At 52.1% G+C, this 43,810-nt stretch carries 43 protein-coding genes, 2 tRNA genes and 2 rRNA genes; 46 read left to right on the top strand and 1 reads right to left on the bottom strand.

From position 1 onward, the window contains the following. Window positions 1-11 precede the first annotated feature (11 nt). From rrf to rsmI, 10 genes are all read left to right on the top strand, one after another. Window positions 12-127, top strand: a 5S ribosomal RNA gene (gene rrf, locus EVJ29_RS14685). 84 nt (window positions 128-211) lie between these two features. Continuing rightward, entirely contained in the window at window positions 212-1,633 is a 1,422-nt protein-coding gene (locus tag EVJ29_RS14680; RefSeq protein WP_236633567.1) for an aminotransferase class I/II-fold pyridoxal phosphate-dependent enzyme, read from the top strand. Between the two features lie 2 nt (window positions 1,634-1,635). Further along, the gene (gene tmk / locus EVJ29_RS14675; RefSeq protein ID WP_131466508.1) at window positions 1,636-2,277 is read left to right on the top strand and encodes a dTMP kinase; all 642 of its coding nucleotides are present in this window, start codon (window positions 1,636-1,638) and stop codon (window positions 2,275-2,277) included. Continuing rightward, a complete protein-coding gene (locus tag EVJ29_RS14670) occupies window positions 2,274-2,603 on the top strand; it encodes a cyclic-di-AMP receptor (RefSeq protein ID WP_070329395.1) in 330 nt (109 codons plus the stop codon). Before tmk ends, EVJ29_RS14670 begins: the two co-directional genes overlap by 4 nt. A 5-nt stretch (window positions 2,604-2,608) precedes the next feature. Next, window positions 2,609-3,613, top strand: coding sequence for a DNA polymerase III subunit delta' (locus EVJ29_RS14665; protein WP_236633566.1), 1,005 nt, complete (start codon window positions 2,609-2,611; stop codon window positions 3,611-3,613). A 6-nt stretch (window positions 3,614-3,619) separates the two neighbouring features. Then, window positions 3,620-4,450, top strand: coding sequence for a PSP1 domain-containing protein (locus tag EVJ29_RS14660; RefSeq protein WP_070329394.1), 831 nt, complete (start codon window positions 3,620-3,622; stop codon window positions 4,448-4,450). Window positions 4,451-4,473: 23 nt separating this feature from the next. Continuing rightward, on the top strand, window positions 4,474-4,809 hold the full coding sequence (gene yabA / locus EVJ29_RS14655; RefSeq protein WP_016510808.1) for a DNA replication initiation control protein YabA: 336 nt from the start codon (window positions 4,474-4,476) through the stop codon (window positions 4,807-4,809). A gap of 65 nt (window positions 4,810-4,874) precedes the next feature. Further along, on the top strand, window positions 4,875-5,609 hold the full coding sequence (locus EVJ29_RS14650) for a tRNA1(Val) (adenine(37)-N6)-methyltransferase (RefSeq protein WP_070329393.1): 735 nt from the start codon (window positions 4,875-4,877) through the stop codon (window positions 5,607-5,609). Continuing rightward, on the top strand, window positions 5,602-5,880 hold the full coding sequence (locus EVJ29_RS14645; RefSeq protein ID WP_016510809.1) for a GIY-YIG nuclease family protein: 279 nt from the start codon (window positions 5,602-5,604) through the stop codon (window positions 5,878-5,880). Before EVJ29_RS14650 ends, EVJ29_RS14645 begins: the two co-directional genes overlap by 8 nt. Beyond that, a complete protein-coding gene (gene rsmI, locus EVJ29_RS14640; RefSeq protein WP_070329392.1) occupies window positions 5,852-6,721 on the top strand; it encodes a 16S rRNA (cytidine(1402)-2'-O)-methyltransferase in 870 nt (289 codons plus the stop codon). Before EVJ29_RS14645 ends, rsmI begins: the two co-directional genes overlap by 29 nt. Before the next feature lie 16 nt (window positions 6,722-6,737). Here the strand turns inward: rsmI and EVJ29_RS14635 are convergent, their stop codons facing one another. After that, entirely contained in the window at window positions 6,738-7,031 is a 294-nt protein-coding gene (locus EVJ29_RS14635) for an AbrB/MazE/SpoVT family DNA-binding domain-containing protein (RefSeq protein WP_070329391.1), read from the bottom strand. Window positions 7,032-7,361: 330 nt separating this feature from the next. On the opposite strand from EVJ29_RS14635, the gene metG reads away from it, so the two are divergent. The 36 genes from metG to EVJ29_RS14455 all read left to right on the top strand — a co-directional run. Beyond that, the gene (gene metG, locus EVJ29_RS14630; RefSeq protein ID WP_131490786.1) at window positions 7,362-9,320 is read left to right on the top strand and encodes a methionine--tRNA ligase; all 1,959 of its coding nucleotides are present in this window, start codon (window positions 7,362-7,364) and stop codon (window positions 9,318-9,320) included. 53 nt (window positions 9,321-9,373) lie between these two features. Then, on the top strand, window positions 9,374-10,141 hold the full coding sequence (locus EVJ29_RS14625; protein WP_131505314.1) for a TatD family hydrolase: 768 nt from the start codon (window positions 9,374-9,376) through the stop codon (window positions 10,139-10,141). Then, window positions 10,141-11,445 (top strand): 3D domain-containing protein, encoded by a 1,305-nt coding sequence (locus EVJ29_RS14620; RefSeq protein WP_236633565.1) that lies wholly within the window; start codon window positions 10,141-10,143, stop codon window positions 11,443-11,445. The genes EVJ29_RS14625 and EVJ29_RS14620 overlap by 1 nt, the downstream gene beginning before the upstream one ends. Continuing rightward, a complete protein-coding gene (gene rnmV / locus EVJ29_RS14615) occupies window positions 11,438-11,998 on the top strand; it encodes a ribonuclease M5 (RefSeq protein ID WP_016510695.1) in 561 nt (186 codons plus the stop codon). Before EVJ29_RS14620 ends, rnmV begins: the two co-directional genes overlap by 8 nt. After that, window positions 11,995-12,873 carry a 16S rRNA (adenine(1518)-N(6)/adenine(1519)-N(6))-dimethyltransferase RsmA gene (rsmA, locus tag EVJ29_RS14610; RefSeq protein WP_071398628.1) on the top strand — a complete coding sequence of 293 codons (879 nt, stop codon included), beginning with the start codon at window positions 11,995-11,997 and terminating at the stop codon, window positions 12,871-12,873. The genes rnmV and rsmA overlap by 4 nt, the downstream gene beginning before the upstream one ends. A gap of 83 nt (window positions 12,874-12,956) precedes the next feature. Next, window positions 12,957-13,193 (top strand): Veg family protein, encoded by a 237-nt coding sequence (locus tag EVJ29_RS14605; RefSeq protein ID WP_070329386.1) that lies wholly within the window; start codon window positions 12,957-12,959, stop codon window positions 13,191-13,193. A gap of 101 nt (window positions 13,194-13,294) precedes the next feature. Then, window positions 13,295-14,158 (top strand): 4-(cytidine 5'-diphospho)-2-C-methyl-D-erythritol kinase, encoded by an 864-nt coding sequence (gene ispE, locus EVJ29_RS14600; RefSeq protein WP_071398629.1) that lies wholly within the window; start codon window positions 13,295-13,297, stop codon window positions 14,156-14,158. A 73-nt stretch (window positions 14,159-14,231) separates the two neighbouring features. Beyond that, window positions 14,232-15,056 (top strand): pur operon repressor, encoded by an 825-nt coding sequence (gene purR / locus EVJ29_RS14595; RefSeq protein WP_071398630.1) that lies wholly within the window; start codon window positions 14,232-14,234, stop codon window positions 15,054-15,056. A gap of 136 nt (window positions 15,057-15,192) precedes the next feature. Further along, window positions 15,193-15,492 (top strand): septation regulator SpoVG, encoded by a 300-nt coding sequence (gene spoVG / locus EVJ29_RS14590; protein ID WP_070329383.1) that lies wholly within the window; start codon window positions 15,193-15,195, stop codon window positions 15,490-15,492. A 183-nt stretch (window positions 15,493-15,675) separates the two neighbouring features. After that, window positions 15,676-17,031: a bifunctional UDP-N-acetylglucosamine diphosphorylase/glucosamine-1-phosphate N-acetyltransferase GlmU gene (gene glmU / locus EVJ29_RS14585; protein ID WP_070329382.1), complete on the top strand. Its 1,356-nt coding sequence runs from the start codon at window positions 15,676-15,678 to the stop codon at window positions 17,029-17,031. A 45-nt stretch (window positions 17,032-17,076) separates the two neighbouring features. Further along, a complete protein-coding gene (locus tag EVJ29_RS14580) occupies window positions 17,077-18,033 on the top strand; it encodes a ribose-phosphate diphosphokinase (protein WP_016509622.1) in 957 nt (318 codons plus the stop codon). Between the two features lie 55 nt (window positions 18,034-18,088). Then, the gene (pth, locus tag EVJ29_RS14575) at window positions 18,089-18,646 is read left to right on the top strand and encodes an aminoacyl-tRNA hydrolase (RefSeq protein WP_070329381.1); all 558 of its coding nucleotides are present in this window, start codon (window positions 18,089-18,091) and stop codon (window positions 18,644-18,646) included. A gap of 45 nt (window positions 18,647-18,691) precedes the next feature. After that, complete coding sequence (gene mfd, locus EVJ29_RS14570; RefSeq protein ID WP_131466516.1) at window positions 18,692-22,219, top strand: transcription-repair coupling factor; 3,528 nt, start codon at window positions 18,692-18,694, stop codon at window positions 22,217-22,219. Further along, window positions 22,203-23,750 carry a polysaccharide biosynthesis protein gene (locus tag EVJ29_RS14565; protein WP_131466518.1) on the top strand — a complete coding sequence of 516 codons (1,548 nt, stop codon included), beginning with the start codon at window positions 22,203-22,205 and terminating at the stop codon, window positions 23,748-23,750. Before mfd ends, EVJ29_RS14565 begins: the two co-directional genes overlap by 17 nt. A gap of 1 nt (window position 23,751) precedes the next feature. Further along, entirely contained in the window at window positions 23,752-25,167 is a 1,416-nt protein-coding gene (gene mazG, locus EVJ29_RS14560; protein WP_131444162.1) for a nucleoside triphosphate pyrophosphohydrolase, read from the top strand. Then, window positions 25,164-25,436, top strand: a complete 273-nt coding sequence (locus EVJ29_RS14555; RefSeq protein ID WP_070329377.1) for an RNA-binding S4 domain-containing protein — start codon at window positions 25,164-25,166, stop codon at window positions 25,434-25,436. The genes mazG and EVJ29_RS14555 overlap by 4 nt, the downstream gene beginning before the upstream one ends. Window positions 25,437-25,481: 45 nt before the next feature. Further along, window positions 25,482-25,856, top strand: coding sequence for an FtsB family cell division protein (locus EVJ29_RS14550; protein WP_071398636.1), 375 nt, complete (start codon window positions 25,482-25,484; stop codon window positions 25,854-25,856). 75 nt (window positions 25,857-25,931) lie between these two features. Next, window positions 25,932-26,486, top strand: coding sequence for a S1 domain-containing RNA-binding protein (locus tag EVJ29_RS14545; RefSeq protein WP_070329375.1), 555 nt, complete (start codon window positions 25,932-25,934; stop codon window positions 26,484-26,486). A gap of 199 nt (window positions 26,487-26,685) precedes the next feature. Further along, window positions 26,686-29,088 carry a YhgE/Pip domain-containing protein gene (locus EVJ29_RS14540; protein WP_236633564.1) on the top strand — a complete coding sequence of 801 codons (2,403 nt, stop codon included), beginning with the start codon at window positions 26,686-26,688 and terminating at the stop codon, window positions 29,086-29,088. A gap of 143 nt (window positions 29,089-29,231) precedes the next feature. Next, window positions 29,232-29,308 (top strand) — tRNA-Met (locus EVJ29_RS14535). 9 nt (window positions 29,309-29,317) lie between these two features. After that, a tRNA-Glu gene (locus EVJ29_RS14530) sits at window positions 29,318-29,389 on the top strand. 69 nt (window positions 29,390-29,458) lie between these two features. After that, on the top strand, window positions 29,459-30,694 hold the full coding sequence (gene tilS / locus EVJ29_RS14525) for a tRNA lysidine(34) synthetase TilS (protein ID WP_236633563.1): 1,236 nt from the start codon (window positions 29,459-29,461) through the stop codon (window positions 30,692-30,694). Window positions 30,695-30,729: 35 nt separating this feature from the next. Further along, window positions 30,730-31,275 (top strand): hypoxanthine phosphoribosyltransferase, encoded by a 546-nt coding sequence (gene hpt, locus EVJ29_RS14520; protein ID WP_016509617.1) that lies wholly within the window; start codon window positions 30,730-30,732, stop codon window positions 31,273-31,275. A gap of 106 nt (window positions 31,276-31,381) precedes the next feature. Next, window positions 31,382-33,409 (top strand): ATP-dependent zinc metalloprotease FtsH, encoded by a 2,028-nt coding sequence (gene ftsH, locus EVJ29_RS14515; RefSeq protein WP_131458693.1) that lies wholly within the window; start codon window positions 31,382-31,384, stop codon window positions 33,407-33,409. A 94-nt stretch (window positions 33,410-33,503) separates the two neighbouring features. Then, the gene (locus tag EVJ29_RS14510) at window positions 33,504-34,268 is read left to right on the top strand and encodes a type III pantothenate kinase (protein WP_070329371.1); all 765 of its coding nucleotides are present in this window, start codon (window positions 33,504-33,506) and stop codon (window positions 34,266-34,268) included. 21 nt (window positions 34,269-34,289) lie between these two features. Further along, on the top strand, window positions 34,290-35,216 hold the full coding sequence (gene hslO, locus EVJ29_RS14505; RefSeq protein WP_131490783.1) for an Hsp33 family molecular chaperone HslO: 927 nt from the start codon (window positions 34,290-34,292) through the stop codon (window positions 35,214-35,216). Between the two features lie 86 nt (window positions 35,217-35,302). Next, window positions 35,303-36,256, top strand: a complete 954-nt coding sequence (gene cysK, locus EVJ29_RS14500) for a cysteine synthase A (protein ID WP_071398644.1) — start codon at window positions 35,303-35,305, stop codon at window positions 36,254-36,256. Between the two features lie 94 nt (window positions 36,257-36,350). Next, window positions 36,351-37,730 carry an anthranilate synthase component I family protein gene (locus EVJ29_RS14495; protein ID WP_304986237.1) on the top strand — a complete coding sequence of 460 codons (1,380 nt, stop codon included), beginning with the start codon at window positions 36,351-36,353 and terminating at the stop codon, window positions 37,728-37,730. Then, window positions 37,727-38,311, top strand: coding sequence for an aminodeoxychorismate/anthranilate synthase component II (gene pabA, locus EVJ29_RS14490; RefSeq protein WP_071398645.1), 585 nt, complete (start codon window positions 37,727-37,729; stop codon window positions 38,309-38,311). Before EVJ29_RS14495 ends, pabA begins: the two co-directional genes overlap by 4 nt. Further along, the gene (locus EVJ29_RS14485; RefSeq protein ID WP_131505313.1) at window positions 38,295-39,128 is read left to right on the top strand and encodes an aminotransferase class IV; all 834 of its coding nucleotides are present in this window, start codon (window positions 38,295-38,297) and stop codon (window positions 39,126-39,128) included. Before pabA ends, EVJ29_RS14485 begins: the two co-directional genes overlap by 17 nt. Continuing rightward, complete coding sequence (folP, locus tag EVJ29_RS14480; RefSeq protein WP_131441705.1) at window positions 39,125-39,910, top strand: dihydropteroate synthase; 786 nt, start codon at window positions 39,125-39,127, stop codon at window positions 39,908-39,910. The genes EVJ29_RS14485 and folP overlap by 4 nt, the downstream gene beginning before the upstream one ends. Beyond that, window positions 39,903-40,268: a dihydroneopterin aldolase gene (folB, locus tag EVJ29_RS14475; RefSeq protein WP_070329365.1), complete on the top strand. Its 366-nt coding sequence runs from the start codon at window positions 39,903-39,905 to the stop codon at window positions 40,266-40,268. Before folP ends, folB begins: the two co-directional genes overlap by 8 nt. Beyond that, a complete protein-coding gene (gene folK / locus EVJ29_RS14470; RefSeq protein WP_070329364.1) occupies window positions 40,265-40,768 on the top strand; it encodes a 2-amino-4-hydroxy-6-hydroxymethyldihydropteridine diphosphokinase in 504 nt (167 codons plus the stop codon). The genes folB and folK overlap by 4 nt, the downstream gene beginning before the upstream one ends. Window positions 40,769-40,790: 22 nt before the next feature. Beyond that, on the top strand, window positions 40,791-41,786 hold the full coding sequence (gene dusB / locus EVJ29_RS14465) for a tRNA dihydrouridine synthase DusB (protein ID WP_016509635.1): 996 nt from the start codon (window positions 40,791-40,793) through the stop codon (window positions 41,784-41,786). A 148-nt stretch (window positions 41,787-41,934) separates the two neighbouring features. Next, window positions 41,935-43,425, top strand: a complete 1,491-nt coding sequence (lysS, locus tag EVJ29_RS14460) for a lysine--tRNA ligase (RefSeq protein ID WP_070329362.1) — start codon at window positions 41,935-41,937, stop codon at window positions 43,423-43,425. Window positions 43,426-43,746: 321 nt separating this feature from the next. Beyond that, a 16S ribosomal RNA gene (locus EVJ29_RS14455) occupies window positions 43,747-43,810 on the top strand; the annotation flags it as partial.

Genomic DNA, 43,810 nt, shown 5'->3' with positions numbered 1-43,810 from the left:
ACAATCCCTTGTCTGGTGGCGATAGCGAAGCGGCCACACCCGTTCCCATGCCGAACACGGAAGTTAAGCGCTTCAGCGCCGAAAGTAGTTGGGGGTCTCCCCCTGTGAGGATAGGACGTTGCCAGGCCATATGAAGGACGACCAAGCACATGCTTGGTCGTCTCTTTTTGTATAATTTATGCGTACGGTGTCGGATAAGGAGGATTTTCACATGACTCGAAAGCCTAAAAATAATCCATTCACGTTTATGGAAATGCTTGAACAGCACGTTCGGGAAGGACGTGTGTCGTTTCATGTGCCAGGTCATCATAACGGGACCGTGACAGATGATAGCCTCCCGACAGCATTTAATAAAATCATGCCGTATGATTTAACCGAACTTGCACATCTGGATGACCTTCATCACGCTGAAGGGATTATCCAGCAAGGTGAAGAGGCTCTTGGGACCCTGTATCAAAGTAAGAGTAAGTGGTTAGTCAACGGATCGACCGTTGGCAACTGGAGCATGTTAGCTGCGACAGTCAAACGAGGTGAGCGGGTATACGTCCAGCGAAACTCACATAAATCAGTTTGGAACGCAATTGAATGGTTGGGCTTAGAGCCGATTTTATTAACTCCTGAACTAGAACGGGGTAGCGGTCTGCCGACGGTCGTTTCCCTTCGTACTGTCGAAGCGGCAGTTACGCAATATCCCGGAGGAAAAGCGTTACTGCTTACGTCCCCGACTTACTATGGGGATATGGCAGATGTACGGGCAATCAGTCGTTTTCTGCAGACGTTAACGATTCCCTTACTTGTAGACGAGGCGCATGGGGCACACTTGATTCATCCGAATCTTCCAAACCGCTCAGCGATTTTTGAAGGTGCGAGCGCTGTCGTCCAGTCCGCCCATAAGACACTCCCGGCATTCACGATGGGGGCCTGGATTCACTATAAGGAAGATATTAATGAATCGCGTTTGTTTCATGCGCTTTCTTCCTTCCAAACGTCTAGCCCGTCTTACTTGATTATGGCATCTCTTGATCACGCTCGAGCTTATCTCGAAAATTTGAGTGACCGAGATTGGTCACTGATTCAAACGAGTCATTTAGCTTTTATTATGGAAATGAGACGTGCCGGTTTCACGATAAAAGTGGGCGACGATTTCACAAAAATGACGGTACTGACTTATCCGAAGAACGGTTTGATTTTTAGTAGACATCTATCTTCGATTGGAATTGATATTGAGCTTGCGGCCGAGGACCATGTGTTATTCTGTCTGCCGTTCCGGGAATTAAAAACGCAAGAGATCCATCATTGGGTGAAGCTGATTAAAAATGCTTCTCAGCATGTCCCGCTCATTGACGAGGATGAAACAATTTATCCGTTTCCGATGACGGAGCCTGTTTCGCGCCTTCATCTTATAAAAGAAGATACACACGTCGTGCGCCTTCCGTTCGATGAAGCGATCGGACGCGTTGCAGCTGAGACGATTATCCCTTATCCGCCAGGGATCCCTTGGATTTTAAAAGGTGAGACCGTGACGGATGAGAAAATTCGTGTGTTAAAAGAGTGGATTTCGTTGGGACGGAACCTCCAGGCGAACAGACATGTTATGATAAAACAAATTGATGTTATCGTAGAGGAGTTTTAAACGTGAAAGGTATGTTCATCACTGTCGAAGGTCCAGACGGGTCTGGAAAGACGACGCAGTTGCAATTGCTGGCTAACGCCTTGACTAAAAAAGGGTATGAGGTTGTTATGACACGAGAGCCAGGAGGAACAAAAGTCGGGAATAGCATCCGGGAAGTGTTATTGTCTCCAGAGCATGACGAAATGACACCACGCACCGAAATGATGCTGTATGCAGCGTCTCGTGCACAAAACGTGGATCAGGTGATTCGTCCGGCCATCGACCGGGGTGCCATCGTTGTTTGTGACCGGTTTGTCGATGCATCCATCGCGTACCAAGGGTATGGTCTTCAGTATGACTTAGAGCAAGTTGTGTCGCTCAATAAGTGGGCGACAGCTGGAGTCACACCCGATTTGACTTTCTTATTCGACTTAAGTCCAGAGCAGTCGAGTCATCGCATGAAAGAACGCGGGCAGTTAGATCGAATCGAGAGTCGGAACGAGGCGTTTCATCAACGCGTCTATGAAGGTTTCTTGACGTTACTTCAACAAAATCCTGGCCGAATGGTCCGAATCGACGCAAGCCAGACGATTGAACTCATCCAAGATGAAGTGTTCGATATCACGATAGAACGACTACACGAAAGAGGAGTGAACGAATTATGAAAATGGTAATCGCAATCGTACACGATAAAGACAGCGCGCGTTTGTCAGACGCTTTAATTGAAGAGGATTTTCGAGCGACGAAATTGGCTACGACCGGAGGCTTTTTGAAGGAAGGTAATACGACGTTCATGATTGGTGTACCGAAAGAACGCCTTGACGATTTGCTAGGTTTGATCAAATCGAACTGCTCAAGCCGCGATCAAATGATTACGCCGATCTCGCCTATGGGTGGACATGCCGATTCATACATTCCGTATCCTGTTGAAGTCCAAGTTGGCGGAGCGACTATTTTCGTCTTGCCGATTGAAGGATTTCATCAGTTTTAATGGGAATGGTCACACATATGCGATTCCAAGAGTTGACTGAATCACAGAAAGTCGTAGCAAAAGTGATTGAGAATTCGATTGCCGCTCAAAAAATCGGGCACGCCTACATTTTTTCGGGTGACTATGAACCTTATCTGATTGAAACGGCCCAATTATTTGCCAAGGCACTTTTTTGTGAGATGCCTAGCGGGGCTGAACCTTGTGGCGTTTGCCGAAACTGCAAACGGATGGATTCTGGCAATATCGTCGACTACATGGAAGTTGAACCGGACGGGGCCAGTATCAAAAAAGAACAAATCCAGCAGCTATTGAGCGACCTGTCGTTACGGGGAGCCGAGGGCGATCGTCAAGTCTATGTGATCCACCAAGCGCATAAGATGACGACGCAAGCAGCGAACAGTTTATTAAAGTTTTTTGAGGAACCCGGTGTCGGCAAACTCGCCATTTTGGTGACGACGCAACCTCAACTGCTTCTCCCGACGATTCGTTCCCGGGCTCAACACTTAGTATTTCGCCCCATTGACCGGGTCCACCTTGCTGAAAAACTGGCAGAAGAGATGCAATGCACGAACGATTTGGCACGTCTTGCCCTGACCGTTTATCCGAAATGGGACGATGCGCGCGAGGCACTTCACAACGACTGGTTTGTACAGGCGTACGGGCTAGTGGTACAATTAGTTGAAGTATTGACAAAACGGCCGCAAGAGTTGCTTTTGTTCGCCCAAGAGAAGTGGCTCGGTCACTTCAAAGGGCGCAATGAACTCCGAGTCGGCCTCGAACTGTTCGAAAGTTGGTTGGAGGAAGCTCTCCACTTCAAAGTTCGAACCGATTATGTCCCGGAACTGTTCACGAAAGAGCAGTCGTTATATACGGCTTTCGTGAATGATCGTCCGGTACACAAAATCGTCCATGCCATCGAATTCGTTCATGAAGCGATTCGACGGCTCGAGGCAAACGTCAATCCTCAATTAACGTTCGAACGGTTAACGTTCGATTTGCAGAAGGGATAGGAGAGCGTGCTTGAAGTAGTTGGAGTCCGTTTTAAAGAAGCGGGAAAAATCTATTACTTTTCACCAGGCGAAGCAACGCTTGAACGTGGAGACCATGTCATCGTCGAGACGGTGCGAGGAATCGAATACGGTGAAATCGTCCAAGTTGGTAAACAACTAGGTGAAGACGAAGTCGTCTTGCCGTTGAAAACGATCCTTCGTGTCGCCGATCAAAAAGATGCCGAAATCGTTCAAGACAACCGATTGGCAGCTGTTGACGCTCACGCCGTCTGTGAAGAAAAAATTCGCGAACATCGACTTGAGATGAAATTAGTAGATGTTGAGTATACATTTGATCGTAATAAAGTTATTTTTTATTTCACGGCTGAGGGGCGCGTTGATTTTCGCGAGCTTGTTAAAGACTTAGCGAGCGTGTTCCGGACACGGATCGAACTCCGACAAATCGGGGTGCGGGATGAAGCGAAGCTACTCAGTGGAATCGGTCCTTGTGGTCGAGTGCTGTGTTGTTCCTCGTTCTTAGGCGAGTTCGAACCGGTGTCCATCAAGATGGCCAAGGATCAAAACCTTTCCTTGAACCCTAACAAGATCTCCGGTGTATGCGGTCGTCTCATGTGTTGTCTCAAATATGAGAACGATACGTATGAAGAATTGAAACGAGACTTGCCAGACGTCGGGAAGCGAATCAAAATTCCAGAAGGTGACGGACGTGTCGTCGGTCTCAACATCTTGGATCAGTTGATTCAAGTCGAATTGAATGACCGGACTCGTGTTGTGACGTATACGATCGATGAACTCGTCGAAGTCGGTGCGGTCAAACGAAAACCGTTGAAACAGTGATGGGGTGCTGAGCAGTGGAGAGAATGGATAAAAAAGAAGTTATGATGCGGGTCGATGCCATCGAGCAACAGATGTACGTGTTGACGGAGCATTTAAGCGTGCTCAAAGAACAACTCGCCTATTTGCTTGAAGAAAACCAACATATGTATCTCGAGAACCATCACCTGCGTGAAAAGGTTGAGCAGCTTGCAGAAGTCGAAACCCCTGATGGCGATCCGCAAATCGCTTTGTCCGGAAAAGGACAGAACAACTTGGCGGCGCTCTATCAGGAAGGGTTCCATATTTGCAACTTGCACTACGGACAAGTCAGAAAAGATGGCGATTGCCTCTTCTGTATGTCGATGTTAAATAAGCATTAATCGGGGGCGATAGACGGAGGAAATCTCTGTCCGTCGCCTCTGTTGTTATATAGGAGGGAAACAGCGTGACTGTAAAACAAGGGGAGCGCCTTGACGATTTGCTTGGACGCCCCGGTAAAATCATCCAAAGTGATGATGTCTTTTCATTCTCATTGGATGCGGTGCTACTCGCCGAATTCGTTTGGGTACCGATTCAACAAGGAAAGTTGGTCGATTTATGCGCTGGCACCGGCGCAATCCCGCTCTTTTTATCTTATCGGACGAAAGGGACGGTGACGGGCGTCGAGATTCAACCCCGGCTCGTCGACATGGCGAATCGCAGCATTGAGGTGAACGGTCTCGAAGAGCGGCTTCACATCATCGAAGGAGATGTGAAAACGGCCGCCTCCAGTCTCGGCCATGCCCGTTATGATGTTGTGACGTGTAACCCACCTTACTTCCTGGCCAATGAGACGTCGCTTCGCAATCAAAATGAGCACCATACGATTGCTCGTCACGAAGTACTCTGTACGCTTGAAGATTGCATTCGTTCGGCAAGTCAGCTTGTGAAGCCAGGCGGGAAAGTCGCGTTCGTCCATCGGCCCGAACGGCTGCTCGATATCGTCACGCTCATGCGGGCATACCGCATTGAGCCGAAGCGGATGCAGCTCGTCTACCCGAAGGCAGGACGAGATGCGAACACATTACTTATAGAGGGGTCTAAAGATGGAAAACCAGGACTCACGATCTTACCTCCGTTTATCGTTTATGAGGAAGATGATACGTATACGAAAACGATGCGAGACATCCTCGATGCGTAACTATTATGCGTATATTCTCGAATGCAGTGACCAAACCTACTACACCGGTTACACGACCGATATCGAAAAACGGGTCACTGTGCACAACGCCGGTAAAGGTGCGAAATATACGAGGGCGCGTCTCCCGGTCAGTCTTCGATACGTTAAGTCGTTCGAGACGAAACAGGAAGCGATGCGGTATGAATGGTCGATCAAACAATTGACCCGCGCTCAAAAACAGCAGCTGATGGAGGGGACGACCAATGAATTCACAGAAAAGTTATCAAACTGAGGGGCCGACGCTTTATGTCGTACCGACACCGATCGGCAACTTAGAGGACATGACGTACCGTGCCGTCCGCATCATGCGTGAAGTCGATTTGATTGCGGCCGAAGACACACGGCAAACGATGAAACTATGTCGTCATTTCGAGATCGAGACGAAATTGGTCAGCTATCATGAGCACAATAAGCAAGTTAGCGGACCCCGTTTAATTGAAGACATTCAAAACGGTAAGTCCGTCGCCGTCGTATCGGATGCGGGCATGCCTGGTATTTCAGATCCGGGGAGTGACCTCGTCCGACTCGCGATCGAGGCGAAGCTGCCAGTCGTCGTCTTGCCGGGTGCGAACGCGGCACTCACGGCACTCGTCGCATCTGGCCTCGCGACAGAACGGTTCTTATACTACGGGTTTTTACCTCGTAAAAAGAAAGAGCGGACCGAAGTGTTGGCTTCCCTTCAATATGAACCGGGTACACTCATCTTTTATGAGGCACCGCATCGGTTGAAAGAAATGTTGACCGGGGTGAAGGACGTACTCGGTAATCGCGAAATCGTGCTCGGTCGAGAGTTGACGAAAACGTTCGAAGAGTTTTTAAGAGGCACGGTTGAAGAGGCGCTCGCATGGTGCGAGGGCGAGGTGCGTGGCGAATTCGTCGTCATGGTGAGCGGCTCTACAGAGTCGGCACCGACGAGCGACTGGTGGGAAGCGCTGTCGCCTTTAGAGCATGTCGACCGGTACATCGAAGACGGACTCAAACCGAACGCGGCCATTAAGCAAGTCGCGAAAGAGCGTGGCTTGGCACGAAGCGAAGTCTACGATGCGTATCATCAAGTCGACAAAAAAGAGTAAGCAAGGATTCCCTTGCTTACTCTTCGCTGTAGTAGTTCTCGAGCATGTTTTTCAACTCGACGAGAACGCGCTGTGCGCCTTCAGGTGAAAGGATGAGTTTTCCGTCAGCCAACTTGAAGTTGTCGTCAGATACTTCGCCTGTCACTTGGCATGTCATGTTCGGTTTGTATTTTTTTAAGATGATTTGTTCGTTGTCGACGTAAATTTCGAGTGCGTCTTTTTCAGCGATACCGAGTGTCCGGCGCAATTCAATTGGAATAACGACGCGGCCGAGCTCGTCAACTTTCCGTACGATACCTGTAGATTTCATTTTGTGTTTCCTCCTCCAATGATGTCGAAATCTCATGGTGACATGAATCGTCAAAATTCGACAATGTGGCTTCAGCAAAAAGCATACTAAACTTTCCAATTGCAGTCAACTGCTTACTATTGGAAATGCGCATTTTTCGAAAAATGACGATAAGGGAATCATATATCCATAAAATTCCCCGAAAGTTTGCACCTGAAACAAAGAAAGGGTTTTTTTGGAACATTTTTTATAAGCTAGTATCAAATTAATTCCAAACAATTGGTTTGGAAATTCTTTTGTCGAACCGTGTATAATGGAAATTGCAAATGTCGAAAGGATGGAGAACATACTATGGCGAAGCCAACTTTTTATATCACGACTCCGATTTACTATCCGAGTGCGAAACTACACATTGGTCATGCCTATACGACGGTGGCCGGCGATGCGATTGCTCGCTATAAGCGTTTAAAAGGATTTGACGTCCGTTACTTAACTGGGACCGACGAGCATGGACAGAAGATTCAAGAAAAGGCCCAAGAAGCTGGCGTGACGCCACAAGCGTTTGTCGATGAAGTCGTCAAAGACATCCGTGTGCTTTGGGACAAGCTTGAGATCTCATATGACGATTACATCCGGACAACTGACGCCCGTCATAAAGCGGTCGTCGAGCACGTATTTGAGACACTGCTCAAAAATGATGATATTTACCTCGGTGAGTACGAAGGGTGGTACTCAATCCCGGACGAGACGTACTATACAGAATCACAACTTGTTGATGGAAAAAGTCCTGACAGCGGCCATCCGGTGGAACTCGTGCGCGAAGAGTGCTATTTCTTCCGCCTCAGCAAGTATGCGGACCGGTTGATCGAGTACTTCGAGTCACATCCGGATTTCATTTTACCGGAATCGCGTAAAACTGAAATGATCAACAACTTCTTGAAGCCGGGGCTGCAGGATTTGGCAGTCTCGCGGACGACGTTCGACTGGGGTGTACAAGTCCCGTCGAATCCGAAACACGTCGTATACGTCTGGGTCGACGCGCTCACGAACTATATCTCCGCGCTCGGCTACGGGACAGATAACGATGAATTGTTCAATCGTTACTGGCCGGCAGACGTACACTTGGTCGGGAAAGAAATCGTTCGTTTCCATACGATCATTTGGCCGGCGCTGCTCATGGCGCTTGACCTACCGCTACCGAAGCAAGTGTTCGCGCACGGCTGGTTGCTCATGAAAGACGGTAAGATGTCGAAGTCAAAAGGGAACGTCGTCGATCCGATTCCACTCATCGACCGCTACGGTCTTGATTCGCTTCGCTACTACTTGCTCCGTGAAGTCCCATTCGGTGCAGACGGCACGTTCACACCGGAAGCGTTCGTCGATCGCTTGAACTTTGATCTCGCGAACGACCTCGGGAATCTTCTCAACCGGACCGTTGCCATGATCAAGAAGTATTTCGATGGCAACGTACCGGCTTATGCGGGGAATGTGACGGCGTTCGATGCGGAACTTCTCCGTATGGTAAACGAAACGACGAACAAGACAGAAGAAGCGATGGAGCATATGGAATTCTCGGTCGCCCTCGCAAGCATTTGGCAACTCGTCAGCCGAGCCAATAAATATATCGATGAGACACAACCATGGGTGCTCGTAAAAGATGAGTCGAAGCGTGATGAGCTTGCATCTGTGATGACGCACCTCGCGGGCGTACTCCGCCATGTCGCGATCATGATTCAACCGTTCATGACACGGGCGCCGAAAGAAATGTTCCGTCAGCTCGGACTCGTTGACGAAGACATGTCATGGGAAGCGCTCGATACGTTCGCTGCCTTTGATGGAGCGGTCGTGACGGACGGAACGCCGATTTTCCCACGTCGAGACGTGAAAGAAGAAGTCGATGCGATTCAAGAGATGATGCGTCAAGCTTCGCAAGCGCGCATCGAAGCGGAAGCAACGCCGACTGAAACTGAAGATGAGGACGTCCGTCCAGAAATCACGATCGATGTGTTCGACCAAGTTGAGTTTCGGGTCGGGCAAATCGTCGAAGCAGATAAGATCAAGAAAGCGAAAAAACTATTGAAGCTTCAAGTCGACCTTGGCGGCGAAACGCGACAAATCGTCTCGGGCATCGCCGAATGGTATGCGCCGGAAGACTTAGTCGGTAAAAAAGTGATCGTCGTCGCCAACTTGAAACCGGTCAAACTCCGCGGTGAACTGTCTCAAGGAATGATTTTAGCAGCCGATAAAGATGGTAAGCTAGAACTCGCCACCGTCTCAGAGAATATGCCGAACGGGGCCATCGTCAAATAATTTTGAGGGAGACTTCGGTCTCCCTCTCTTTGTCTAAATAAGGAGGATGCATCATGTTGATTGATACGCACACCCATATTAACGCTGAGCAGTTCAATGAAGATGTCGAGGCGACAATCGAGCGTGCTCGCACTGCCGGCGTCTCGCCGATGCTCGTCGTCGGATTCGATACACCTACGATTGACCGTGCCATTGAGTTGGCTGAGGCGTATGAGGACGTCTACGCCATCGTTGGCTGGCATCCGGTCGACGCGATTGACTGCACCGAAGCTGAACTCGCCCGAATTGAAGCGCTTATGGCACATCCTAAAGTGATGGCACTCGGGGAAATCGGCCTTGATTATCATTGGGACAAGTCACCGAAAGATGTACAGCAGCGTGTGTTCCGTCAGCAAATCGCAATCGCGAAGCGGACGAACATGCCGATCGTCATCCACAACCGCGAAGCGACGGCGGACGTGCTCGATCTGCTAGAAGAAGAGCACGCGGAAGTTGTCGGCGGCGTGTTTCATAGTCACAGCATGTCTGTCGAATTGCTCGAACGCTGTTTAAAGCTGAATTTTTATATCTCGCTCGGCGGACCGGTGACGTTCAAAAACGCCAAAGTGCCGAAGCAAGTGGCGCAGCAAGTACCGCTCGACCGTCTTCTTGTCGAGACGGATTGTCCCTATTTGACGCCGACACCGTTCCGCGGTAAACGAAATGAGCCGGCATACGTCACTTACGTCGCTGAAGAGATTGCAGCGCTCCGCGGCATGCCTTACGAAGCACTCGCCGAGGCTACGACCGCCAATGCGAAACGGCTGTTCCGACTTCCATGATGATTAGACGTTTTGTGTTGAGTGTAGGCGTCATTGTCGTTGCCGTCTTCGCCTACATGATGATGCAGCCGGAGAAGATTACGATTATCGATAACGGTGTCAAGATTGAGCACGATACACAGGCTGATTCGGTCATCGAAGTGCTCGCCGAGGCCGGGATCACGATCGATGAGGCTGACTATGTGACGCCGGCGCTCAGTGCGGACATCCCGCCGGAGCGTGTCATTCATATCGAACGGGCCCAAACGGTGTCGCTCCAGATCGGTTACGGTCAAATGGAGACGATCGATACCCGTGAGCGGACCGTTGGTGATGTCCTGCTCCGATACGGTGTGAGCGTGCGAGAAGGTGATGATGTCTATCCGTCGGTCAGAACACCGATCACGTCAGGCATGACGATTCGCTATCAGCCGGTCGTGGCGCTTGATTTGATCATAGGAGATGATGCGACAAAAGTTTATACGATGGCATCGACCGTGGAAGAGGCGTTACGAGAAGCCCGAATTGAGATTTCAGATAAAGATACGGTCGTTCCGGCGCTCACGGCCGAAGTGCGTGATGGGATGACGATCACCGTCAACATGAGCCGAGACGTCGTTCAATATGAGAACCGCTTAATCCCGTTCGAGATCATTGAAGAAGAGGATGCGACACTTGCAGCCGGGACGACCGAAGTGTCACAAGTCGGCGTCCCTGGTCTAGAGCGGACGCGGTATGCACTGACAGTTGAAAATGGTACAATTACAAATCGGACCGAGACAGACGTCGAAATGGTGCAGACAGTGCGACCGCAAATCATTAAGGTCGGTACGAAAGTCGCAACCGAGCGCGAAGCCGAGTTTGAAGCAGCCGAAGCGCCGACTGAGACCGTTGACTCGACAAGTCCATTCCGCGAGGAAGCGGAAATCAAAATCGAGGAAACGCCTCGGGCCGACGATGTCCTCGACTTCACATCAGCCAAACAACTCCTCGTCGAGGCCACCGCCTATACGAACAATGCAGAAGACACCGTGACGTATGACGGCAGAGTACTGACGCGCAGCGGCTATGACGTGACGGATACGATCCTTTATGAAGGAATGCGGATCATTGCGGTCGACCCGGCCGTCATCCCGCTCGGAACCCGCGTCTATATCGAAGGGTTTGGCATGGCGATCGCTCTCGATACAGGCAGCGCGATTAAAGGCAATATTATCGATATCATGATGGATACGAAAGAGGAAGCGGTCACGTTTGGTCGTAAGCCACTGACGATTTGGGTGATCCCGAAGCAAGAAGAGAAAGAAGGAACTGACAATGCGTGAGAAAATACAAGAAGTGATCGTCGTCGAAGGACGCGATGATACAACCCGGCTTCAAGAAGTGTACGACGTCGACACGATTGAAACGAACGGGTCGGCCGTGTCAAAACAGACGATCGAACGGATCAAACGTGCCCAGGAGACACGCGGTGTCATCATCTTGACCGATCCGGACTATCCGGGCGACCGGATCCGGGCCATCGTCGAAGAGCAAGTGAAGGGCTGTAAACACGCCTACCTCCCTCGGGCCGAGGCGAAAGACAAACGAGGGAAAATCGGCGTCGAACACGCGACACCTGCGACAATCCGTCGTGTGCTCGAGGCGGTTTATGAAACACGAGTTGAGACGGACGAGCCACTCGTCACGCGACAAATGGTGCTCGAGGCCGATTTGATCGGTGGAGCGGATGCCGCAACTCGTCGCAAGCGTCTTGGCGTCTTGCTCCGCATCGGGGAACCGAACGCCAAACAATTTGTGAAACGAGTCGAAGCGTTGCGCGTGACCATCGAGGAATGGGAGCGGGCACTCGCTCAGTTAGAGGAGGAAAATCATTGAAAGATATTGCAACGATTCATCGCACGAAAGCGATTTTACAACGTCACGGCTTCTCATTCAAAAAGTCGCTCGGACAAAACTTTTTAATCGACTTGAATATATTAAATAAAATCGTCGACGCCGCAGAACTAGGTGAAGCGAGCGGTGTGCTCGAGATCGGTCCGGGAATCGGCTCGTTGACGGAACAATCGGCCAAGCGGGCGCAAAAAGTGGTCGCGCTTGAAATCGATCAACGCCTTCTACCGATCCTTGAAGACACGATGGCGCCTTACCCGAACGTTCACGTCATTCATGGGGACGCGCTCGAGCTCGACATTCGCAGCATCGTGGAACGTGAGTTCTTGAGTGAAGGGATTGACGATATCGCGGTCGTCGCCAACTTGCCATATTATGTGACGACGCCGATTATCATGCGTTTGCTCGAGAGCCGGATCAAATTCCGTTCGCTCGTCATGATGATTCAAAAAGAAGTGGCTGAGCGCATCGGGGCGAAACCTGGCACGAAAGCGTACGGTTCGTTATCAATCGCGATCCAGTATTATGCGGAAGCGAGTGTAAGCTTTATCGTACCGAAAAGCGTGTTCATGCCGGCTCCAAACGTCGACTCGGCCGTGATCACGCTCAAGATGCGTCCGCGCCCGGCTGTCGATGTCGAAGACGAAGCCTTTTTCTTTGAAATCGCCCGCGCTAGTTTCGCGCAACGTCGAAAAACGATTTTGAACAACTTGACGAATCATCTCGGCAAAGATAAAAAAGTAGACCTTGAACGTCTCTTGAATGAAGCGGGAATCGACCCGAAACGGCGAGGCGAAACGCTTTCGCTTCAAGAGTTTGCACGCTTAGCAGACACAATTTTACCACTTAAAAATAGTTGACGACTGGATAGCGAGTCGCTATAATATTTACTCTTTATTTCCGTTTTAGAATATGCTATACTTGTAACAGTGAGGTGAAGCGTATGCCAAAGACGTTGCAAGAAATCAGACAAAAACTCGAATCACATGTTGGAGAACGATTGACGTTGAAAGCAAACGGCGGTCGTAAGAAAGTCGTTACTCGGTTTGGAACGCTCGTTGAGACGTATCCCGCGGTGTTCGTTGTCAAGTTGGATGAAGAGCATCACAACGTGGAACGTGTCTCTTATAGCTACGCTGATGTCCTAACGGATACAGTTAAAATTGAATTCAGTAATTGATCGATAAATGAGGGGCGGATGCATTGGCAGCTGCTTCTTTTTTTGTGCGTCCGTTTACGGTACAATGGCGAACAGGAGATACATTGGGAAGGGTGAACGATATGCGTACGATCAGTGTGAAAGCGCCGGCAAAAATCAATTTGACACTAGACGTCCTCGGGAAGCGGACGGACGGCTATCATGAAGTAGAAATGGTGATGACGACAGTGGACTTGTCCGACCGGCTCGAATTGACCGTACTCGATACGGATGAGATTCGAATCCAGTCTGAGCACGCCTATGTCCCGAGCGATCATCGGAACTTAGCTTACCGTGCGGCCGATTTGTTGCGGAAGCGGTTCGACATCGCAGAAGGAGTCGAAATCGTCCTCGATAAACAAATCCCGGTCGCAGCAGGGCTCGCCGGAGGATCAAGTGATGCGGCGGCGACGCTTCGGGGAATGAACGAACTGTTCGAGCTTGGTTTGACGCTCGAGGAGTTAGCAGAGCTCGGAGCCGCGGTCGGTTCAGACGTCTCGTTTTGTGTGATGGGTGGAACCGCGATCGCCCGGGGCCGCGGTGAGATATTAGAGACGATTCCGTCACCGCCGCCGTGCTATGTCGTGTTGGCGAAGCCGAAGCTCGGTGTATCGACGGCTGACGTGTATCGAGCCGTTCAGATGGAGAAAATCGTCCATCCAGACACTGCGGCGATGGTTAAAGCGATTCGTGAACGGGACTTTGACGGAATTTGTGCGAACCTCGGTAACGCGCTTGAAGGTGTCACGCTTGAACTGCATCCCGAAGTCCGTCAAATCAAAGAGACGATGCTGCATTGTGGTGCTGATGGCGTGTTGATGAGCGGCAGCGGCCCGACTGTATTCGCGCTCATCGAGCACGAGCAAAAAGCGCACCGCGTCTATAACGGACTGAAAGGATTTTGTCCGGAAGTGTTCGTCGTTCGGATTCTCGGCAAAAAACATTGAACAAAGACGAATGAAAGTGATATATTCTGTTTAGAACATTCGTCTATTATTGACAAAGTGAAGGGGAATCCGTATGAAAATTCGTAGAAGTGGTCGTCTCGTCGATATGACCCGTTATATGCTTGACCATCCACATCAGCTCGTCTCGTTATCGATGTTTTCGAGCCGCTATCAGTCTGCTAAATCATCGATCAGTGAAGATTTAGTCATCGTCAGTGAAATGCTCGCCCACGACGGTACCGGGAAATTGATTACCGTCCCAGGTGCGGCCGGGGGAGTCATGTTCATTCCAGGGTGGAGCAAAGACAAGTCGCTATCGATGATCGATAGCTTGTGCGATCAACTGTCGAAACCGGAGCGTCTGCTTCCGGGAGGCTATTTATACTTAACCGACGTGCTTGGTAATCCGCGTCAAGTGAAACCGATGGGACAAATCTTTGCCTCGGTGTTTGCGGACCGTAAAGTCGACGTCGTCATGACGATTGCGACAAAAGGGATTCCGCTCGCCTACGCGGTCGCTGAGCAATTAGGTGTTCCGTTCGTCATCGTCCGGTCCGACAGCCGTGTCACGGAAGGGTCGACCGTCAGTATCAATTACGTTTCCGGCTCGTCAAAAGCGATCCGTACGATGGCGCTCGCCCGTCGAAGCTTGCCACGAGGCGCAAACGTCTTGCTCATCGATGACTTTATGAAAGCAGGCGGGACGATCCGTGGGATGATGAGCCTGTTGAATGAGTTCGAGGCAAACCTCGCGGGTGTCGGTGTCTTGATGGAAGCCGAAGGTGCCGAGAAGAAAATGGTAAGTGAGTACGTCAGCTTGATGAAGTTGACGAACGTTGATGCAGATGAAGGACTCGTCACAATTTCACGCGGTAACGTCGAACAGTTCTTAAAGTGATTGGCAAAAATTTGATTTCGTTTTATGATGAGAGGGTATATCAGTCATACGGAGTCAATCGGTTCGCTTGAATCACTTTAACCTTTTAGTGAAAGTACACCATGGCATAGACAACGAAGAAAAGGGGATGCGAAACATGCAGATCACAGACGTAAAAATTCGCAAAGTGACGACGGAAGGTAGGATGAAGGCGCTCGCTTCAATCACGCTTGACCAAGAGTTTGTCGTGCATGACCTTCGAATCATCGAAGGAAGCACCGGGCTCTTCGTCGCGATGCCGAGTAAACGAACGCCGGAAGGCATTTTCCGAGACATCGCTCACCCGATCAATGGAGATATGCGCCAAAAAGTCGAGGCGGCTGTGCTCGAAGCCTACGGCACGGTCGATGTTTCCACTTACGAAGCACAGGAATCATACAACGGTATAAACGAATAATGACTCGACAGCGGATGGGGACCCTTCCGCTGCCTTTTTGCGTTTGATTAGTTACGAATGGTTACAACGGTTGAAACCGCGTCACGGTTTCGATATAGTAGAAACGGTGTATTCAGGATTTAAATATAGAAAAAACCGAACGATTGAATAAAAACAGTCGATTAAGATAGGGGCGAATCAAGAATGGATCGTTTTGCAGTCATTTTGGCAGCAGGTAAAGGGACGCGTATGAAGTCTAAGCTCTATAAAGTGCTTCATCCGGTCCTTGGAAAACCGATGGTCGAACATGTCGTCGACCAACTCGACAAAATCGGGGTCAGTCGTCAAATCGTCATCGTCGGTCACGGGGCTGAAGCGGTACAAGAGACGCTAGGCTCGCGCGTCGAGTACGCGGTCCAAGAACAGCAACTTGGAACGGGCCATGCGGTTCAAATGGCAGAAGCTGAGCTCGCTGGTAAATCAGGTGCGACGCTTGTCGTCTGTGGTGACACACCACTTCTCACAGCGGAAACGTTGGAGGCGCTCCTTGCCCATCATGAGGCGCAGCAAGCGAAAGTAACGGTACTGACGGCGATCGCTGACGATGCGACCGGTTATGGTCGTGTCATCCGTGGAGAAGACGGTAACGTGACGAAAGTCGTCGAACATAAAGACGCCTCTGCTGCAGAGCAAGCGATTCTTGAAATCAATACGGGAACTTACGTGTTTGACAACGAATTATTGTTTGATGCCCTCAAACAAGTCGGTAACGATAACGTTCAAGGTGAGTATTACTTGCCAGACGTCATCGCGATTGCGAAAGAAGCAGGCGAAGTTGTCGCGGCCCATACCGCGCCGACGTTCGGTGAGACGATCGGTGTCAACGATCGCGTCGCTCTCGCGCAGGCTGAAACACTCATGCGCAAGCGGACGAACGAACGCCTTATGCGTGAAGGTGTGACCTTCATGGACCCGGCCTCGACATACATTTCGCCGGACGCCGTCATCGGATCAGATACGATCATCTACCCAGGGACAGTCATTCTTGGCAAGACGGTCATCGGTTCGGAGTGCGTGATCGGACCGAACTCGGACATCCGCAACAGTGTGATTGAAGACGGTGCGACCGTTCGTCAATCGGTACTCAGTGATAGCCGTGTCGGAAGTCATGCGCAAGTTGGGCCGTTCGCCCACCTTCGTCAACAAGCAGTCCTTGGCGCCAATACGCGCGTCGGCAATTTCGTGGAAATCAAAAAATCAACGTTCGGGGACGGTGCGAAAGCATCGCATCTCAGCTATATCGGAGATGCCTCGATCGGTGAACGTGTCAATCTCGGATGTGGATCGATCACGGTCAACTATGATGGTAAGAATAAGTTTGAGACGGTCGTTGAAGCAGACGCGTTTGTCGGATGTAACGTCAACTTGATTGCCCCGGTAACAGTCGGGAAAGGTGCGATCGTCGCTGCCGGTTCAACGATTACAAACGATGTCCCTGAAGAAGCTCTCGCGATTGCGCGCGAGCGTCAAACGAACAAAGAAGGTTACACGAAACGCTAAGTTGCTGCCTATTACTATGGAAAACGATGGAGGAGAATCCTAAACATGTCTACTGTATATGAACGTGAAATTCGCCTATTTAGCTTAAACTCGAACCGCCCGTTAGCTGAAGAAATTGCCAAAGAAATCGGTGTCCCACTCAGCGACTGCCAAGTGAAGCGGTTTAGCGACGGAGAACTTTACATCAATATCGAGGAGAGCGTCCGAGGCGACGATGTGTACATCATCCAATCGACGAGCTCACCAGTGAATGAAACGCTCATGGAATTGCTCGTGATGATCGATGCGCTGAAACGGGCCTCGGTTCGCACGATCAACGTCGTCATCCCATACTATGGTTACGCACGCCAAGACCGTAAAGCACGGTCGCGTGAGCCGATCACAGCGAAACTCGTTGCCGATCTGCTTACGGTAGCCGGAGCGACACGCGTCATCACAATGGACTTGCACGCCGCTCAAATCCAAGGTTTCTTCAATATTCCAGTAGACCAATTGTTAGGTGTCCCGCTCATCTCGACGTATTTCGAGACAGATGAGTTCAAAGCAAAAGATATCGTCGTCGTCTCACCAGATCACGGCGGTGTCACGCGCGCGCGGAAGCTCGCAGAACGTTTGAAAGCACCAATCGCCATCATCGACAAACGACGCCCGGAAGCGAACGTGGCCGAAGTCATGAACATCGTTGGCAGCGTTGAAGGCAAAACAGCCATCTTGATCGATGATATCATCGACACGGCCGGTACGATCACACTCGCAGCAGACGCAATTGTCCAAGCGGGAGCAAAAGAAGTATACGCTTCATGTACCCACCCGGTTCTGTCTGGCCCGGCAATGGAGCGAATCGACAACTCGTCAATCAAAGAACTCGTCGTCCTTAACACGATCGATTTGACTGGTCGCGAGTACTCGAGCAAAATCAAGCAGATGTCGGTTGCCCGTTTGCTTGGGGAAGCGATCATGCGTGTCCACGAGCACAAATCGGTGAGCACGCTGTTCGATTAAAAAAACGAGGCCCGAAGGCGTTCGCCTTTGGGCTTTTTTGTTCAGGAGGAACATGATGAAATGTATCGTCGGTCTCGGGAATCCGGGTAAGAAATATGGAATGACCCGTCATAATATCGGGTTTTTAGCAATTGATCGGTTAGCGGACAAGCACGGGATCACGCTTGACGAAGCCAAGTTTAAAGCAGTCATTGGAACGGGAAGAATCAATGGAGAGCGGGTCGTCCTCGTCAAACCGCTCACGTACATGAATCTATCAGGTGAAGCGGTCCGTCCGATTCTCGATTACTATAAAATCGATATCGACGATTTACTCGTCATCTATGATGATTTAGACATGGTCCCAGGCAAACTCCGCCTGCGTCCGAAAGGGAGTGCCGGTGGACATAATGGCATCAAGTCATTGATTCAGCACCTCGGGACGATGGATTTTAAACGGCTTAAGCTTGGCGTTGGACGTCCGCCGCACCCGATCAAAGTTGTTGATTGGGTACTGATGAGTTATCGAAAAGAAGATATGTCCGAATTGAACGATACGCTCGACCAAGCCGTGGCTGCCGCAACAGATTTTGTGGACACGGACTGGGTCGCGCTCATGAATCGATATAACTAAAGGGTCACAGCACCCTTTTTTGTCGTATAAGGTGGAGGAAAACAAATGAACGCTTTAGAGAGATTTATGGTGACACTGCCGGAGACGAACGTGATTCGAGACCGGTTGCCTAAAGTCGACCGTCAACTCGTCACGGGATTGACGACAAGTGCCAAAGCGCTCGTTTTGGCCGGTTTGGCGAAACAGTCGACACGCCGTCTCGTTGTCGTCACCCATAACATGTACCAAGCCCAAAAGATGTTCGACCAGCTTGAGCCGCTTGTCGGACCGAGCAAGACGTTGCTCTATCCGATTGACGAGACGCTCGCCGGTGAACTGTCGCTCACATCCAGTCCCGAGCTCCTCGCCGCGCGAATCGAAGCCAGAACACGTCTCCTGACCGAAGAGGGAGGCGTCCTTGTCGTCCCGCTCGGTGGCTTGCGTCGTTTCGTACCGAGTCCGACCGATTGGCTGTCGAGTCATCGGACGATCAAACCAGGGCAAGAACTTGATTTAAAGCCGTTTGCCTCAACACTGATTGAACTTGGTTACGAGCGGACGGCCACGGTGACGGCACCGGGTGAGTTTTCGGTCCGCGGCAGCATTCTTGACGTCTATCCGCTCACGGAAGCGAGACCGTATCGAATTGATTTGTTCGACACGGAAGTCGATTCCGTCTTCACGTTCGATGCGGAGACGCAACGGTCGTTAGGTGTCGTTTCGGAAGCGGTCATCACGCCGGCGACCGAGTTCGTCGCATCGGTCGAACAGTTGAAAAAAGCCGGGCAAGCGCTCGAACGGCAATACGACCGGACGCTCGAGCTGATTGAAACCGAGACGATTCGACAAGCGCTTGAATCAGGTATCGCCCGCGACATCGAGCAGTTCGGGCGCGGTGATGTACCGGAGAAGCTCGGGAAGTACACGCCGCTACTTTATACGTCGACGCTGCTTGACTATGTGGGTGCTGATTCGGTCCTCATGTTGGACGAAGTGGCCCGCATCGAGGACGCGGCGGACGTGCAAGACCGTGAAGAGGCCGAATGGTTCTCGTCACTGATCGAACGCGGGGAGTCGGTCAGCAACTATACGCTCGCCGTGCCGATGCACAAAGTGTTCCGAAGCTTGAAACAAGTCGCGTTCTCGCTGCTGCCATCACGGCGTTCGGGGATCCCGGAGACGAATACGGTCCATCTCAGTTGCCGCCCGCTCCCTGCCTTCCACGGACAGATGCACTTGTTGAAGCAAGAAGTCGAGCGGTGGCAACAAAGTGATCACCGGATCGTTTTCCTCGCCGGGGATCAAATGCGGGCAGACAAAGTCGTGGCGCTCCTTGAAGACTACGGGATCCCGTCTACGTTCACGAATGTTGACGGGGAGCTGTTGCCACGCCATGTCCACGTCATGATCGGACAGGTCGAAGGCGGATTCGAGTTATCGACGAGCCGCCTCGTCGTCGTCTCGGAAACGGAACTGTTCAAGCGGGTCACGAAACGGAAACGGCAGACGAAGAATTTGACGAACGCCGAACGGATCAAGAGTTATCAAGAGCTGAAGCCGAATGATCATGTCGTTCATATCCATCACGGGATCGGGAAATACTTAGGGATCAAAACGATCGAAGTCGGTGGGATCCATCAAGATTACCTCCATCTCGTGTACGCCGGGGATGACGCGCTTTACGTGCCGGTCGATCAAATCGACCTCGTCCAAAAGTACGTCGGGGCCGAAGGGAAAGAGCCGAAGATTTATAAACTCGGTGGGACGGAATGGAAGAAGGTCAAATCAAAAGTCGCCAAGTCGGTCGAAGACATTGCCGACGAGTTGATCAAACTTTATGCGGCCCGAGAGGCATCGGTCGGCTTCGCCTTCCCGGCGGACGATGACGAGATGAGCCAGTTCGAATCGACCTTCCCGTACGCCGAGACGGAAGACCAAGTTCGATCGATTGCCGAGATCAAGGCGGATATGGAACGGTCACGCCCGATGGATCGCCTGCTTTGCGGCGACGTCGGATATGGCAAGACCGAAGTCGCGATTCGGGCGGCGTTCAAGTCGGTGCTCGCGGGCAAACAAGTCGCGTTCCTCGTGCCGACAACGGTGCTCGCGCAGCAACATTATGAGACGATGCTCGAACGGTTCAGTGAATTCCCGATCAACGTCTCGGTCATGAGCCGTTTCCGCTCGAAGAGTGAGCTGGCGGCGACGAAAAAAGGACTGAAAGAGGGAACGATCGACGTCGTCGTCGGGACGCACCGCGTGCTGTCGAAAGACGTGACGTTCGCCGATCTCGGCCTCGTCATCATCGATGAAGAACAGCGGTTCGGGGTCAAGCATAAAGAGCGCCTGAAACAGCTGAAGACGAACATCGACGTCTTGACGCTGACGGCGACACCGATTCCGCGGACGCTTCATATGTCGATGATCGGAATCCGTGATTTATCTGTCCTCGAGACACCGCCGGAGAACCGTTATCCGGTTCAGACGTACGTCATGGAATACGACGGCATCGTGTTGCGAGAAGCGCTCGAGCGCGAGCTCGCCCGTGGCGGCCAAGCGTTCTTCTTATATAACCGAGTCGAAGGGATCGAGCGGAAAGCCGAAGAGATTCGGGCGCTGTTGCCGGATGCCCGTATTGCGACGGCACACGGCCGGATGACCGAGACCGAGCTTGAAAGTCAGCTCATCAGTTTTCTTGAAGGAGAAGCCGACGTCCTCGTCTCGACGACGATTATCGAGACCGGCATCGACATCCCGAACGTGAACACGCTCATCGTGCACGACGCCGATAAGATGGGGCTGTCGCAGCTGTATCAGCTTCGAGGACGTGTCGGCCGATCGAACCGGATCGCGTATGCGTACTTCACGTATCGGAAAGACAAGCGATTGACCGAAGTTGCGGAGAGCCGCCTCCAAGCGATCAAAGAGTTCACCGAGCTCGGCAGCGGGTTTAAGATCGCGATGCGTGACTTATCGATTCGCGGGGCCGGCAACCTGCTCGGTGCCCAACAATCCGGGTTCATCGACTCGGTCGGGTTCGATCTGTATTCACAGATGCTGTCAGAAGCAATCGAAGAGCGGAAAGACCGCATGCGCGGTCAAGCGAAACAAGTCGTCTTCAAACCGGAAGTCACGTTCCAAGCGGATGCCTACATTCCGGACGATTACTTGTCGGACAGTGAACTGAAGATCGAGATGTATAAGCGTTTCAAATATGTCGATACACCAGAAGCATTGTTCGCGCTTCAAGACGAGCTGATCGAACGGTTCGGAGAATTCCCGGAACCGGTCGCGTTGCTCATCCAACTGACGCGTCTGCGCATTTACGGGGAGCTGGCGAAAGTGACACGGATCAAACAGTCACCAGAGCGGATCGATATCGTGCTATCGATGGAATCGACGACGGCACTCGATGTACCGTCGTTCATGGAATGGACGATGCCGCTCGGACGAAAACTCGGAGTCGGGCAAGACAACGGGGCGCTCAAACTGTCACTCAGCGGACGTATGCCAGTTGTCGAGCTGTTGAATGATGCCGACACGGTCCTTGAGGAACTCGTGAAGCGGTTGGTGGTCCATGCGGACGCCAAGTAAGTTTGCGACAGGTGTCGTTTTATTTGCGCTCGCAGGATACATTTCAAAATTTATTAGTTTTGCCTATCGGGTCCCGTATCAGAACATTGCCGGTGATTTTGGGTTATACGCTTACCAGACGGTATATCCGTTTGCGGCGATCGTCGCCTCGCTCGGGATTTACGCGATGCCGGTCGTGATTGCCAAAATCGGGGTCGGGGCACAAGGTCCAAGACAGAAGTTAGAAGTCCTCTGGGGCAGTTTTTATGCGCTCCTCGGCCTCGCTGTCGGCCTCGTGGTCGCGATGTTCGCGCTTGCGCCTGTCATCGCGCGCTTGCTCGGTGACCCCGAACTGGCGACGACGCTCCGGGTCATCAGTCTCAGCTACTTGTTGATGCCTGCGCTTGCGGTGCTGCGCGGGTCGTTTCAGTCAATCGATGACTTGCGACCGAGCGCGCTGTCGCAGGTGCTTGAAAACTTGATTCGGGTCGCGGTGTTGCTCATCTCACTGCTCGTCGGTGTCCGCTTTGGACGTGACGCATATGAACTCAGTCGCTATGCTTATGCGGCGACGTTAGTCGGCGGGAGTGTTGCTGTCGTCGTCTTATCGATTTGGGCGAAAGGGTTCCGAATCGTCGCGGTCCGTGCCGCAACACTGCGCGCCGTACTGCGTGTTCTCTTGACGAGCGGGCTTGCGGTCGGATTTGCGTCGCTCGGTATTCTTTGGATGCAACTCGTCGATTCATTCACGATCGTCAATTTGATGGGCGGCGATTATTCGGCCAAAGTGAGTAAAGGCGTGTTCGACCGTGGCTATCCGCTCGTGCAGTTTGCGATTCTCTTCACCACGGCACTCGGGATGGCGAACGTGCCGAACTTAGTCCGCCATTACCGGGCCGGGCGACTCACGGCGACGGCAACGGGCCTCAGTTCGATGATTCGAGTGACGACCACGGTCGCTGCGGCTGCAACGATCGGGCTGATGGGCGTCATGTGGCCTTTGAACGTAGCGTTGTTTGAAAATGCTGACGGTACAAGAGCGCTTGTATTGTTATCGACGAGTACGTTCGCGGCCTCGCTCGCAGTCGCGAGTATGACGTGCCTTCAAGCGATCGACAAAGAGCGGACGGCCGCTTTTGGTATGCTGTTTGCCATGATTGTAAAGTTTGCGATCAATTTGCTGCTCGTTCCGCGTTATGGGATTGACGGGGCGGCAGTCGGTACATCGCTCGCATTTTTAGCGATGGCGGCCTTTAATTTTAATCGTCTCGACCAGAACATCCCGCTCGGTACGTTTCGGTTGCACCATTACGGACTGCTCTTAAAGACCGTCCTACCTATGGGCATCGTCTTGCTCGGTTTGAACGCGTTAGCGTCTGAGTCACTATATAACCGCGTCAACGCACTCGGTTGGCTCGGTTTGATGGTGGTGTGCGGCGGCGCTTTGTACGTCTGGCGAGCGGTCAGGGAACAGGTGCTGACGATCGAAGAATGGGAGATGATTCCGTTTGGAAATCGACTCATCAATTTGATTGATAAAAAGGAGACCTAATATGAGTTATGGAATTACCGTCGTCGGACTCGGCTCCGGCGAACTCGAGCAACTTCCGCTCGGGGTATATCGTCATTTGAAACAGCAACCGCTCGTCTGGTTGCGCACGAAAGAACATCCGGTCGTCAAAGAGCTCGAGGCGGAAGGGGTTCATTTTGAATCGTTTGACCACATTTACGAATCAAACGATACGTTTGAGGCCGTCTATAAACAAATCGTTGAGACGTTGCTCGACAAGAGCGACGAACTGGCGATCACATATGCGGTCCCGGGCCATCCGTTCGTCGCCGAGCGGACGGTCGAACTGCTCGTCGAACAAGGGGCGGACGTGACGTTCCTCGGCGGACAGAGCTTTTTGGACGCCATGTTTCAGGCGCTCCAGATTGATCCGATCAATGGGTTTCAACTGCTCGATGCGACCGCACTCGACGTTGAACGGCTCCAAGTCACGCAGCACGTGTTAATCGGTCAAGTGTACGACGGGTTTGTGGCCGGGGATGTGAAAGTACAATTGATGGAACGTTATCCGGACGAACATCTTGTCAAGCTCGTCACGGCGGCCGGAACAAAACGAGAGCGAATTTCCGAAGTTCCGCTCTACGAGATGGACCGGGTCGCTGAAGTCGACAATTTGACGACGCTCTATGTCCCGCCACTCACTGACGAGACGCACCTCGCGCGGGAGTTTGCGACGTTGACAGATATCATCGCGACACTCCGCGGTCCGAACGGCTGCCCATGGGACCGAAAACAGACGCACGCATCACTGCGGAAATATTTACTCGAAGAGGCGTATGAGTTGATCGAGGCGATCGACGAAGAGGACGATGATGCGATGATCGAAGAACTCGGAGACGTATTGCTCCAAGTCATGCTTCATGCGCAAATCGGGGCCGACGAAGGGTACTTTAACATTCGTGACGTGATCGGCGCGATCAGTACGAAAATGGTCCGTCGCCATCCGCACGTCTTCGGTGACGTGACGGTCGCAGACGCCGACGACGTGGTTTCGAACTGGAATGCGATTAAGCAAGACGAAAAAGGGGAAAATAAACATTCGCAGCTCGATGGTGTGCTCGTGACCCAACCGGGGTTAATGCGTGCCGAGCAACTCCAAAAGAAAGCGGCTCAAGTCGGGTTCGAGTGGGATGACGTAACCGGAGCGTTCGAGAAGCTCGAAGAAGAGTTACAAGAGTGGCGAGACCGTCCCGAAGACGAACAAGAACTAGGGGACGTACTGTTCTCAGTCGTCAACGTAGCCCGTTATTTCGGGTTGAACGCGGAACAAGCACTTGAACGGACCAATCAAAAATTCAAGAGACGATTTGAATATATCGAAGCGAACGGATCGCTCAGCGACATGACGCTCGAACAGATGGATCGGCTTTGGGATGAAGCGAAGGAGAAGGGATTATGAGACTAGATAAATTTTTGAAAGTGTCGCGCTTGATCAAACGACGGACGTTAGCGAAGGAAGTGGCCGATCAAGGCCGTATCCGCTTGAATGGCCAAGTCGCCAAGGCCAGTACGGACGTCAAGGCCGGTGATGAGCTCCAAATCCGATTCGGGAATAAGCTGGTGACGGTCATTATCGATTCGATTGCCGAGCATGCCCGGAAAGAGGATGCGAAAGAAATGTACCGGTTGATCAAAGAAGAAAAGGTGAACAGTGGTACGGAAGCATAAAAAAAAGGTATACTGAACATAATAGGTCAAGAGGAAGGTGATTCGATGAATGGACGTAACCCGATGGAACGCAAACAGCGGATTCGGGCTCTCGACGAACGGAGAGAACAGCTGGAAAAAGAACAGAGCCGGCGACGTATCCATCTTCGACGCCGCCTAGCCGTGGCCTCACTTGTCTTTTTGTTGTTGATTGTCTTCATCGGCCAGAGCTATTTCTCAAAGATCGGATATGTAGCGGATCAAGAGCTAAAGCAAGACGAGGCTCGTGTCGAGCTTCGTGAAACGAAGGAAGAACAAGCGGAGCTAAAAGAGCAGGTTGAACGTTTACAAGACGAAGAATACATCGCCAATCTTGCGCGCAACGAGCTGTTGTTCTCGAAAGATGGCGAGATTATTTTTTACTTCTCACCAGAGGAATAAGTAGGTTCGTTGACCGTTGACGAATCGACTCGTATAATTGTAGGGAATCATTCAAAAAAAGGAGTACATTATTTTATGTCAATTGAAGTAGGAAGCAAGGTACAAGGTAAGGTTACAGGGATTACGCATTTCGGAGCGTTCGTAGAGCTCCCTAATGGAAAAACGGGTTTGGTGCACATCAGTGAAGTGGCAGATTCTTATGTCAAAGACATCAATGAAGTCCTAACGGTCGGTCAAGAAGTCACAGTCAAAATCTTGAACATCGAAAGTGATGGCAAAATCGGGTTGTCTATCAAAAAAACTGTCGATCGTCCTGTTAGCGAACGCCCAGAACGTCCAGCCGGCGAACGCTTCTCACGAGGCCCTAGTTCAGGCGGCCCTGGTCAAGGTGGCCCACGTCCGGGCGGTCCACGTCCAGGTGGTCCTGGTCAAGGTCCACGCGGCGGCGGTGGCCCACGCGGTGGCGGCGGTCCCCGTGGCGGTGGCGGCGCACGTCGTGAAGTACGTCGTGAGCCAGAAACGTTTGATACGTTGATGACCAAGTTCTTGAAAGATAGCGACGAACGCCTTACAACGTTGAAGCGTCAAACTGATTCAAAACGCGGTGGACGTGGAGCCAAGCGCGGGTAACCCTTCGTAAACCATCAGCTTCTACTCGTAACGATAACGCCACGGACACAGGTCCGTGGCTTTTTTTCATGGCGCGACAATTGTCGGCGCTTTTTTTGTTATAAAAAATAACTAAAAAAGGTTGCAATTTTTCGACGGAGCGAGCACAATAGGGAACATGAAAAATAGTTATGTTTTATAAGTAAAGGTGGAGAAACAAATGAACGGATGGAAGTTGTGGAAAGCAGAATGGCAGAGCATCGGTAAAAATCCGCGGGTATGGATTCCGATTCTCGCGGTCGCGCTCGTGCCGCTCATGTATGCGGGCATGTTCTTGTGGGCATTTTGGGACCCTTACGGCCAAATGAAAGATTTGCCCGTCGCGATCGTCAATGATGACCAAGGGGCCACGTTTGAAGGGGAGGAACTCGCTGTCGGTGACGAACTCGTCGATAAGTTGACGACCTCGGAAGCGTTCCAATTCGTCGAAGTGTCGAAAGCAGAAGCGGACGCCGGGTTACAAGATCACGCCTTTTACATGGCAATCGAAATCCCGGATGACTTTTCAGAGAAAGCGACGAGCGCGCTGTCCGCTGACCCTGAGCAATTGGAACTTCGATACATCGCGAACGAGTCGTATAACTTCCTCGCCGCTCAAATCGGAGGTTCGGCGATGGAACAAGTGAAAGGCGAACTGTCGACTGAAGTGACGAAACAGTATGTCAACGCCATGCGGGACGGATTGAAAACCGTCGCTGACGGATTAGATGAAGCCGCAACCGGTGCGACGGAGCTTGCTGACGGATCAACGACCGCTAAAGAAGGGGCCGTTAAGCTAGCGGACGGCTCGCGACTGCTAGCTTCAAAACAGCAGGAACTAGCGGACGGCGCAGCCAAGCTCGATGACGGACTCGGTGCGCTTGAGTCTGGGACGGCTGATCTCGTCGACGGGAGCCAGCGTATCCAAACTGGGAGTTCCACGCTGTCAGACGGTGTCCATCGTGTCGACGCCGGGGCCGCCGTGCTAAAAGACGGTACGACTCAGCTCGTCGACGGAACGAGCGCGTTCTCTTCGAAGTTAGGCGAGTTGCATAGCGGGACGCAACAGCTTGACGCTGGAATTCATGAACTCGCAGCCGGACTCGAGGACGCACAGGCCGGAAGCGGCCAACTCGTCAACGGCTCGAGCACACTCGCAGAAGCGCTTAGTGCGGCTAGTGCCGGAAACGAAGCACTTGTAGCGGGAACGGTAGGTGTCACCGCTGGCATTGACCAAATGAAAACGGAGTTGTTAGGCCAGCAAGAGCAACTGATCGCCAAGTTGTCTGCGCTCGCCGAATCAGGCACGCCCGCAACGCCAGACATGTTGCAAGCAATCGTCGCTGAGTTGTCTACAGGTATGCAGGCAACGGAAGCAGGTTTCGCATCGCTTTCAGAGGGCGCGTCTCGTGTCACGGAAGGCCAAACGGCACTCGGAGACGGGTTGGGACAAGCAGAAGCCGGTGCCACTGAGCTCGCAGCCGGATTGGTTGCGTTGAATGACGGACAGACTCAGCTCGTCAACGGGGCCGCGGCGCTGAGCAAGGGGTCAAGCCAAATCGAGCAAGGTGCTAAAACCGCGATGGATCGTTCGGGTGAACTTGCATCGGCAAGCGTTCAATTGAACGAAGGGGTGGCGACGCTTCATGACGGGACGACGGAACTGGCGTCGGGGAGTGATCAATTGGCTGACGCCACGCTCGCCTTGTCTGAAGGAAGTACGAAACTCGCCAACGGGGTCAAAACGGCGGGTCAAGGAACGGGTACCCTCGCTGAAGGGGCATCGCGTCTGGCTGAAGGGGGCCAAACACTCGGTTCTGGAAGTTCGGACCTGGCGGAAGGTCTGACTGAACTAGAGTCCGGGAACGGAAAACTTCGTGACGCCTTACTCTCGGGTGCGGAAGCGGCTGACGTCGACATTAGCGATGAGAACGTTGAAATGATGGCGGGACCGATTCAAATCGTGAACGACTCGATTCATCACGTACCGAACTACGGGACAGGATTTGCACCATACTTCATGTCGCTCGGTCTCTTCGTCGGGGCACTCTTGTTGTCAATCGTCTATCCGCTCTATGATCCGGCTGGCAAACCGAAGCGGAGTTTATCTTGGTTGTTATCGAAATCGGGCGTATTAATCGTCATCGGTTTCGTTCAGGCGCTCGTCTTAAACGTGGCGATGATGGCGTTGCTCGGACTCGAGGTCGAGTCACCGCTTCGCTTCTTCGGTTTCAGCTGGCTCGTCAGTATTACGTTCTTATTGATTGTTCAGTTGCTCGTCACGACGCTCGGGAACCCGGGACGGTTCGTTGCCATCGTCTTATTGATTCTTCAATTGACGACGTCGGCCGGGACGTTCCCGCTTGAATTGATTCCACGTGCCTTGCAGCCGTTCAACGCGTTACTTCCAATGACGTATACGGTGGCCGGCTATAAAGAGATTTTGTCGGCGGACGGGCTCAGTTATTTACAAGGGGCGATTCTATACTTGGCGCTCGTGTCGGTCGGTTGCTTCTTCTTGCTCTGGGGATATTTCCGCATCGCTTGGAAGAAAAAATATCGACCGGCTCCGTCGGAAGCGTGATGCACAATCAACCGAAAATCGTGTATAGTGTATGAAATGGCACTATACACGTTTTTTTGTGAAAAAAGTTTTAAAAAAGAATTGACACGGACGTGGCTACTGGTTATTATAGAAAATGTGCTTAGGACACAACACAATAACATGGCGGTGTAGCTCAGCTGGCTAGAGCGTACGGTTCATACCCGTGAGGTCGTGGGTTCGACTCCCTCCGCCGCTACCATTTTATTTAGGCCCGTTGGTCAAGCGGTTAAGACACCGCCCTTTCACGGCGGTAACACGGGTTCGAATCCCGTACGGGTCACTTACCTAAGCGAAAAGAAGCCATCTCAACTTGAGATGGCTTCTTTTGTTATATCAAGGAGGAGCGACGATGACGAAAGTGCTGGTGGCCGTATCGGGTGGGATGGATTCGATCGTCTTGTTAGACCGCGTCGTGAGAAGCGGTGCTGACGTCGGGGTCGCCCACGTCCATCATGGACTTAGGCCTGAGTCCGATGAAGAGTTTGAGTTCGTGAGACAGTTGGCGAAAGCGTACGGTGTGCCGTTTCACGGGAAGCGTCTTGCGTTTCCGGACGGGGGATCGCAAGCCGTCTATCGGACGGCGCGGTATGCATTTTTTGAAACGGTCATGCGTGAAGACGGGTATACCGAACTGATGACGGCTCATCACGGCGATGACGAGCTCGAAACGGTACTCATCCAGCTTCATCGAAACGTCGTCGAAGTGACGGGGATCCCGGAACGTCGTCCGTTCGCCGGAGGGACAATCGTTCGTCCGTTGCTGACGGAAACAAAACGACAGCTCTTGGCGTACGCGTTAGCGAACGGACTCGTCTGGCGAGAAGACGCGACGAATGAGCAGGCGAATTATTTGCGCAACAAGATCAGACACCACATCGTCCCGCAGCTCCTCGATGTTTGGCCGAACGTGGTTCAAGACGTCGGTAACGCGGCCCGTCGGCAGCGTGAGCTCTGGCATAAGCGCTACGACGACGTCGGGAAGTGGATGGTGCGCCACGTCCGTTATAATATGAAAACGTTTCATGTGAAACTTGAAGACGTGGCCGGTTTGAACGAACCCGAACGATACGTACTCGGCCGACTCTTATCGGCTAGATATGGTGTCGAGATGGGCGAAGCCATCCGTCGTCTCCTCGGTAGTCCAAAAGGAACAGGACGATACGACCTTGAAGGCGGCGCGCGCCTGCAAAAGTATGATGGGGTGATCAGCCTCGTCCCCCATACCGATCTAGTGCTGACTGAAGCACCGGGTGACCGAGTGATCTCGAGCCTCCCGGTCCAGACGTCTTTTGGCGACCGCGAGCTCTCACTTGAAGTCATCACAGGCAAGGACGGGATCCCCCTCGAGGCGCTCACATTCCCGTTGACCGTCCGCTCCGTCCGGCCAGGGGATGTGATGAAACTCTCGATCGGGACGAAAAAAGTCGCCCGAATCTTGGTCGATGCGAAAATCCGGCGTGAAAATCGTCCGTTTGTCCCCTTAGTAGTTGACGCGACAGGGAGGATTGTCGCTATAGTAGGAGTAAGAGTTTCGGATTTTCCGGATAAGTCAGATGCGATTTGCCCACGATTAATGGTAAAATGATGATTGTGTCGGATTAGAAAGAGGAGGATTTCAAGATGTCATTAATGAACGATATGGAAAAGGTGCTTATTTCAAGTGAAGAGATTCAAGTAAAGGTGAAAGAACTCGCGACAACGCTCAGCGAAGAATATAAAGAAGAGTTTCCACTTCTCGTTTGCGTATTGAAAGGCGCGATGCCGTTCATGTCAGACCTTGTCAAAGAAATGGACATCCATTTAGAGATGGACTTCATGGACGTATCGACGTATCACGGTGGAACGTCATCGACAGGTGAAGTGAAAATCGAGAAAGATTTAAACACGTCTGTAGAAGGACGAGACATCTTGATTGTAGAAGATATCATTGATAGCGGGCTCACGCTCGGCTATCTCGTCGATCTCCTCAAATATCGGAAAGCCAAGTCGGTGAAGATCGTTACGTTGCTCGATAAACCGACGGGTCGCAAGAACGGTCTATCGGCAGACTATAGCGGTTTCGTGATTCCGCACGAGTTTGTCGTCGGCTACGGTCTCGATTACGAAGAGAAATATCGTAACCTTCCTTACGTCGGTGTGCTCAAGCCGAGTGTTTACGGGGGCTAACGTTTTTCTTTTGAAAATGTGACGTGTTAAGATAAAAGAAATATCCCAAAGTATACACATATACTGAATGGGCGAGAACATCGTTTCTCGGAATAGGAGGCAGAGAATGAATCGTGCAGTGAAAAACACCTTAGTGTTCGGTGTGATTTTCCTGGCCTTGATCTTGTTCCTTCAATATTTACAGAACCCGAGTAGCCAGAGCGAAACGCTCTCTTATTCGAAGTTCTTGGAATATGTGGAAGATGATCGGATCGAAACGGCAACCGTACAGGAAATCCCGGGAGCCATCTCAATTACAGGTGACCTTACAGGAGACGAAGACCAGCGTTACGAAACGAATATCCCGGCTAACGAGGCCGAATACGCCGAAGTGCTCTCGCAACTTCGTGCGAATACCGACATTCAAATCGAAGAGTCAGAGTCGAGTGGTAGCTGGTTTAGCATCGTATTCGCGATCTTACCGTTTATCATCATCTTCATCTTGTTCTTCTTCTTGCTCAACCAAGCCCAAGGCGGCGGTGGCGGCGGTCGTGTGATGAACTTCGGGAAATCGAAGGCGAAACTCTACGACCAAGAAAAACGTCGTGTAACGTTTGATGACGTTGCCGGGGCGGATGAGGAGAAACAAGAACTCATCGAAGTCGTCGAATTCTTGAAAGACCCTCGCAAGTTCTCGAGACTTGGAGCGCGCATTCCGAAAGGCGTCTTGCTCGTCGGTCCTCCGGGAACAGGTAAGACGTTACTCGCTCGTGCAGCTGCGGGAGAAGCCGGTGTACCGTTCTTCTCGATCTCAGGTTCTGACTTCGTCGAAATGTTCGTCGGTGTCGGGGCGTCGCGTGTCCGCGACTTGTTCGAGAACGCGAAAAAGAACGCACCGTGTATCATCTTCATCGATGAGATCGATGCGGTCGGACGCCAGCGTGGTGCCGGTCTTGGTGGCGGCCACGACGAGCGTGAGCAAACGCTCAACCAACTTCTCGTCGAGATGGATGGATTTAGTGACAACGAAGGAATCATCATGATTGCCGCGACGAACCGTCCGGACATTCTTGACCCGGCCCTTCTTCGTCCAGGTCGATTCGACCGTCAAATCACGGTTGACCGCCCGGATGTTAAAGGCCGTGAAGCAGTACTCAAAGTTCACGCCCGTAACAAACCGCTCGATTCGACAGTTGACTTGAAGTCGATCGCTCAGCGGACGCCTGGATTCTCAGGTGCTGACCTTGAAAACTTGTTGAACGAAGCAGCGCTCGTCGCAGCCCGGTCTGACCGTTCAGCGGTCTCGGTCGTGGATGTCGAGGAAGCGATTGACCGTGTCATCGCTGGTCCTTCTAAGAAGAGCCGCGTCATCTCGGAGAAAGAACGCCAAATCGTCGCCTATCATGAGGCGGGTCACACGATTATCGGGATTGAACTCGAGAACGCAGACGAAGTGCACAAAGTGACAATCGTTCCACGTGGAAACGCTGGCGGATACGTCGTCATGCTTCCGAAAGAAGATCGTTACTTCATGACGAAACCTGAACTCGAAGATAAAATCGTTGGTCTCCTCGGGGGCCGCGTGGCGGAAGACGTCATCTTCGGTGAAGTATCGACAGGAGCAAGCAATGACTTCCAACGCGCGACTGGTATCGCTCGGAAGATGGTCATGGATTACGGGATGAGCGACAAGCTCGGACCGCTCCAACTTGGATCGAACCATGGAGGACAAGTCTTCTTAGGTCGCGATTTCCAAACGGAACAAAACTACTCGGATGCGATTGCACAAGATATCGACCTCGAGATCCGGGACATCATCAACCGTTGTTACGCGAAAGCGAAACAGATTTTGACGGACCGTAAAGACGATCTCGAGCTCGTCGCGAAGACGTTGCTCGAAGTCGAGACGCTCGATTCGAAACAGATTCGTCACTTGATCAAGACGCGCGAATATCTTCCGCACGAACCAGAAGAGCCGTCTGAACCATCGAAAGATGATGCAAGCGATGAGGCGAAGAAAGATGAGGCGGCCGTCAAGCACGGACAAGTCATCGATCAGCCTGGAGTCGTTCAAGAAGCGAAGCCGGACGTTGTCCCTGAAGGCGATAAGCCGGAAGCGACACCGACGGAACGCCCGAACAACGAATCACGGTAAGTGTAAGAGACGAATGCCCTAAATAAGGCATTCGTCTTTTTTCGTGTTATAATTCGAGCGAACTGTAATTGACAACAAAGTGAGGAACCATATCATGATTTTAGTGATCGATGTTGGGAATACAAATATTGTCCTCGGGATGTACGATGGTGAGACGCTCGTCCATCATTGGCGCATCTCGACGGACCGCACGAAAACGACCGATGAGTACGGTATGCTCGTCAAGTCGCTGTTTGACCACTCGAACGTCTCGTTTGACCAAATCGACGGCGTCATTTTGTCTTCGGTTGTTCCACCAGTCATCTTCCCGCTCGAACAGATGTCACAGCGCTACTTCAACGTCCGGCCGATCGTCGTCGGTCCTGGCGTGAAAACAGGTCTCGACATCCACGTCGACAATCCGCGTGAAGTCGGGGCGGACCGCATCGTCAACGCGGTCGCAGGTATTGCCAAGTACGACGGTCCATTGATCATTGTCGACTTCGGTACGGCGACGACGTATTGCTACATCGATGACAAACGCCGTTATCACGGCGGGATCATCTCCCCGGGGATTATGATCTCGGTCGAGGCGCTCTATCAACGGGCCGCGAAATTACCGCGCATCGAGCTCGCGACCCCGCCGACCGTCGTCGGGAAAAATACGATCCAAGCGATGCAATCGGGCACGTATTACGGGTATGTCGCCCAAGTCGACGGTATCGTCAGTCGCGTCAAGCGTGAAGTCGGGGAAGCGACCGTCATCGCGACAGGTGGGCTGGCCCGTTTGATCAGTGAACATGCCGAAACGATTGACGTCGTCGACTCGTTCTTGACGCTCGATGGACTTCGTCTCATCTATGAGCGCAACCAGAAATAAACTTTAAAGGAGTTACTCAATATGATTCAACCAGAACAACAAGCGTTACTTGACCAAATGAAAGACGACTATCTCGTCCGTGCCCTCGGGTTCGGTGGAGAAGTCCGGGCGTTCGCCGTACGGACGACGAAAACGATTTTCGAAACGCAACTTCGCCATCAGACGACACCGGTCGCCTCAGCCGCGCTCGGTCGGACGATGACGATCGGGACGATGATCGGTTCAATGCAAAAAGGAGCCGCGCGCGTCACCCTTAAAGTCGAAGGCGATGGACCAATCGGGAAAATCATCGTCGATGCGGACACGGCAGGAGACGTTCGCGGATACGTGTCACACCCGCGTGTCGAGGGCGGAACATTCGTCAACGACCACGGATTGACGAAGTTGAAAGTTGGCGAAGTCGTCGGCCGCGGCACGGTCTCGGTCATCAAAGACCTCGGGCTAAAAGACTTCGTTGGCGGTTCGTCCGAAATTCAAACAGGTGAGATCAGTGAAGACTTCACGTACTACTTCGCGACGTCGGAACAAGTGCCTTCAGTCGTCGGAGCAGGCGTGCTCGTGCTTCCGGAAGATGAATCGATTTTAGCTGCCGGCGGGATTATCGTCCAGTTGATGCCGGACGCTTCAGAGCAAACGATTCAAGCGTTAGAAAACGCATTGAAGACGTTCCCGCCAGTGTCGGTCCTCATCGGAGAAGAGAAGACGCCGGAAGAGATGCTGCATATGCTCCTCGGAGATAGCTTAGAAGTACTCGACCACCAAGCGATACAGTTTAACTGTACGTGCAGCCGCGATCGGATGGAAAGTGCGATCATCGGGCTCGGTACCGAAGAGATCCGTCAAATGATCGAAGAAGATGGCGGCGCGGAAGCGGTTTGTCACTTCTGCGGTGAAAAATATCACTTCTCGGCTGAACAGCTCGAAGTGATGAAACAGCTAGCACGCTGAGGCTGTCGTTCCAAATTGCATATTTTCAATCCGATAGGGTATTATTACAATATCGGAATAGTCGGAATTATGAAGGAGGAAATGAAATGCGTATCGTAGATTCAGTGACAGACTTAATTGGCAAGACTCCAATCGTGAAGTTAAACGGGCTGACTGGCCCGGATGACGCGACGGTTTACATGAAGTTGGAATATATGAACCCTGGTTCGAGTGTAAAAGACCGGATCGCCTTAGCGATGATCGAGGCCGCTGAGGAAGAAGGCGTCTTAAAGCCGGGTGACACAATCATCGAGCCGACGAGTGGGAACACGGGCATCGGACTCGCGATGGTCAGTTCTGCTAAAGGCTATAAGGCAATTCTCGTCATGCCGGAAACGATGAGTATGGAACGACGCAATCTGCTTCGCGGATATGGTGCCGAGCTGATTTTGACGCCTGGTCCTGAGGGGATGGGCGGAGCGATCCGTCGGGCGACAGAAGAAGCTGAGAAAAACGGCTACTTCCTCCCGCAACAATTCAATAATGCGGCCAACCCGAACGTCCATGAAATGACGACCGGCCCTGAGATCGTTGATGCGTTCGACGCGTCAGGTCTTCAAGTCGATGCTTTTATCGCTGGTGTCGGTACAGGCGGAACGATCACAGGAGCGGGTAAAGTATTGAAAGCCCACTATCCAGACGTGCAAATTTTAGCGGTCGAACCAGTCGACTCTCCAGTCTTATCTGGAGGGAAGCCAGGACCTCATAAAATTCAAGGCATCGGGGCCGGCTTTATCCCGTCGATTTTAGACACTGAGATTTACGAAGGTGTCCTTCAAATCACGACAGAGCAGGCGTTCGAGTACGCGCGTCTCGCGGCTCGGACGAACGGTGTGCTCGGTGGCATCTCGTCAGGTGCAGCCATCGCGGCCGCGGTCGATACGGCGAAGCGCCTTGGAAAAGGCAAAAACGTGCTCGCGATCATCCCGTCAAACGGAGAACGCTACCTTAGCACGCCGCTCTATCAGTTCGACGAAGAATCAGATAGCGTTCGCGCATAAACAAACGGCAGTTACCAGAAGACATCTTCTTTCGGTAACTGCCTTTTCTTGTGTACAATTAGAGGCATGAATGAGTGGAACGGGGGGATTTGGCGTGAAAACGACAGCGTTCAAAACGATGCGAACGACAAAAGAGAGAATGTATGAGACGTATATGACGTTGACGGAAGCGGGCGAGCGCTATGCGTGGCTCGAGAGCGGGAGGGCTGGACGTTACACGATGGCCGGGATCGAGCCGTTCGGTGCGCTTCACGTGAAAGATGGGACTGGAACGCTCGTCATTTCAGATAAGACCGAGACGTTTTATGGCCAACCGCTCGACATCGTCGAGCAAGTGCGGGCCCGTTACGTTGCCGCAAGACCAGAAGGAGCACCGCCATTCTTCGGCGGGATGATCGGTTATGTCAGTTACGATGTCGCCCGGACACTCGAACGCTTGCCGCGTCAAGCGGAAGATGATTTAGGGACGCCCGACGTCTCGTTCTTGTTGTTTGACGAAGTGGCGGTATTCGACGAAGCGACGTCGCTCCTCTATTTGCTAGTCACCGCCGATGAAGAAGTAGAAGCGAAGCTCGAGCGCTGGGCTGCCTTATGGCAGACAGAGACGCATTACGCGTTCAGACCGGTCGCGCAAGCACCGCTCGAGCGAGCGCGTTCTCTATCGCAAGGTGAATTCGTCGAAGCTGTGCAGAAAATTCAAGACTACATCGTCGAAGGCGACGTGTTCCAAGTGAACCTGAGCGTCCGCCAATCGGAAGCGCTGCTCGCGGACCCGCGCCACGTCTATGACACGTTGCGCCAAATGAATCCTTCACCGTACATGGGGTACTTCGTCGACGATTTTTTGACGATGGTGTCGGCTTCTCCAGAACTGTTGATTGAGAAACACGGGACGTCGATCTCGACACGCCCGATCGCCGGGACACGGCCGCGCGGACGGGACGAGGCAGAAGATATGGAACTAGCGCGGACGTTGCTCGATAACGAGAAAGAGCGGGCCGAGCACGTCATGCTCGTTGATTTGGAGCGGAACGACCTCGGGAAAGTGGCCGCTTATGGGACGGTGCACGTCGACGAATTGATGGTCATCGAGAAGTACTCACACGTCCAGCACATCGTTTCGAACGTGCGCGGCACGATGCGAGACGGTGTGTCCGGGTCAGAGGCGCTCGGGGCGATGTTCCCGGGCGGAACGATTACCGGTGCCCCGAAAATTCGGACGATGGAAATCATCGAGGAACTTGAACCGGTTCGACGTGGGATTTACACGGGTTCGTTCGGCTGGATCAGTTGGGACGACGACCTCGTCTTTAACATCACGATCCGGACGATGGTCGTCAAAGACGGCATGGCCCATGTCCAGGCCGGGGCAGGGATTGTCATCGACTCCGACCCGGTCGCTGAATATGAAGAATCGTTGTCGAAAGCGAAGGCGCTATGGGCCGCGAAAGAAATGACGGAGGCGACGGTATGATTTTACTCATCGATAACTACGACTCATTCACATACAACTTGGTTCAATACTTTGGTGAGCTCGGAGAGGACTTGATCGTGCGTCGTAATGACGACGTTACGATCGAAGAGATTAAACAGATGGGTCCGAGTTATCTCGTCATCTCGCCAGGTCCGCGGACGCCGAACGAAGCGGGAATCAGCGTCGACGCGATTCGGACGTTTGCTGGGAAGATCCCGATTTTCGGGGTGTGTCTCGGTCACCAAGCGATCGGTCAGGCGTTCGGCGGGAAAGTCGTCCATGCGGACCGCCTCATGCACGGGAAGACGTCACCGATCGAACATGACGGCAAGACGTTATTTAAAGACATCCCACAGCAGACGATCGTGACGCGGTATCATTCGCTCGCCGTCGAGCGCGCTTCATTGCCGTCCTGTTTAGAAGTGACGGCTGAGACGAGCACGGGAGAGATCATGGCGCTACGCCATAAAGAATTGCCGATCGAGGGCGTCCAATTTCATCCTGAAGCCATCTTGACGGAACATGGGAAAGACATGATTAAAAATTTTATCGAGGCGTATCGTCATGTGGCTTTGGCATAACGGCGAACTGCGCGGCAGTTCAGAAGTGACGGTGCCGGTTCAGGACCACGGTTTTTTGTACGGGATGGGATTGTTCGAGACGTTCCGGACGTTTGACGGGGTCCCGTTCTTGTTCGACCTCCATTGGTGCAGGCTTGAGAAAAGCATGGACGCTCTTTGGATCGATCTACCTTATACGAAGCAGGAAATCAGACAGGCGATTCAAGACGTCGTGCGTCAAAACGAGGCGCCGAACGTATATATCCGACTGAACGTCTCCGCCGGTGTCGCTCCGCTCGGTCTGCACGACGGGCGTTACTCACGGCCGAACGTGACGCTGCTCGTCAAACCGTTATCGGACACGTTCGAACCGACCGAGAAACGGCTTGAGGCAATCCCGTTTCCGAGAAGTCGACCGGAAGCGGCGTTTCGTTTGAAGTCGCATCACTATATGAACAACATCCTTGGAAAACGGGCCTTGGTCGACCGGGAAGCGGAAGGTTTGTTCGCGGACGAGGCGGGACGTGTCGTCGAGGGACTCGTCTCAAACATCTTTTGGGTGGAACAGGATGGGCGGCTATGGACGACGCCGCTTGAGACCGGGGCGCTTGCCGGCGTGACCCGGCACTGGCTGATGGAGACGTTTGACGTGCTCGAGCGTGATGTGACGTTTAAAGAACTCGAGCAAGCGTCCGAAATTTGGCTCACGAACTCGGTGCAACAAATCGCACCGGTCACCGCTTATGCCGGCCGGACGTATCCAGGCAAGCAGGGGGCTCGATTTACAGCGTGTTGGTCCGAGTTACGACGAGCAATTGAAAGTGAGGGAACAGCATGACAAAAATTATGGGCATTTTAAACGTGACGCCAGATTCGTTTTCAGACGGTGGGCGTTATAACGCAGTCGAGCAAGCGCTCGAACACGCTAAACGGCTCGTTCAGGACGGGGCCGATGCGATCGACGTCGGAGGCGAGTCGACAAGGCCTGGCGCACAGTTCGTCACGGCGGATCAAGAGATCGCCCGCGTCGTCCCGGTCATTCGCCGCCTGAAAGAGGAGCTTGACGTCCTGATCTCGATCGATACGTACAAACCTATCGTTGCGCGAGCGGCACTTGAAGCAGGCGCTGACATCATCAATGACGTGTGGGGGTCGAAGTGGGACGATCAATCGATGGCGGAAGTGGCCAAAGAGTTTAACGTCCCGATCATTTTGATGCATAATCGAGACAACCGAAACTATGGACACTTCATCGAAGAAGTCGTTGGCGACATACAAGAATCAATCGCGATCGCCCGTGCCGCCGGTGTTCGTGATGACCAGATTTGGTTAGACCCCGGCATCGGCTTTGCCAAGGACTACAACCAAAACTTAGAACTCATGAATCGGCTCGACGTCATCACGAATCTCGGATTCCCGGTTCTGCTCGGGACGTCACGTAAGTCGTTCATCGGCCAGACACTCGATTTACCGACCGAGGAGCGGGTCGAAGGGACGGTCGCGACGACATGTCTCGGAATCGCGAAAGGATGCGCGTGGGTAAGGGTGCATGATGTGTTAGAGAACAAACGGGCGTCACGGATGATGGATGCGATGTTAGGAGGCGGACAAGTTGGATAAAATGTTTGTGAACGGGATGCGTTTTTACGGTTACCACGGTGTCTTTGAAGAAGAGAACCGGCTCGGTCAGCGATTTAATATTGATTTGATGTGTGAGTTAGACCTGGCCCCTGCCGGCCAGTCCGATAATTTGGAGGACGGCGTCAGCTATGCCGGACTCTATCAACTGACAGAAGACATCGTCACAGGCGAAGCGGTCAACTTACTCGAAGCACTCGGTGAACGGATCACGACGGCCGTGCTCGCCCACAGTGACAAGATTCAAAGTGTGACGGTCAAGGTCATCAAACCGGACCCGCCGATTCCGGGTCATTATGATTCAGTCGCGATTGAGATGACGCGGAGGCGTAACGGATGATGTATGTGGCGCTTGGTTCGAATATCGGTGAACGGGAGCGTTATTTGTTCGGTGCCCTTCAAGAGATGGAGGCGGCCGGTCTTCATGTGACGAAGCAATCGAATGTATACGAGACGGCACCGGTCGGCTATACAGATCAACCATCGTTTTATAACATGGTCGTCGAAGTCGAGACATCGCTAGGGGCGGACGATGCGCTCGTTCGTCTCCAACAGGTTGAGCGCGGTCTTGGGAGAGAGCGTCTGTTTAAGAACGGGCCGCGTACGATCGACCTTGACATCTTGCTCTATAACGGCGAATATATACAATCGAAGCACTTAACTGTTCCGCATCCGCGAATGCATGAACGTGCTTTTGTCCTTGCCCCGCTCGCGGAGATTGCTCCGACGCTCGAGGTGAATGGGAAGACGGTACGACAATTATGCGATGCCTTGCCGGAATCGGAGCGGCGCGACGTCGTACGTCTACAGTCGTTAACGTCATTAGTCGGTTCTGTTTAACGCTATTGAAGGAAGTGAAGCAATGTCAGGGTTCAAAATTGGTAACGTTGATATAAAAAATCGGGCGGTCCTCGCCCCGATGGCCGGAGTGACGAACCCGGCATTTCGTTTGATTGCGAAGGAATTCGGTGCCGGACTCGTTTGTGCGGAGATGGTCAGCGACAAAGGGATTTTATTTGAAAACGCGAGAACGCTGCGCATGTTATACGTCGATGAGCGCGAAAAGCCGCTCAGCCTGCAAATTTTTGGCGGTTCGAAAGACACGCTCGTGAAAGCGGCGCAATACGTGGATCAAAACACGAACGCCGATATCATCGACATCAACATGGGGTGTCCGGTCCCGAAAGTCACGAAATGTGAAGCGGGTGCCAAGTGGCTCCTCGATCCGGATAAGGTTTATGAGATGGTGAACGCTGTATCGAAGGCGGTGGACAAACCTGTGACCGTCAAGATGCGCACCGGCTGGGACAGTCAGCACATCTACCTTCTAGATAACGTCAGAGCGGCCGAATCCGGTGGCGCGGCGGCGATCGCGATTCACGGACGGACGCGGTCCCAATTGTATGAAGGAACAGCCAACTGGGAGCTTATTGGTGAGGCGAAGAAAATTGCGGGCATCCCGATTATCGGGAACGGTGATATTACGACGCCGCAACAAGCGAAGCATGCCCTCGACCATTACGGTGTCGATGCGGTCATGATCGGGCGGGCTGCCCTCGGAAATCCATGGATGCTCTATCAGACGGTGCAGTACCTCGAGACGGGTGAACTTCCGGCCGAGCCGGAGGCACGCGAGAAAATTGACATTTGCATGCTGCATCTCGATCGTTTGATCGACTTGAAAGGCGAGGTGGCGGCGGTTCGTGAAATGCGTCAACACGTGGCCTGGTACTTGAAAGGTCTCAAAGGGAACGGGCCGGTCCGTAAGCAAGTCTTCGAGTTGGAATCACGGGATGCCGTCGGGAGTGTGCTCTACGATTTCGTCGGACAGATCGAGAACGCGCCACAAGAAGTGTGAACTAGTGTAAAAAAGTGATTTATGGTAAGCTTGTTTGGCGAAAAAGTGATACGCAAAGAGCGAACAGCTTAGGCTGTGCTGTTGGCCGTGAGGTCGACAGCTTTTTGTTAGGACCAAACCCAATATGTATAGAGGAGTGAATGGAGTAGTGAGTCACGAGTTGGAAATGAACGACCAAATGCAGGTTCGATTTGAAAAGATGACTGAGATGCGCGCGCAAGGGCTCGACCCGTTCGGACATCGGTTCGAACGCTCAGCCCATGCCGGTGAATTACATGAGCAATATGAAGCGATTGAGAAAGAGGCGCTCGCTGAGCAAGACGTAGAAGTCACGCTCGCGGGACGGATTATGACGAAACGTGGAAAAGGGAAGGTCTTCTTCGCCCACATCCAAGACGTCACGGGACAGGTTCAAATTTACGTCCGTAAAAATGACGTAGGGGATGAGGCGTTTGATTTGTTCAAATCGTCTGACCTCGGTGATATTGTCGGCGTGAAAGGTAAGCTGTTCAAAACGAATGTTGGCGAGTTATCGATTCACGTCGAGACGTTTGAACTTTTGACGAAAGCGCTCCGTCCGCTTCCAGACAAATATCATGGCTTAAAAGATGTCGAACAACGTTATCGTCAACGTTATCTCGATTTGATCACGAACAATGATTCGCGCCAAACATTCATTTTGCGTAGCCGAATCATTTCAGAGATCCGTAACTTCTTGAACCATCGCGGTTACTTAGAAGTTGAGACACCGATGCTCCATACGATTGCAGGCGGAGCAGCTGCCCGTCCGTTCTTGACGCACCATAACGCCCTCGATATGGAACTTTATATGCGCATCGCGATCGAGCTTCACTTGAAGCGCCTCATCGTCGGTGGCCTTGAGCGTGTTTATGAGATTGGTCGTGTCTTCCGTAACGAAGGTATCTCGACACGACACAACCCAGAGTTCACAATGATCGAGCTCTATGAAGCGTACGCTGATTACAACGACATCATGGATTTGACAGAAGAACTCGTTGCGCACGTTGCTAAAGAAGTACTTGGTACGACAGACGTGAAGTATGGAGAAGATACGATCCATCTTGGTGTCGGTTGGAAGCGGGCCCATATGGTCGACTTGGTTAAAGAAGAGATGGGTGTCGACTTCTGGCAGCAGATGTCTGATGAACAGGCGCGTGAACTTGCGAAAGAGCACGGAGTAGAAGTCCAAGACCATATGACGTTCGGTCATATCGTCAACGAGTTCTTCGAACAAAAAATCGAAGAGACGTTGCTTCAACCTACGTTCGTCACGGGACATCCGGTCGAAGTGTCGCCGCTTGCGAAGAAGAACGATCAAGACCCGCGCTTCACAGATCGCTTCGAGCTGTTCATCGTTCGTCGTGAACACGCGAACGCGTTCACAGAGTTGAACGATCCAATCGATCAACGTGAGCGCTTCGAAGCCCAACTACTTGAAAAAGAAGCTGGGAACGATGAGGCCCATGAACTTGATAACGACTTCCTAGAAGCGCTCGAGTACGGGATGCCGCCAACAGGTGGTCTCGGAATCGGGATTGACCGTCTTGTCATGTTGCTCACAGACGCACCATCGATTCGCGACGTATTGCTCTTCCCGACAATGCGTCACCAACAGTAACAAGTTACGACCTCTCACCATTGCGGTGAGAGGTTTTTGGTTTCTACAGCCAAGCTATAACGTGGCAGAAAACTTTTTTAGAAAAACTTTTACCGAAACTATTGCATTCTATTTGAGGATGGGTTAAAGTAATAAACGTTGCCGCTGATGGCAGCGGAAAAGAATTAAAAAAGTGGTTGACAACTGTGTCGATGACTTGTAATATTGTAAGAGTCGTTAAGAGCGACAGACGAACTTTGAAAACTGAACGATGAGGCAAAAAAAGTTTTACAAGTTTTGATTGAAGCGCAAGCTTCGTCATTTTCAAGAGCTATATCAAATTCTTTGGAGAGTTTGATCCTGGCTCAGGACGAACGCTGGCGGCGTGCCTAATACATGCAAGTCG

Source organism: Exiguobacterium sp. SH4S7 (assembly GCF_004336795.1).
In the GTDB taxonomy this organism is placed as follows: domain Bacteria; phylum Bacillota; class Bacilli; order Exiguobacteriales; family Exiguobacteriaceae; genus Exiguobacterium; species Exiguobacterium aurantiacum_A.
Note: the sequence above shows the minus strand (reverse complement) of the source record. Positions and strands in the feature narration are given on the sequence as shown.

Coding starts and splice junctions, on each gene's coding strand:
- EVJ29_RS14680 (WP_236633567.1), top strand. CDS start 212: ATGACTCGAAAGCCTAAAAATAATCCATTCACGTTTATGGAAATGCTT.
- EVJ29_RS14670 (WP_070329395.1), top strand. CDS start 2,274: ATGAAAATGGTAATCGCAATCGTACACGATAAAGACAGCGCGCGTTTG.
- EVJ29_RS14665 (WP_236633566.1), top strand. CDS start 2,609: ATGGTCACACATATGCGATTCCAAGAGTTGACTGAATCACAGAAAGTC.
- yabA (WP_016510808.1), top strand. CDS start 4,474: ATGGATAAAAAAGAAGTTATGATGCGGGTCGATGCCATCGAGCAACAG.
- EVJ29_RS14645 (WP_016510809.1), top strand. CDS start 5,602: ATGCGTAACTATTATGCGTATATTCTCGAATGCAGTGACCAAACCTAC.
- rsmI (WP_070329392.1), top strand. CDS start 5,852: ATGAATTCACAGAAAAGTTATCAAACTGAGGGGCCGACGCTTTATGTC.
- EVJ29_RS14635 (WP_070329391.1), bottom strand. CDS start 7,031: ATGAAATCTACAGGTATCGTACGGAAAGTTGACGAGCTCGGCCGCGTC.
- metG (WP_131490786.1), top strand. CDS start 7,362: ATGGCGAAGCCAACTTTTTATATCACGACTCCGATTTACTATCCGAGT.
- EVJ29_RS14625 (WP_131505314.1), top strand. CDS start 9,374: ATGTTGATTGATACGCACACCCATATTAACGCTGAGCAGTTCAATGAA.
- EVJ29_RS14620 (WP_236633565.1), top strand. CDS start 10,141: ATGATTAGACGTTTTGTGTTGAGTGTAGGCGTCATTGTCGTTGCCGTC.
- rnmV (WP_016510695.1), top strand. CDS start 11,438: ATGCGTGAGAAAATACAAGAAGTGATCGTCGTCGAAGGACGCGATGAT.
- EVJ29_RS14605 (WP_070329386.1), top strand. CDS start 12,957: ATGCCAAAGACGTTGCAAGAAATCAGACAAAAACTCGAATCACATGTT.
- ispE (WP_071398629.1), top strand. CDS start 13,295: ATGCGTACGATCAGTGTGAAAGCGCCGGCAAAAATCAATTTGACACTA.
- purR (WP_071398630.1), top strand. CDS start 14,232: ATGAAAATTCGTAGAAGTGGTCGTCTCGTCGATATGACCCGTTATATG.
- spoVG (WP_070329383.1), top strand. CDS start 15,193: ATGCAGATCACAGACGTAAAAATTCGCAAAGTGACGACGGAAGGTAGG.
- glmU (WP_070329382.1), top strand. CDS start 15,676: ATGGATCGTTTTGCAGTCATTTTGGCAGCAGGTAAAGGGACGCGTATG.
- EVJ29_RS14580 (WP_016509622.1), top strand. CDS start 17,077: ATGTCTACTGTATATGAACGTGAAATTCGCCTATTTAGCTTAAACTCG.
- pth (WP_070329381.1), top strand. CDS start 18,089: ATGAAATGTATCGTCGGTCTCGGGAATCCGGGTAAGAAATATGGAATG.
- mfd (WP_131466516.1), top strand. CDS start 18,692: ATGAACGCTTTAGAGAGATTTATGGTGACACTGCCGGAGACGAACGTG.
- EVJ29_RS14565 (WP_131466518.1), top strand. CDS start 22,203: ATGCGGACGCCAAGTAAGTTTGCGACAGGTGTCGTTTTATTTGCGCTC.
- mazG (WP_131444162.1), top strand. CDS start 23,752: ATGAGTTATGGAATTACCGTCGTCGGACTCGGCTCCGGCGAACTCGAG.
- EVJ29_RS14555 (WP_070329377.1), top strand. CDS start 25,164: ATGAGACTAGATAAATTTTTGAAAGTGTCGCGCTTGATCAAACGACGG.
- EVJ29_RS14550 (WP_071398636.1), top strand. CDS start 25,482: ATGAATGGACGTAACCCGATGGAACGCAAACAGCGGATTCGGGCTCTC.
- EVJ29_RS14545 (WP_070329375.1), top strand. CDS start 25,932: ATGTCAATTGAAGTAGGAAGCAAGGTACAAGGTAAGGTTACAGGGATT.
- EVJ29_RS14540 (WP_236633564.1), top strand. CDS start 26,686: ATGAACGGATGGAAGTTGTGGAAAGCAGAATGGCAGAGCATCGGTAAA.
- tilS (WP_236633563.1), top strand. CDS start 29,459: ATGACGAAAGTGCTGGTGGCCGTATCGGGTGGGATGGATTCGATCGTC.
- hpt (WP_016509617.1), top strand. CDS start 30,730: ATGTCATTAATGAACGATATGGAAAAGGTGCTTATTTCAAGTGAAGAG.
- ftsH (WP_131458693.1), top strand. CDS start 31,382: ATGAATCGTGCAGTGAAAAACACCTTAGTGTTCGGTGTGATTTTCCTG.
- EVJ29_RS14510 (WP_070329371.1), top strand. CDS start 33,504: ATGATTTTAGTGATCGATGTTGGGAATACAAATATTGTCCTCGGGATG.
- hslO (WP_131490783.1), top strand. CDS start 34,290: ATGATTCAACCAGAACAACAAGCGTTACTTGACCAAATGAAAGACGAC.
- cysK (WP_071398644.1), top strand. CDS start 35,303: ATGCGTATCGTAGATTCAGTGACAGACTTAATTGGCAAGACTCCAATC.
- pabA (WP_071398645.1), top strand. CDS start 37,727: ATGATTTTACTCATCGATAACTACGACTCATTCACATACAACTTGGTT.
- EVJ29_RS14485 (WP_131505313.1), top strand. CDS start 38,295: ATGTGGCTTTGGCATAACGGCGAACTGCGCGGCAGTTCAGAAGTGACG.
- folP (WP_131441705.1), top strand. CDS start 39,125: ATGACAAAAATTATGGGCATTTTAAACGTGACGCCAGATTCGTTTTCA.
- folK (WP_070329364.1), top strand. CDS start 40,265: ATGATGTATGTGGCGCTTGGTTCGAATATCGGTGAACGGGAGCGTTAT.
- dusB (WP_016509635.1), top strand. CDS start 40,791: ATGTCAGGGTTCAAAATTGGTAACGTTGATATAAAAAATCGGGCGGTC.